Genomic DNA, 57671 nt, shown 5'->3' with positions numbered 1-57671 from the left:
TGTTGATCTCAAGAACGTTATTCATATGGCGTGATAAATCGACCACAATGCCTTTTGTTAATGACTGTCCATTTGTGCCTGTTCCACCACCACGAGGAGAAAATGTAATGCTTTTATATTGTTCTTGGTTTGCTAATTTGGTTAGGCACTCAACGTCTTTAGTGGTTCTTGGCAACAATACTGCCTGTGGCAATTGTTGATAAACACTGTTGTCGGTTGATACGGCTAAACGACTCGAATAGGTTGTTTCGATATCACCACTAAAATCGGTTTTCTTTAATGCTTCTAAATAACCAACTACTTTGGGGTCAATAGTAGATTGGAATGGTAATACTGGTAACATTGCTCCATGCTCCTTTAATCGCTGATCCTCAGCGTCATTATGTTGTTCTATACACACTTTACAACATCTCGAATGGATAAAACATCTAACCTATGCTATATCGGCTAAATATTTGTCTTTTTGCCTATCAGTCTTGTTTCTCATTTAAAAATAAGTAGGCAGATACACCGCGCAGACCAGTAACAGCACGCTGCTCTGGTTTGATTCTGTGGCATATTTATTGCTTGTGTAATTCATATCGCCGTAACACTTTTATAGAGAACGTTATGAAACCTGCAATAAGAAAAAGCAAAACAATCACTACTGATGATATTTTATTAACACTTTGTCGCTCAATGTCAGGCGTACTGAGTAAAGCAACTCAAAGTTCAGTGAACTATTCAGCAATGGTTCAAAAAATCACTAAAACGAGTTTAAAGCCAGACTTTGGGTGTTTTGTTCTCTTTGATGGGGGCTTCTCTGGGTTAGTAGTAACAAACTTTACTAAAGATGCCGCACTAGAATTGTATACAAAGTATATGCGTAATATGGGCATGCCAGATGAAGAACTTGCTATTTTGCACACTTCAGATGAAGTTGGAGATGTTCTTGGTGAATTAATGAACCAAATCGTTGGTGACTTTACAGGCCAGATCCGCAAAACATTGCAAACGACGATCTCACAAAACCAACCAAAGATGCTTTCACTAAACAAACAAGTGATCTTATCAGTTGATACTAATTTAGATCGCCCTCAAGCCCGTCGCGTTACTTTTACTACAGAAAATAATCATATCTTCTATCTTGAACTAGCAATGGATAAAACTGAATTTATTCAACTTGAAGAGTTTGAAGAAGAAGAAGAATTTAATGCTGATGATCTTTTTGAGCAGCATAAATCAGGAAGTAATCAAAAATCAGAGAGTAAAAAGGATAGTTCTCAAGATTTTGATGATTCATTATTTGATGAGCTAGGCATTTAATTTACTCTATCGAATATATTTAGTACTAAATGTAATTGGTGTTTCTGTGTGATCGTTACTTACATAGAGCACCACCTTAGGTTCTCGTATATATCTTTCTCCTTACTAAATTCTCTTCTACACCTTTTGAATACCAAATACCTTCCAAATTAAATAAGAGACAGGTAAAATAACGGCCCCGTAAAAAGTAAGGTAAATCTATGTCGTCTACAAAGCAAAAGGCTCTAAAAAAGATCGCTAAATGTCTTGAACTTGGTAATTCAGCTAATGTGAATGAAGCAGCTCAAGCCATTAAGATGGCGCATCGCCTTATGCTTAAGTATGGCCTTGAAAAAGATGACATTGAATTTATTAAGATGGGGAAAACACAAAGTACTCATCTACTTCCGAGTAACGTTGGCAGCAATATTTTAAAAATCATTCGTGGTATCAATACCCGATTTGGTGTTGAAGCGGTATTGCTAAACCACAAAGGGCTAAAAAAAGTCGAATTTATTGGTTCTGCTGATCGTGCTATTTTCGCGGCTTTTGCCTTCGATATTGTTTACCGTGAAATGAATGAGCAAACCGGCCAGTTTAAAAATAGTTTTGCAGGCTCTGGCAAAGGACAACTCGAAGTCACTAAACGAGTGAATTCATTTTTAGCTGGTTGGATTGAAGGCGCTCTTGAAAAATTACCCGTAATTGCACCCGATGACGAATCAGCAAACAAGATCAATGATTACATCGATAAAGAATTTAAAAATATTGACCGTGAAACGTTTAAGCAACAACTAAAAGAAGCGATGGCGAATATTACTGCTGATTATGAGAAAGGCCTTAAAAAAGGAAGAACAATTTCAGTTAACCGCCCTGTTGCTGGAACCCAGGCTCCAAAGCTTTTAAGATAATACTTTAGTCGCATATTGAGTATAAAATCAAAGCACTTTGATTTAAATCAAACAACTGCCCTTGATTGCACGATACTTTAACTTTGTTAAATAAATGTATCAGGGAGCGATATTATGACTTTATTAAGAAACCCTAAATGCTATACCGATGTATGTATTGATGGAAAGTGGTACCACTATGACCACTGCGGAACTAGGGTTTATATGTTAAAAGGCGGAGCCTCTGCTGAATTTGATCTAAACTCTGAACCTCTGACCGAGGGAGAGCTTATTAATCAAATCAAACAAATCTCACCTTTTTAATGAATAAACTATTACTCTATTTCAATTGTGACTAGATCATGGGAAATTCGAAGTACTTGCAATAAATAGCTGATATTTTGGTTATTTATTGCTGTTTGAGTAATAGACATTAGCATACTACCACTACTGATATTTAACGTACTTGACTCTAATTCAGTCGCTGGTGCCACTTCGACTTTCACTCTATTCTTTTGACTTTCGCACAAATAATGCACTTTTAAATACTCAGTAAGATTCGCATCTTCGTCTATCATTGCTATGTTTGAAAACTGTTTTTCAGGTGCATACTGATATTGAACTGCGGCCTTTCTTCCTTCAATGGTCCACAATTTAGTCTGCATTATTACGTATGAAAATGGCGGCAACTGTAACGTTTCTGCAATCTCTTTCGGTGCTAATACCCTTTGTGCGCTTATACTGCTTACAGCGTAATGCCATTTTTGTTTTTGGCATACCTTAGCAAAATCAGTGTCGGTTACAGGATTAAAGCTCAATGTATCTGTAGAAACGAACCAACCACGACGCTCTTCTTTATATACTTTACCTGATAGAGCTAAATGATTGAGCGCCTCACGCAGAGTTATACGTGTGGTTGAGAAAGATTCTGCAAGCACTCTCTCTGATGGCAACTTATGTCCAGATTTTAGCATTCCACTTTCTATTTGCTCTTCTATGGCGTCTTTTATCATCAAGTATTGCATTTAGTCCTCCTTAAAGCGTTGGGACATAAATGTCACTTGATAAGTAAGCTTGTAACGTTGCATTTCGCAGTAAATGTCCCTTTTTTAATAAGATCGTGACTCGTATATTTTCCACTTCCGCTTGATGTAGGTACTCTGCAATCTCTTGCTCTGTATCGACATAAAGACGCTCTGCATCACGACGACATAATTCCACAAACTCTGAAGGGCAATCATTAAAACAAATCACCCATTCTGCTTGCTGCATTAAACGTAACGATTTTAACGTTAACATTTCTGTCTCTTGATGATATTCGATCCAATTTCGTTCAGCCTTTGTTTCGATATTCGATGATAAGTACTGTGAAAATAACTGCTCTAATTCATTTCGTGTTGTTAACTTTTCGACTTCAGGAGATCGTAAAAATGTTTCCCAAAACTTACGGCGCTCGTCAACCGTCATAAAGTGTTGCTTAATCACATTTCTCTTATCAGCACCAAAATCAGCTAACATGGCAATCTTAGAGGACAGCTGCGTTTCCATTTGCTCACGTATCATTCTTATTAAGACTGGTGACGAACCACCACTAGATATTGCAACTTGAACACGTCCTCGATTTACCATTGATGGCGTAATGAAATCGCAATGCGGTGTATCATCGACAACATTGACTAAAATACGAGCGTCATGTGCATCACGATAAACTTGATGATTCAACTCTGAGTTGTCTGTCGTTGCCCACACTTGAACATATGATTGTTTATCAAGTAAATCGCTATGATAAAAACCTTTTATATAATGAATCTTATCTTCTTCAACGTAATTCATTAGGTAAGATTTAATTGAAGGGGCCACCACGGTAATATCTGCATCTGCTTGCAATAGCATATCTATCTTTCGACACGCCACTTCCCCACCACCAATGACTAATACTGGTCGCTTTTGAATATCCATAAAAATGGGAAAATATCTCATTACTGCTCTTATCCTTAATTTTTATTCTCTGAGAGCACTATACCTTGCTTTCATAAAAGAAGGTATGTATTCACAAACTTGTTAACTTCAACAACATAAGACCACGAAAGTACTTATAACCACTATCTAGGTGAATTTATCACTTGTTACAGATGCTTACAAAGTACGCAAGCTAAGTTAATACACTGATGTAAAATGGTTTCCAGCTCAATTAATTCAGTTCAAAAACGCGAACAAACTTGATTTTTTGAACTATAAGCGCCATAACTGTCTATATATTTATGTCTGTCCATTCCAAGGGGAATACGATGAATAATCAAATGTTCGGCCAAACTCATACTCAAGAGTCGGCTCTACAAACAAATAAAGTATTACGTAATACTTACTTTTTACTATCAATGACACTGTTATGGTCAGCACTTGTTGCTGGTGTATCAATGGCACTGAACTTACCTCGCCCAGGTATTATCATTATGCTTGTTGGTTTCTACGGTCTATTGTTCTTAACAGAAAAGAACCGTAACAACAGCATGGGTCTTGTATTTACTTTCTTATTTACAGGCTTCCTAGGCTACACGATCGGTCCAATCCTTAACATGTACATTGGTGCAGGTATGGGTGATGTGATCTTAACAGCACTTGGTGGCACAGCCCTTTCTTTCATGGCTGCATCGGCTTACGCATTAACAACTAAGCGTGATTTATCATTCCTTAATGGCGTGTTAATGGCTGGTTTTGTTGTTCTTCTAATTGGTATGGTAGCGAATATCTTCCTACAAATGCCTTTATTACACCTTGCAATGAGTGGCATGTTCATTCTGTTCTCTACAGGTGCGATTCTATTAACAACACAATCAATCATCCGTGGCGGTGAAACAAGCTACATTTCAGCAACGATTACGCTGTATGTTTCTATCTACAATATCTTCATCAGCCTACTAAGCATTCTTGGTATTATGCGTGATGATTAATCGATAAGTATTCGATAAACATAAAAAATGCCAGCCCTCACAGGCTGGCATTTTTGTATCTATTATTCTAGAGTTCGCTCATACACCAGAAACACACTAACTAGTATACATTGCACATTCATCACTAATGTCTTCTGTCGGTAAGTAATTTTCTCTAACATAAAACTTGTTAAGTAAACGAATTACCGAGTGTTTCTTTACTGGTTTCTCATCCATTAACACATGCAGCTTACGAGCTACATTTTGAATCGTTAATAAGTTTTCCAGAGGTAAGCTTGCCTCTAAATCATTCTTTAAACTATGAGCTTCTTCATGCCCATTAGCCACAGAAAGATAAGCCCAGATGTAAGCAACTGCATTATGGGAAGAAGACACTTTTTGGTTATATTGAGCTGAACGATATTGTGATTCAGGGCTTTTAAGCTCTCCACCACGCTCTGTCCAATAAATCGCTCTGTAGATATCTTTCTTTACTCCTATTCCATGATAGTAACAAGAGCTAACGGTAACCATAGCTTTAGGATCATCTTGATAAGCTGCTCGTAACATCCAATAAAAGCCTTCAGGGTGCCCCTCTTGCTGCCTTTGGTACCATTGAGCGAGAAATAATTGAGCTTCAAGATGCTCATTTAATGCTAAGGTCGTAATCGTTTTTAACCCTAACTCTATATCTTTCTCGCAACCTACCCCTTCTAAATAAAGTTTACCTAAAATAAAAGTGGAACTTTGTTTTCCTGTAGAGTCACCTAGTCGCGCAGCCCAATATTTAGACTTTTCACTGGCTTCAGGATCATCATAATTATCATCATACAATCGAACTAACGCATAAAAAGCTTGTTGGCTATTTTTCTCAGCCGCTTTGAGGTACCACTTTATCGCCCCGTTTTGATCAACAAGCTCTAAATCAGCCCCTAGTGCCAACTGTGCTGTAATATTCCCGCTATTCGCTCTATTTATTTTATCCTGTCTATCTGCTTCATCATCAAAAGTAGCTGGCGTAGATACATGCAAGTCATGCTGTTTACGTCGAGCTCTTGTTAACCTTTTTTTATCAACAGAGTGAAAATGCCATATCATGACAATTAAGCAAAATACACTGCCAAAAAATAAGAACCAATACATATCAATATCATCGAAAAATGGAACACGTTTTTATAAACCTATTCTAATGATTTTCGCACTCAATTAGAATGAATACCTTTTAGAAATCTAGCTTTATCTTGCTATTTCTTATGAAAACGCACACAAACATACAAAACAACACAGTTTGAGTATTTTTTATTTAGAATTCCTAGCTTTGTTACTGTTCTTTTAGCAAAAGTTAGCTAAGGTTATAAACAAATCATTCATTATTATGGCTTATATGAAAAAAACGTCTCATTACTATTTGTTTGTGTCTCTTTTTATCTTCTCACACCTTAGCTTTGCAAGCTGGGGGCTTTCTGATGAGCAACCAATAAAAATTAGCCCTCAAGTTCAAACAATTGAAAATGATATTAGAGCTCTACCAGAACAACATTTTTTTTCTAGTAATGATTACGCGCAAGTAAAGCGGCTACTATCAACAACGATTTCTCAGCAAAAAAAACACGCTGAGGAACTTAAAACAGCGCTAAAAAACTATAGAAAAGCGCCAGATGAGATGAATTGGTTATTGGTTGAAAATAATCATCAATCGTTAAATTCATTAAATTTAAGCAAACAACAATTACTAAAATTAACAGACCAAATTACAAGAGATCAATTAACTGGGTTTGGCCCATACGGAGTAACTCAATTTTATTCTGAATTAACCATTACTCAATTAAATATCGAATATTACATTCATTACCAAATCCGCAGTTTTAAAAATTTATTGCGTGATTTGAGAATATCTCCAGTTCCTATCATTAGCGTTATTTTTAAAGTGCTTTGTGTCTTTTTTATCTTTAGTTGGTGGCTTAGAAATAGTGATCGTCTAATTAAAGACTTCAAAAAATCAAAACTTGAAGGAACCAATAAACCCAATTTATTCATCCGAGGCATTTGGTACCTAACTCGAGCACATAAAGCGATAGCTTGGTTACTTCTCATTACGGTTACGCTACGTATTATTTCAACACTACCAAGCTTACAGCACCTAATATTTTTGGAAATATTTACATGGTGGGTATTGGGTGGCTCAATAGCGGTAAGTTTTATCCTTGAATTTATTTATCGCAATAGTAAGCATAATAAAAAAGAAATCATTACCTTACGTCTAGCGTCTATTCGCCATTACGTTTGGGGGATTATTGTTGCTGGTGTCATTTTACAAATATCTTCAAGAACACTGGGGCAAGGTACTATTTATGCTTGGATTAATTCTTTAGTCTATTTATTCTTTGTTCTTTTAACGGTTTATACTCTCAAACAATGGCGGACGATTGTTTTTGATAGAATCAACCATATTGATCCATTACCGGTATCAATACAGTGGGCAGCTCGTAACCAAGAAACATTTTTAATCTCAATTATTGCTACAGCATGTGCTGCAGCTTGGCTTTCATGGCGAGCGATTCAACACAGCGTTATTAGTGTGTTATCTCAATACGCTGCATTTAGCCATGCTTTAGCGTATTTATTTAGAATAGAAGTGGCTAAACAAACCGAAGTGTCTCGTGAACAGTCTAATCTTGTTCGAATTAAGGGTACCGCTGCTTTTGATTACATATCTCCAGGCTCTGAAGAGTCCGTATTAATTGAAGATTATGCTAAAGAAGAAATGACAGCCCTGTCACGTTACCTATTAACTGACAGTCCAGCAGTATGTGTACTTTCTGGCGAACGAGGTGTAGGTACAACTACCTTACTAAAACGCTTACTTAATAAAGTAAAAAATGCACAGCCTCTCTACTTAAATTGCCCATATGATGGATACTCTGCTTTATTACCAGAATTCGCAAAACAGTTAGGGTTATCTGAAGGATCAACAGAAAGAGATATTCTTCAGCATTTACGTAACAGTGATACTTGCTATCTATTGGCTTTTGATAATACGCAGCGCCTAGTCAAACCGAAAGTAAATGGTTTAGTCGATTTAATGAAATTAACCAACCTACTTCGTCGTGCTCGAAAAAGCCATCGCGTTGTATTAGCTATCGAAAAATCAAGTTGGCGTTTCATTGATCGCGCTCGTGGCGAACGTCTATTATTTGATCTTGTTACCTTTATGCCTAAATGGGATGAAAAACAAATTGGTCAGTTGCTCGAATCTCGCATTACCACCACACAAGCAGCAGAAACGAATGAAAAAACACCTTCAATTTCTTTTGATGGCTTAGTGCTACCAAGACAATGGGATGAAGAAAATTTAACAGAAGAAGAACGAGCTAAAAACGGATTTTATCGTATTTTGTGGGATTACTCTGATGGTAACCCAACTGTCGCATTGCGCTTTTTCCGTTTATCGTTACATAGGGATAAGGATACTGATGCCGTTTTAGTTCGATTATTCAGAGCCCCGCACTCAGACGACTTAGAAGCTATGCCTAAGCCGATGCTTGCCGTTCTTCGCTCTATTGTTCAGCTTGAAATTGCTTCTCCAGAAGATCTGTGTGAATGCAGTCGATTAAGTATGGCTGAAGTCATCAGTACACTTAGATACTTTCAAAGCCGCGGCTATATTGAATGGAGTGATGATAAGGCTCGTATTTCTGATCATTGGTTCCGCCACATTACAAACGTTTTGCATCGTCAACACTTATTGGTGAAATAATATGCTTAGATTATTTATATTTTTCATTACGCTCACCTTTGGTAGCACAACCTTTGCTGAAGAAGCTCAATCTATCGATAACTTACACCAGTTTGCCAGTTTAATTCGCTGGAGCGGTGTCGCTTTTTCATTCGTTATTGTATTTGTCGCTTGGCTATTATTGCGCTTTACTCAATCGATTGTTGATGGGATCAGTAGTCAATTTGCTCAACGCCGTATGTTGATGCAAAAATTACAATCCTTCTTTCAATTCTTTATTTATATGTCGACTGGTATGGCGGTATTCATGCTCAGTTTTCGTGTTGATGAAAGAGTACTGGCATTAATAGGCGGTACAATTGCGGTTTCAGTTGGTTTCGCTTTAAAAGATCTTACTGCTTCTTTTATTGCAGGCCTGACCGTTATGATTGATCGCCCTTTCCAAGTCGGTGACAGAGTCACATTTGAAGGACACTATGGCGATATTATTACTATCGGATTACGTTCAGTAAGAATGCAAACCTTAACTGATGACATTATTACGATCCCGAACAATAAATTCTTAAATGATGTTGTTGTAAGTGGGAACTATGGTGCATTAGATATGCAAGTAGTTATCCCTTTCTATATTGGTATGGATCAAGACATTAATACTGCGCGCGATATTATTCAAGAAGCGGCATCTTCTAGTCGTTATATACACTTACCAAAACCGGTTGTTGTTTTAGTTAAACAAACCATTACTGATAACTATTTGGCTATACAACTCACCTGCAAGGCTTATGTTGTTGATATAAAGGTAGAAAAGTTATTTGAGACAGACATTACTTTACGCGTTATGCAAGAGTTCAGAAAATCTAATATACTGCCTCCACGTATCGCAGTGCAAAGTCAATAAGCTTTAAATAGAAGCTCTTATTCTCAAAGAGCTTCTACGTTCAAAAACATTATTTTATTCAATTCATTGCCTTATTATCTCTCGCTGTCCTCTAATTTTATTGATAACATATCATTCTATATTAGCTAACTCTTTGGTTCTGTAATGAAATTAATATTAAAATCACTCCTATTATCTGCGTCATTATGCTCCTCCTTAGCGTTAGCTAATACAGAAGCACATCAAGATTACTTAAAAGGCACTGCCTATTTAAACCAAGACAACTATAAAGATGCGATTACCTGGTTAACAAGCGCTGCAAACAATGGGTCAATTGAAGCACAAAATAAAATAGGTGTGATGTACGCGAAAGGTATTGGTACTGGTGTTAATACGCACTTAGCCATTCAATATTTTACTAAAGCAGCCAAAAATGAAAGCTCAATGGCTTACTATAACCTTGGTAAAGTATATGAATCACAGAATAAGTTTACGACAGCTACCAATTGGTACAATAAAGCAATTGAGATGAATAACAGTAATGCTATGAATAATCTTGCAGACTTGTATCTACAAGGCAAAGGATTAGTTCAAAATACTAATCAAGCTGAATTGCTGTACGTCCAAGCAGCTGAATTAGGTAATGCGACCTCAATGCGCAATCTTGGCTTTCTATATTTTAAAGGTATTGAGGTTAAACAAGATATGGAAAAGGCGTATTTTTGGTTTAATTTAGCTGCAGCGAAGGCTTATCCTGAAGCAGACACATATCGAGATTTTACTGGCGAAAAACTGTATAAAACACAACGAATTTCTGTACAAAATGACGCATTAGAATGGCTAGAAGAGCATTCTAAATAAACCTATCCGCATCTTTTGTTATGACTTAATAGTGGTTGCCTTCGTTAACTAAGGCAACCACTAATCTTATCAAGCCTTTCTACGATCATTTAAATAACGTGGCAACCAAGCTGACATCGTGATGAGCATAAATATTTGCGCGAAGTTTTCGACTGATTTTATAACTAAAACAATAACCGAACTTGCTTCTAATGTGCCTAATAATAAATCGGCACTAAAACGTATAGCTATTATCACAACTAACAAAGCACACAGAGTCAATAAACGATCTTTTATGTTAAGTATCGGCTGCGCTTTCGATAGCGAAATGGCTAAAACTACAGCCCAAGATAACACTGCCATATATAAATAATTCATATACAGCATAATAAAGGCAATACCACTGGTTACGAACGACATAATTAACCAAAATGGCATACCTGCTATCACACGATATAACAAATCGCCATGCTTACGCTGTAAACTCGAAAAATGGACAATAACCATCGCGCCCAGTGCAATACCTACAATAGAGTCTGTTAAAAAGTGAACGCCTAACCATACTCGTGAAATTGACTGCACAATTATCAATCCAACAAAAAGACAGGCATATCGATGTAGTATCAACGTCGATAATTGTTTTCTCTTTAATGAAAGATAAAACACACCATAAATGATAACGGAAAGCATGGCGTTCATGCTTGGCATTCCAAATCCATTAGCTTGAGTAAGCTGCAATTGCGGCAAATAAACAAACGGTCGAGGTAATGCTAGCCCTTGTTTAGCTAATTCGGTAAGAACAACGCTTAGAATAATACCGAATAATAATGTCAGTGCAGTTTCACGCCCCAAATACACCAGTGCAACAATAAATAGGAAGTAGAAAAAAGTATCTGAACTCGTTTCACTTATCATAATAAAAAACATTTTAATGCTAATGTTCACTAAAGCAGGCAAGCTGTCTATGCTTTCCCGTAGAGACATTAACAATTCTAATTCGACTTGGTGTATATCTGATGCTTGACCAACTAAATTATTAACCCAGGTAATTCTGTTATCACTCTCTAGCGGTTTAGCAAGCCAACTCTGAAGTAACTCCAACTGTTCTGGGTAACGATATTTCTCATGTTTTATTTTATAAGGTTCGGTTAAGTAAACTGCTTCGGTTTCAATACCGTAATGAGGAGCAAACCACGATGGTATTCGATAAAAGCCATTACTGGTTTCTAAATCAAATACAATAATATCGGAATCACTGGTACAACGATAAATTATAGCCTTTTCATCTTGGTGTAAGATTTCTTTTGCTGTCACAACTAAGCCAGCTTCTTCCCATGTTTCTCGCTCAGCGGCTTCTCTGGCCGTTTCTCCCTTATCAATACCCCCTCCCGGTAATGATAACTTCCCCGTAATTAACTCTTCAATCAAAACTACTCGAAAGCCATCATCAACAACGCATACCGCGCCTTTTGAATTTGGTGCTTCATCGGCTATTGCTGGTATAGAAAAGAGTGCTGAAAACAATGTTGAAAGAAATAACATCAAAGTAAAAAACTGCTTCATATTTCATCCTCTTTTAAAGATTTACGTAAATAATGAATATGATCTTTTAAGCCTTGCTGGTTATAAAAATCTAATGCCTTTTGATTAAAATTCCAAACTTCAACAAAGAGTTCTTTTACTCCATAATCCTTTAATTCTTGCTCAATTCGTGCCATTAATTCTTCAGCAATGCCATTTCTGCGATACGTTGATTCTACGTACAGCTCATCTATGGTAGCCATCATCACCGGCTTACTTACCGTTGAAACTAATTCACAAAAATGCGCGGTAACAAATCCAATAACTGCACCGTTAAACTCTGCTACATATACTATGCAGTCAGGGTCATCCAAATAACGAGAGATGCTTTTCTCTTCTTCTATCTCAGAAGCCGTTTTAAATAATTCAGGGCACTGTTGATGATGCTCATCATGCAACTGATACATCATTGAATTTAAGCAAAACAAATCGATTTCTTTCGCTCGACGAATAACTGAATCCATGTTGATACCAAATAATAATAGAACGGTAATTAGAGCATGATTTATATACAAAAAAAAGCTCTTCAGAATGAGAATCTGTATTCGTTGAACGACCTATCAGTTTTACCTAAGAATGCGTAAATACGTCATCGTATTGAACCATAAAATAATTAATCGCTCTAATTAACGCTTTTCCTTACTTTATTTTGACTATAAAAATGTTAATCACGATACACTCATTTCACTCACTATCTTATAAAATAAGTAATTATGTTTTTTTCTTTTTCTCCTAAACATCGCATTTACGAATTAATCGCTTTTTTTCTGTTTATTTCAGTTATGGGGACGGTTTTACTACTGACCCCTGCTCCTGATTTATTCGCATCATTACCGCCGTTTGAAAATGAACTTCTTAAATGGTTGAGTCGTTCAGCAGGTGAATACCTATTTATTCTTACCTTAGCGATTCTCTGTTCAATCCCTATTATTCAGCGATTACCTATAAAAAAAACACTCTCTTTATATCTACAGTTTGGCATTCTTCTCGTATTGAGTTTTATGCTTAAAAGCGGTGTAAAAGCAATAACTGAGATCCCTCGTCCATATACACAAGCCTTAGTACAAGTTGATCTTGTTGACAGTACTGAACGTTTTTATTCATTAGATGAAGACAGCAAACAAGCACTGATTAGCCATACCGAAAACAGAGTGAGCCCAGCCCGTATTGAACAATGGCGAGCAAGTACTAACTATTCATTTCCATCTGGACACACTATATTTGCTGCAATCTGTGTCTTATTTTGGGGCGGATTTTTATTACGTCATAAGCACTATCTTTTAACCACTGCCGTCATTACTTGGGGAGTAGGTGTTGGTTTTAGTCGTATTTGGCTTGGTATGCACTGGCCTTTAGATCTAATTGCTTCAATTATCAGTGCGTCCGTCTTAATCTTATGTGTTCCTACAATTTGTTTAGAAAAAGCACCAAATTCTGAAAACTAGAACTCTATTTCACACAAAATGCTCCATACCTTTTCGCCTGCTGGATGTAACCTAGCTTGATAGCGATAAGCATAATACTCAATAGAAAGTCGTAATGTTGGTTCGCCAATAATTGCGACTTTTTTTTGTTTTAACTCTTCTTTAATACTATAAGCAGGCAACCAAGCAATTCCTTGACGATCAAGCACCAACATTTTCAGCATATCGGTCATTGATGACGAGAATATTGGATTTAATTGTACTTGCTCTCGCACTGTTTCAACTTGTCTCCCCATGTATGACGTTGAGCTATAAGCTAACCATGGTAAAGGATCTCCACTATCAAAATTAAAGATCGCCTTGCCTTGCTCGTTACATGCACTAACTGGCAATAATTCGGTTTTAGACAGTAATTGAGATTGATAAGGCGGCAGTCTTAGGATCTCATCATCAAATGCTAATAAAATATCACACGCGCCCTCTCTTAATTCTTTGGTCGCCTGATCAACATCAATTGCCTCAACACTTAATATCGGTTTGTAATCACTCTCTGGTAATAAACTTTGTATTGTAGGAATTAAACTTGTAGCTAATGAATGAGCTGCCGCGATTTGTACAACGTTACCTCCCAATCGGGATAAATCTGAAATTTGATTAATACCCGTCATTATTTGATTAACCAATGTTCGTGCCGTGATCCGGAATAGTTTCCCACTGGGCGTTAACTCAATCGGTTTGCTTTTTCGATCAATCAACTCAGCACCCACGGTATCTTCTAATAAACGAATCCGTCGACTAAACGCGGGTTGAGTTACATTCCTTAATGCCGCGGCTTGAGAAAAGTTCCGCACTTTTGCTAGCACTAAGAAATCTTCTAGCCACTTACTTTCTACATTCATGTCATTTTCTCACTGTCCTTTAAAGGGACGAACATCACTATTCCTAAAATGCATTATTACGATTTACATAATATTTTTATGCTAGATAACTCTAATAAATCACTTTCAGAGAAAACAATTTCATCTACAACGTATAAAAATCATCCAAAAAAACGACTTACTGAGAGTTAATTCTAATTTTTACGCTTTTAGCTATGCCGATTTGACATACAACTATAATTCTTAGCATTTAACAAAAACCACAACGACTGACATGATTTATTCAACTTCTGCATTAGCAAGATTAATTAAAAAAACTTAACTATTTAATATAAAAAGGATGTTGTATGTCGGTAATAATCGAGATATCTGTTGTGTTAATTTGTATCTATTGGGGACTAAAAATGGGTGGCCTCGGTGTTGGTTTAGCGGGAGGTCTTGGGCTCGCGATATTAACGCTTGGGTTAGGACTTGAACCTAGCGCTCCTGCTATCGATGTTATTTTGATCATCATGTCTGTGGTAACAGCTGCATCAACAATGCAAGCGGCTGGAGGAATGGATTGGTTGGTTCATCACGCTGGTAACTTAATGCGTCGCCATCCAAAATACATCAATGTATTAGCACCAATGATTACTTGGTGTATGACTATTATGGCGGGTACTGGTTACACCGTATTCTCTACTCTTCCTGTAATATCTGAAGTCGCTAAAGAAATCGGTGAAAGACCATCTAGACCACTTTCTGCCGCGGTTGTAGCATCTCAAGTTGCCATTTCGGGTTCTCCGATTTCTGCTGCAATGGCTGCAATGATTTCTATCATGGAGCCTGCTGGCGTTAGCTTTTTAGAGATCATGGCTATTTGTTTACCCGCCTCTTTTATCGCTGCTATGGTTGCTGCTTTTGTTGCTTCTCGCCAAGGCTGTGAGTTAAAAGACGATGTTGTTTACCAAAAAATTCAAAAAGAAAACAAACAACAAATAACCAAAACGACAGAACTGATAGATCCAAAAGCCAAATATTCTGTAATGTTCTTTGCATTAGCTACCTGTGCAATCGTTATCTATGCTGCCATTCCATCCCTTCGTCCTGTTTTTCCAAGCGGTGATGTGATGTCAACACGAGACATTATTATTGTAAGCATGTTTGCTGCGGCGTGCTTAATGGTGCCAATGTGCAATATCCACCCTGATCGTATTATTCGTACCACGACATTTCGTTCAGGCATGAGCTCTGTTGCTGTGATTCTAGGTATCGTAACTATGGGCTCTACCGTTGTTAATGCACACCTACCTGAAATAAAAGAGTTTGCAGGTTCATTACTTCACTCTTACCCAATGCTGCTGTCTCTCGTTCTTTTTGGAACCTGTACATTATTAATGTCTCAAGGTGCAACCACTCCTCTTATCATTCCCTTAGCTCTTAGTTTGAACGTCCCACATTGGGCTATTTTGGCATCATTTGTCGCAGTAACTGGTGTCTTTGTTCTACCAACATATCCAACCTCTTTGGCCGCTATCGAGTTTGACTCAACGGGTTCAACTCGAATGGGGAAAAACATTTTCGACCATCCATTTATGTTACCAGGGCTAACTGGTGTCATCGTCGCAATTGGCGTTGGTTTTCTACTGGCTCCAGCTGTTCTTTAGCGCTAAATCGATACAATAAATTTATTGAAGGATTAATATTATGAATAAAAAACTAGGTATCTTAGGTGGGATGGGGCCATTAGCAACCGTTGAGTTTATGATGAAAATAATAACTCAGACACCAGCACATAATGATCAAGAACACATTCCAATGGTAGTGAGTAGTGTTCCACAAATTCCAGATAGAACGGCATTTATTATGGGCCATGGTGAAGATCCTTACCCTGAATTAAAACACAGCTTTGATCAGTTAGAACAGTCTGGTGCAGAATGCATTGTTATTCCATGTAATACTGCACATTATTGGTATTCACAGTTAAGCGCGACTAGTCATGTTCATACCATTAGTATCATTGATAGCGTTGTACAAGAGACCCAAATACGTAAACATAAAACGGTTGGGTTACTTGCGACAACTGCAACAATGAAAGCAAGAATGTATCAACAGAAGCTCAACCAGTATGATATTGATGTGATTGAAACTAATGACATGCAGCAACAAGCAGTTATGCAAGGTATCTACGAAGTTAAAGCTGGAAACATTGAAAAAGGGAAAGCGTTAATGCTACCTGTATTTAAAGATATGTTATCCCGAGGCGCAGAAGCGATTATTCTTGGTTGCACTGAAATCCCAGTAGCGCTAGCTGAGCAAAATTTACAGTCACCGCATCATTGTTTGGATTCATTAGAAATATTAGCAAAGTATTGTGTTGAATGGTCTTATGAAGCAGAGCCAGCAGCGATAGCAAGCTAAGAAGATTCTTTACAATTCTTATTCACTGATTTAACCGCCATAATGCCAAAACCAATAAGTAGCAATAACGGCAATAGCCAAAGCACATAGGTTTTCGCATTTAATGGCGGTTCATATAAAACAAAATCCCCAAAACGACGCGTCATAAATGCTACCACTTCTTTATCACTCTTACCTGCTTTTATTTGCTGATAAACTTCCAAGCGTAAATCTTTGGCTATTGGCGAATTTGACTCGACTAAATTTTGGTTTTGGCATTGAGGGCAACGCAATTGTTTCGCTAAATCAATAGAGCGTTTCTGCTCTTGTGGTGAATTAAATTCAAACAGCTCGACGCTTTCAATTACCTCTTTATCCGCGCCAACAAACAAGCTTGAACCATTATCAGAATTAGCCTGAACAGATACCGAGCTAAATAATGCAATAATTAAGAACAGTAATTCTTTGCATTGTTTCATTATTATTCCTCAAAAAAATGAGCAAATTCACGTTGCCATTTTTTCTCATCTAAAGCGCCAGTAAAGCGATGTAATATCACCCCTTTCTGATCAATTAAAAAAGTTGTCGGTGTACCAAAAACACCTAAATCCATTGCAAGTGATCCTCTTGGATCGAAAATCACCGTTTGGTATGGTGAACCTGTCTGCTCTAACACTTGTTTCGCCGCAATGCGATCGTCTCGATAGTCTAAGCCAATGATGGTTATGCCCTGCTCTTTTAATTGATGTAAAAACTGATGCTCGGTTTTACAAATGCCACACCAAGCTGCCCAAACGTTTAGCAAGGTTAATGGCTGTTGCTGAAATAACGATTCATTTAATAATACAGACGTATCCATGACTTCTGGCAATTCAAAAGCAGGGATACTCTCACCCACCATCGCTGTTGAAGTACTTGATTCTTTCGTTTCTAATCCGCTAAGTAATACGATAAAAATACCAATACATACACTAACGGCTAGGCCTATTTTCGCTATTGTTTTCTTAGAACCTGTTTTCATCAAGAGTGCCTTTATGCTTCTTCCGCTTTTTTCTTTTTAATGATGGCGATAATACCACCTAATGCCATTAAGATAGAGCCGAACCATATCCACCTCACGTACGCTTTATATTGTAAGCGAAGCGCGAAACTACCATCTTTAAGTTTTTCACCCAAAGTGACATAGATATCACCATGCCAAAACCAATGCATCGCAGGTTCACTCATGTTCATCACACGTACTTGATAATGACGACGCTGTGGCTGAACTGTCGCTATTTCTTTGCCTTCTTCACTGATCACTAAATTAGCTTGCTCTGCGGTATAGTTCGAAGCAACTAACAAATCCGTTTCTACATAAGTAATCTCATAATCGGCTAATTTCGCAGTAATACCTGGTTCCATTTTCGCACTGGTTTCAAAAGAGTGCTCAGCATTCATTGCCGCCCCAATCATCACAACGGCAACGCCTATATGTGCCACTGCCATTCCAAGCGCTTTTCCTTGTGATTGTTTTATTGTCCATAATGAACCTCCAACAACAGCGACAGCTAATACCCAAATAATCGATGGCACAATAAATAGCTCACTGTATTGAAGTCGGTAGATAATCAACCCACAGATTATTGAACCAAGCACCAAGTGTAAACCGTTTCTTTTGGTCGCGATTTCTGCTTTTTTGCCCCATTGAACGAAAATTGAAACGGCCATCATCAACAGCGCTATTATCGCCATAGGCACAAACAGTAGATTGAAATAAGGAGCACCAACAGAGATATTTCCTAACCCTAAAATTTGAAAAATCATAGGATAAAAAGTGCCTAGCAACACGGTTATTGTCGCTATTGAGAACAGTCCTGATAACAGTAGAAAAAGAAAATCGCGACTCATCAACTCAGTGATCGATTTACTATTTAGCTGTTTACTTTTAAGTGCATACAAAGAAAATGAAACTAAAAGCACAGCAAAAAGGATCAATAACAAAATAATGCCACGAGTAGGATCAACCGCAAACGCGTGAACCGAAGTCAATACACCCGAACGCACCACAAAGGTACCAAGAATACTCAAACTAAACGTAAGCAACGCTAAAACGACAGAGGTTTTAAGTAGCTGTTGCTGTTTATGGCTGACAATTAACGTATGTAATAACGCGGTTGCCGTTAACCATGGTAATAACGAAGCGTTCTCTACCGGATCCCAGAACCACCAACCTCCCCAACCTAATTCATAATATGCCCACCACGAACCTAAACTGATCCCTGCCGTTAATAAAGCCCATGCCAGTAAGGTCCAATTTCTTGCATAACGAACCCATGTAAATGGAACTTCTTTCATCATTAGCGCTGCCAGAGCAAAAGAAAACGTAGCGGCAAAACCAACATAACCCAAATAAAGTAATGGTGGATGAAATATCAATCCAATATCTTGCAACATTGGATTCAGATCTCGGCCTTCTAATGGTGTATTTACATAGATAATAAATGGATTTGAAGCGAAAAGAGTAAAAGCGGAAAAAATTACAATCAGTGTATTTAACACCAATAAAACACGAACGACATAAGCCTGCTCAACCCGCTTTCTATTTAGCGTTATAAGCCCTGCCCATAAGGTTAAGGTTAATACCCAAAACAGTAATGAGCCTTCGTGGCCTCCCCAAATAGCGGCAATTTTAAAAAAGACAGGTAACGCTGAATTAGAATGTTCAGCAATGTATCGAATTGAAAAATCATCGATATAAAAACCATAACCAAGCGCAGAGATAGAAAGAATACAGAACAAACCGCTCAGTAAAGAAAGAGGAAAAATAGCCATTAACCATTGTTCGTCACTTTTAATAAGACCATACCCAACAGAGCCCATAGCGACAAATGATAAGATCATCGTTGCTATTAACCAAAATTGACCGATTTCAGCAATCATACTGCCCCATTGATTTCCATAAAATTAAACCGATATAAAAACGCCATGCCTGTAACTACCTATATGGGAAGTAACGTTAGCATGGCGATACCACATTATACGACGGTCATTTGTCCCGCATAAAGCACAAACGTACGCAGCATTAATACACCAAGTAAACTTAGTGATGTCACAACAAAAATAAAGCCTTTACCATGAGCGACTTCTTTTGGCGCAAATGCATTAAGGGCTAATGGCGTAAGCATACCTAAGCCAATCACACCAACCCAGAACCAAGTTCCCCAAAAGCCACCACCAATAGCAGCCCATGCAGCAGCCTCACCTTGACCTCCACTGAAAATTAAGCCAGTGAAAAAAGTAACTAATACAAATAATTCAAACACCACAACTGGACGCTCAAAGTTATGTATCCACTTTACAGATGTACTATGACTTGATTCTTTAAACCCAAGAACACCGAACAGTAAACACGCCGCGGCCCCCGAAGATAAACTTGAGAACAAGAATAAAATCGGTAATACCGGATTATTTAACATTGGGTAGGTTTGTAATGCTGATAATAAGAAACCAGTATAAGCCGCCAACATAACCGCTAGCACCGCTAAGAAGATTTCTAATGCATTCTCAAACTGTTCTATCTTCAACAAGATCGTGTCGATAAAACCAAACTTCCCTTTTAAGAACCCCATGATCTCTTTTCTAAAGATGACCCCTATCCAAGCAAACAATACGACCATATACACTTGGAATAAGATAACCCCCATCGACATTACTGACGTTGGATTAAAGAAGATCATAATTTTCCAAAAAGATAACGGTTTAGTTAGGTGGAAAATCAAAATAGTAAGACCAGCAATAATACCAAATGGCGCTAATATTGCCGTCGCCTTGATAATGCCATTATCCGCAGGGTTACCTTCAATCACTTTACGTTTTAAGTAAATAGATATCATAACCGCACCGGCAGACATGCCAGCTAAGAATAGATAGATCGCAATGATCCAATCCCATACCAAAGAGTCAAAATTAAACGCAGCTTCCCATGCACTCATCTTAAATCTCCCCTTTTTTATTTGGGATCTTATACAGCTTAGGCTTGGTGCCTAGATCCACTTTGTCACGGTATACTGGGTTATTATTTAATACCGTATTAATTTCGCTGTCTTTATCGTTTAAATCACCAAAGATCAGTGCTTTTGTCGGGCAAGATTCAACACAAGCAGGTTGCTTCCCTTGTGCTAAATTAGTCTCACGACAAAAATCACATTTATCTGCAGATTTAGTAACAGGATTGAAGAAACGAACTTGATAAGGACACGCTGCTAAACAATAGCCACAACCCACACATTTCTCATTATGAACATCAACAATTCCTGTTTTTTCATCTTTATAAGCAGCACCTGTCGGACACACCATCACACACGGCGCGTTTTCGCAATGCTGGCATGATTTGCGTGTAAAACGATAATCAACGTCAGGAAATTCTCCGCGAGGTTCACTACGGATAATCTCTAAGCGAGAAACGCCTTCTGGCACACTATTCACTTCACGACACGCTTCGGTACATGCTGTGCAGCCAATACATGCATTCTCATCATGGACCATGCCATAACGTTTTGTTCCATCTTCCATTGAGTAAGCCAGTGTTTTTTTACTGCTCATCAATGACGTCGTTGCAACTCCGGTAGTAAAGATAACCGCACCAGAACCAGCTAAAAAATTTCGTCTAGAACAACTCATACTATTCTCCTAGCTTATTTTCTTTCTGATTAAAATCAGCGTGGCAATCAACACACATCTTAATCTTCGTTGAATGATCAAAAGAAAGCACAGCCTCTTTTTCTCCATGAACGACATGACAAGATGAACAAGTTAAGTTTTTAGCATGAACGTCATGCGTCCAGCTGTCGTCTCGTAATCTCTCTGAGGTGTGGCAATCAGTACATTGGCTATTAGCTTGTAAAATTTCATCAAACGAGAGGGTCACTTTTTCCGTGCCTTGCTTTGATTGTGCCGCAGAATATTTTGTAACTTGAGGTGCGCCTTCTCGGTGATCAGGCCCAATTGATTTATGACACTCAACACAATTCACATCACGTTTAAGAATCGCAAATGACTCTTCTCCGTGTGATCCCTTAAGTGTCTCTTTTTCATCTTTATGACATTGTGTACACGCATAATCGCGGTCACGAATTAGTGTCACCTCATGTCGAGTTGATGCATCGGCCTTAATTTGGGGCGATTCATCCGCTGCAACATTCAGAGACAAACCATAGAGACAAAATGCGAAGGTAAGCTTCAACATTGTGGCTATGGCGAGTTTGACTTTGCCCATTATATATCCTTCCCTTTCCATACTATTTGATGCTGTAAAACATGAACAAATAGGAGGGTGAGTAATTGTAATCCTGAAGATTTCCCTTCAGATTTTGGTATCAATTCTCATTGGATAGTTTAGCCACAACGCTTAACAAATGTATTTTATAACTAAATGTGTCTAAATAATACAACTTGTATCTAATTAACTCTCAGCTTATACCTCTTTTGTGATAGTCATCAATAAATCATTATCTTGTTGTATTTCAACAAAAATAAGAACCATTCTTAACAAGAAAGGTGCAAATTAACACTTTAGGGTTAGTTATCTTTATTGGTGATATAGATCACTTATGTAACTTGATGTAAATCAACTCTAGCTTCGATGAAAAAATAAGCATCTTGCATTTACGCTACACTAAGCAAAGTTTCCAATTCTGATTGATAGTCGCTTTCACAACGCTTGGCTAATTAATTAAAAGAATATTGGAGATACAATAGTGAAAAAGCAATGGACCCGTCGTTCAGCCGCTGCAATTGCCATGGTGACTACGTTATTATTAAGTAGCCACAGCTTTGCTGCATCTGAAAACAGTGAGCGAGTTGACCCTCGCAATGAAGCCTATGCAACTGAGTACGCCGATCAATACGATACATGGCGATCTACCTCTGACAGTGTGCAAATCGAAGACGCATTAGCTGAAGATCCAAACATGGTGATCTTATGGGCTGGCTACGGTTTTGCTAAAGACTACAACAAAGCTCGTGGGCACTTTTATGCTGTCGATGACGTAAGAGAAACCCTTCGTACTGCTGGCCCTACCGATGAAAAATCAGGCCCTATGCCGATGGCATGTTGGAGCTGTAAAAGCCCTGATGTTGGGCGTGTAATCGAAGAACAAGGCGAAGACGGCTATTTCTCTGGTAAATGGGCTCGCTTAGGTAGTGAAATCCAAAACCCAATTGGTTGTGCCGATTGCCACGATACTCGTAGTGAAGAGTTTAAAAATGGTGGTCCTGCACTGGCATTAACCAAGCCCCATGTAGAGCGTGCTATGGACGCTATTGGTAAACCTTTTGGTGACCAATCTCGTTTAGACCAACAAGCTGCCGTTTGTGGTCAATGTCACGTAGAGTACTACTTCACTGGTAAAACTAAAGCCGTTAAATTCCCTTGGGATAAAGGAACTACGGTTGATGAAATGGAAGAGTACTATGATGAGATCGGTTTTAAAGACTGGACACATAAAGTATCTAAAGCACCAATGCTAAAAGCACAACATCCAGGCTATGAAACATGGCGAGATGGCATTCACGGTAAGAACAAAGTCACTTGTGTGGATTGTCATATGCCAAAAGTGACAAAGGAAGACGGCACTGTATACACTGACCATAAAGTTGGTAATCCGTTTGACCGTTTTGAAGACACCTGTGCAAATTGTCACACGCAATCTAAAGAAATGCTACAAGGCGTTGTTGCTACTCGTAAAGCTCAAGTACTAAAAATGAAACTCACAGCGGAACGTCAAATCGTTGCTGCTCATTTTGAGGCTGGTGCAGCATGGGATGCCGGTGCAACTCAAAAAGAAATGGAACCAATCCTACAAGACATTCGCCACGCACAATGGCGTTGGGATTATGCGATTGCTTCACACGGCGTACATATGCATGCTCCTGAAGTTGCCCTAGAAGTATTAGGGACTGCGGTTGATAAAGCAGCAGATGCTCGAACTAAACTTGTTCGCTTACTGGCGAAAAAAGGCATTACAGACCCTATTGCAATTCCAGACATCTCTACTAAAGCTGCTGCACAAAAAGCACTAGGTATGGATATGGATGCAATGAATGCAGAGAAGAAACACTTCTTGGAAACCGTTGTTCCACAGTGGGAGGAGCAAGCTAAAGAACGTGAATCAAGAGATTACGCTCCGATTAAATAATATGTGAATTAGCTCAATGTTACACATACGGAGCTTTAACACACTTTTCAAGCAATAAAAAAGCCGACACTTTATAAACTAAGTGTCGGCTTTTCTGTCTCTTTAACTCTTTAACTCTTTAACTCTTTAACTCTTTAACTAGCGACGAGCTTGCATCAATTGTTTCGCTTGGTTAATTGAATTAATGATCGTAACCCTATCTACATCTACTCGTTCTGAATTTAAAATTTTCTGCCAAGCATTTATCGCTTTTTGATAACGGAATGTCACAAAATGATCAGAAGCAATTAAGGTTAATGCTGCTTGGTTATATTCATCTAGCTCTAACGCTTTATCCAGTAAGGCTTGGATTTCTTCATCAATAATTTGAGAGTGAGCGTAATATAACGTCGTCGCCTTTGCTGCGTATTGATTTGCTGTTGGCTCATCAGTAAGGCGCAGTGCATAATCAAAACAGATACTTGCATTAGAAAACTCGCCATTGAGTAAATACCCCTGGCCAATCTCAAACCAAAGTTCGGCATCATTAGGTGATGCTTTTAACTGATCTTCTAAATAACGCATTTTATCGCTATACGACAGCGGGCCTAACGGCTCTGTAATGGCTTTATTATTTACAGCAAATTTTTCTGGTCGTAGGCCTGAAGAAAAAATAACAATCATGCTGATAACAACAAAAAATATCATCCATGCTGGATTTAAAGAAGTCGCTTTATCTCGACTGTAAAACCACCACAAAACCGCGGCGATAATTACAAAACTCAACAACATCATTATAATCATATTGTATTCCCTAGAAAAAAACTGGCGCGATCGTAATCCATATTATAAATGATAGCAATGATCGCTATCATAGTAAGTGGCCTCATTTCTCGGCCTATACTTAACGATCAGCATCGCATTTATAATTTGCATAAAAAAGCCCCAATAAATATTGAGGCTTAATGATTATAAATAGTAACTTGAATTAATTTGGTGGAATTAGCTTCATTCCTAAACCAATTCGAGTTTGGTCATGATCATAATCAATTAAGGTTTCACCGTATCCCTTCCAGGCTTGAACATATAAACCAACAAATTTATTTAAATACAAAGTATAGCCTGCTTCTGCTCCACCTTTGTTTGTTCCAAAATTATAATGAAAACGTGTATTAAACTGGCCTATATCATTTCCGAACTTTAGCCATACGTCATAGTCACCTAAATAGTCAGTCATGTCTTCATTTGGTGTTTCATCAGCAAAGACATACCACGCTCTAACACCATACTGAACAGGACCGTCAATGCGTTCTAAGGCACCATACATTCTATCCCAACTACGAGATAAACTAGCTGTTTGTCCATTTGATTCATGGATATAACCTATCTCTGCATTATTAAATAGCAACATATTTGATTGATGCATTACAAAGAACTGAGGCTTATAGTTGGTTTCTCTAAAAGGGGATGAAATATCACTGTTTCCCAACTGCCATAATGATTTTTGTGTATATGCAAACATAACCGATGTACTTTGATTGATCGGAATAATTGGAACGGCTAAAGAAAATTGAAATTTAACTTCAACTTGTTGTAACCCATCAGCATCTTCAAAACCACCTGCTACATAGGTATCTTTATTCAACTCATTGGTATAGGTACCTAATACATAGCTGTCTTCATAACTATGAATACGATTTAATTCTTTTGCTGATGTTACAAGAGGAATAGCCAATGCAATTAATAGCATCCATTTTTTCATAATTGACCTTTTGTCAGTAACTTGCCTTTTTACATAGTAGAAGCAAAATGTATACCGACATTCCACTTTTTATGTGTAATTATCTTATATCTACTTTGCGACTGTTTTTTTTATATTGAATACGCCACCCAGACCATGTAGGAAGCTCCCATCTTTTGAGATCGCTCTTTCTATCGCCTTTTATGTACGTTAACACGATACGTTTGCTCGAAGGGAAATATTCAACAGACACGGTTACATCGGGTAATACAACGATTTGAGGATACGTTGATAAGAAATCATTCAATTCCCATTCAGGGATCCCATCATAAATAAAATCATCTTCACTAAACATCTCCATATCCTCTAATGAGGTAACTCCCAGTTCTCTTAACTCTTGAGTGAACCAAGACTCAAACGTCATTAGGGAGATCTTCTTATTGCCATTTAATTGACAATATAGCTGCCAAGCGGCAATTTCCGTTTCTCTTTTCTCCTTAAGTGATGGCAAGATGCAACCGTCAATCACTTGAGAAACGATAACCGCTATTGCATCCTCTTCTTTCGGTTCAACATAAACCGTTTTCAATAGTCGATTGGCGTAGTAATAATCATGCGCTATTTTAATGTCTTGATTATCATTAACACATTCACCAACTCGACATTCCGCCAATCCACTTTCAATGACCCAAGAAATATCTATCGGCGCCAGTGCCGTTGCAATTGTTAGTGTCTGTTTATTGCCTCTTCCAGGTAAAGAAAACTGATTAAATATAATAGCGGCTTCATCAGCAGGTAAAAAATGATTATTTCGACCAAGAACGACTTCCAAATAACCATTACCAAAAGCTTCTCTTCGTTTCTCTCTACGAACAAAAACCAACTCAGGCAGCTTTTCTACCAATTGCTGTAGCACTTCCTCTCTTTTCAATCGACTACTGACTGATAATTCTGGTAGCCCTAATTCATTACGGATCTGCTTTGCTAATGCCTGAGCTTCTTTACGCAATTCATCATCAATCATTAATCCTTCACAATCATGACTTCGAACAATAGAGACTAAAGTAACGAGATCACAGGATTTAGGGTTCCAACGCAAAAACTCATCTCGTGCCATTTCTGAATTAGCGATTGAGAACAATTTATTTGAAACAGAAAGCCCCGCCACTAAATCGGCAACGGTTTCTTTTTCAGATCGCCCTTTAACTACCGAAAGCATATGTGAAAAGAGGGTATCAATGGGTAAGGGAAACAATTGCGACCCATAATCAGTGATCATAAGCTCACTGTTTATCGCTCCCATTTGTTGTAGTTTTTCTTCGGCTAACGCTAATGATTTTTCTGGTAACGGCTCTAAGAATGTCATCTCTCGCAAAGCTTTCTTACAACTGGCAGACGCCAATACCGCTTCAACTAACTCTTCTCTTTGCAGTTCTGGCGGTGTCATTTTTTCGAGTGGAGCATGTTCACCATACAATCGAAGTGCTTGACCGGATTGAGTTCTTCCTGCTCTTCCTGAGCGTTGATCGGCACTCGCTTTAGAAATGGCTTGAAGAGATAACGTAGTTCGGCCATTTCGTTGGTGTGTTCTTCGCTCTAATCCAGAGTCAATAACCACCGTGACATTTGGGATGGTAAGGGAAGTTTCTGCCACGTTAGTCGAAAAAATAATCCGCTGTTGGCTCGACTGAGTTAATGCTTGCTTACGATGTAAGTCTGATACCCCTGCAAACAGAGGGATCACTTGGTGATTAAGATATAACCCTGCGGCTATTTGTACGCATTGTATGATTTCTTTTTTACCTGGTAAGAACACCAATATATCGCCAGTTTCTCCTCGCTGAATAACCGTTTTTAATGTTGAGATAATTCGCTGTTCGATGTTCCTTGCCGATGGCATTTGTTGCGAGTGCTCAGAAATATGCGATATTTTAACGGTAAACTGTCGGCCTTTAGCAGTTAAAACAGTGGCGTTTGCATAGATCGCTAATGGCTTAGTATCTATGGTAGCAGAAGTTAAAATAAGACGATGCTGTTGATGATCATGCAATAACGATAATAATAGATCCGTATCCCATCGACGCTCATGAAACTCATCAATCATAATATGAGAAAATGAAACTAATTTGTCTTCCATGAACCACTTTAATGCGATTCCAGGGGTCACAAATACAATCTTACTCTCTTCACAATATCGACTATCGAGTTTTATCGTATACCCAATATCTTCCCCCAAAGCCTTACCACTTTGTAGTGCTAGATATTCTGCCAATGCGGTACAAGCTATCCTTCTCGGCTCAATGACTAAGACACGTCCATGCTCCGCAGCCCATAGTGGCAAGTGTGTTGATTTTCCTGAACCCGTTTCAGATTGAACGACTGCATTTTTGGTTAAAATAACAGATGAAAACTCAGAACGAATGGCATTAATTGGCAACAAAAACATACAAACCGTAAAATAATAGAATATTTGACTACTCTAGCGGATTTGATTGATAAAAACATGACTCTATTCGCACTTTATTTTCATTCACGCTTTGATATTTGTTTAAAGTAGGAATAGGATCTGTGGTTCATTCTTGATTTGAAGAAGCATAACAATGAATAACAACAAACGTCCCCTATATATCCCTTATGCTGGCCCAGCACTTCTAAGTACCCCTCTGCTAAATAAAGGCAGCGCATTCAGCACTACTGAGCGTAAATATTTTAACTTAGAAGGCTTACTTCCTGAAGCAATCGAAAGCATCGAAGAACAAACTGGTCGCGCTTATAAGCAATATCAAAGTTTTGAAAATGATATGGATAAACATATCTACCTACGTAATATTCAAGACACGAATGAAACCTTGTTTTATCGCTTAGTTCAAAACCATATCAGTGAAATGATGCCCATTATTTATACGCCTACCGTTGGTGCTGCGTGTGAAAACTTCTCAAATATTTATCGTCGTGGTCGTGGGTTATTTATCTCTTATGAGAACAAAAATCGAATTGATGACCTATTAAACAATGCCGCAAACCAAAACGTAAAAGTAATTGTAGTTACTGATGGCGAACGTATTCTTGGCCTTGGAGACCAAGGTATCGGAGGCATGGGTATCCCTATTGGTAAGTTGGCACTGTATACCGCATGTGGTGGTATTAGTCCTGCGCATACCCTACCTATCGTTCTTGATGTAGGTACGAATAACCCTCAACGTCTTGCTGACCCTATGTACATGGGCTGGCGTCACCCTCGTGTAACGGGTGATGAATACGCTGAGTTTGTTGAGGACTTTATTCAAGCTGTTCAACGTCGTTGGCCTCAAGCACTTGTTCAATTTGAAGATTTCGCACAAAAAAATGCGATGCCTTTGCTTGAGCGTTACAAAAATCGTATCTGTTGCTTTAATGATGATATCCAAGGTACTGCTGCCGTTACTGTGGGCTCTCTACTTGCAGCATGTAAAGCCGCGGGCAGTTCATTAGCTCAACAACGTGTTGCCTTCTTAGGTGCAGGTTCGGCGGGTTGTGGTATTGCTGAAGCGATTATTGCTCAAATGGTATCTGAAGGTATTTCTGATGCGCAAGCACGTTCACAAGTGTACATGGTTGACCGTTGGGGCTTACTGCAAGAAGGCATGCCAAATCTACTTGATTTCCAACAACGTTTAGTACAAAAAGCTGAAAATACGAAAGACTGGGTTTCTGAAGAGCCTAACTATTCACTTGTCGATGTTATGCGTAATGCAAAACCAACCGTATTAATTGGTGTATCTGGTGCTCCTGGCTTATTTAGCAAAGAAGTTATTCAGGAAATGCATAAGCATTGTGAGCGTCCTATTGTGTTCCCATTATCAAATCCAACAAGCCGTGTTGAAGCAACGCCAAATGATATAATTCGTTGGACTAATGGACAAGCACTAGTCGCAACAGGTAGCCCATTCGATCCGGTAACACACGATGGTCAAACTTACCCAATTGCACAATGTAACAACAGTTTTATCTTCCCTGGTATTGGTCTAGGTGTACTGGCAATTAAAGCAACTCGTGTTTCTGATGAAATGTTACAAGAATCAAGTCGTGCATTAGCAGAATGTTCGCCACTTGCTATTAATGGCTCTGGTGCGCTTCTTCCACCACTGGAAGAGATCCACACAGTATCTAAGAAAATTGCCTTTGCCGTTGCTAGAAAAGCAATTGAACAAGGGTATGCTCTAGAGATTACTGACGAAGCACTGCATCAAAAAATTGAGCAATACTTCTGGAAACCAGTATACCGTCGTTACAAACGTACTGCGTTTTAATTAAAAATTTCCACCAAAATCAAAACCAGAGAAAATTTCTCTGGTTTTTTTTCAACTATATGTTTCTATTACCTATATATTAACTAAATAAAATTAAAAAGATGCTAACATGAATCACGTGATTTCTTTCTTTAACTCAATGGGAAGCTACTTAACCCCATACTTATCAGATATTTCAGTTGCTATGATTGCTTGTGCTTTAGTCATGCTAGGAGGGGATATAAATCGAGCACTTCGTGCTTTTCTATCTGGTAAACACTTTTTAATTCGTACCTGTGCTTTTATCGGTGTAAATGCTTTTGGTTATGGCCTATTAATTGTAAAAGCATCACCCTTTCTCACTTCTGCACTGCGATCTATTGAACCTGCTTTTATGCTTGCTATTGTTCTTTCTACCTTTATTATTATCGGTATGTGGGCACAAAAAAATCGCCAAGTATAATATCTACTCATCAAGTTGAGGCTCAATGAAACTCCCTTTACTTCATCATGTTAAGTTATGGTTGAAAATTATCACGCTAATCATAGGGGTTATTGTATCTGCTGTTCTGCTGGCAGATTTATCGATTTCTTTATCTACATCATCTCAACTATATAAAAATATTGAAACGCTGCCCTCTCAAGAAACGGCTCTTGTTCTTGGCACGAGTAAATATATTCGCCGAACGTTAAATCCGTACTATCAATATCGTATTGATGCTGCCATTGAGTTATACAAACAAAATAAAGTAACCCACTTTCTATTAAGTGGTGATAACGCTCATCGTTCTTATAATGAACCATGGACAATGAAAAGAGACTTATTAAAAGCCGGGATCCCAGAAGAAAATATTACTCTTGATTACGCAGGCTTTAGAACACTTGATTCTGTACAGAGAGCGTCACAAATATTTGACGCGAATAGCCTTACCATCGTAACTCAAAAATTTCATTGTCAACGAGCTGTGTTTATTGCTAACCACTTCTCTATGGATACAGTCTGCTTAGTAGTACCTTCTCCTACAGGGTGGGCAAATACAAAAATCAGAATAAGAGAAATATTGGCGAGAACGAAAGCTTTATTAGATTTGTATATTTTTAATGTACAACCTAAGTTTCTAGGCCCAAAAGAACCTATCAAACATGACCCCACACCTATAGACTAAAAAGCCTTATTACAAATTATATAAGGCTTTTTATACACTATTTTTATACGATTAAGAGCTGCAATGCTTAATTTCTATAGTGCAGGCTATCATTAATGCCCATAATATTAGCACTGGTTATTACTCGATTTCGTCCTGCATTCTTTGCTTTATATAACGCATCATCAGCACGAGCAATAACCTCACTTATACGCTCATCTTTCATTTCTGCGACACCTAAACTACAGGTCAGTGACTCATTATGACACCATAAATGATGCTCAACGGTTCGGCGAATGTGCTCTGCTTTCTCTGCCGCTTGTTGTACATTATGGTTTGGGCAAAAAACGATAAATTCTTCCCCTCCCCAACGCACCAAAAAATCTGTATTTTTAATTGCACTTGCCACGACTAACACAAACTCTCTTAATATATCATCTCCAATTTGGTGACCAAGTTTGTCATTAATCTTTTTAAAGTAGTCGATATCTATATAAATAACAGAGAAGGTCTGTTTTCCCCAGCGAACTTGTTGAGACATTTGATCTAACCAATCGCGTACTGCATTTCGATTTCGAGCCCCAGTTAATGAATCACGATGCGCAAGCTCTGCAAATTCAACATTCTTCTCTTTAAGGACATCATTTAATTTACGTAATCGACCTTCACGATAAGCACTTGCTTTAAGGCTTCTGCTTAATCTCTTTTGTTCATGTACAACATAGCCAATAATTATAACCAACCACATGTACAAGATAATTTTGAGTAGTGTGTTCTCTTTTATCCATGAGCCACGTAGCTCTATGCTATTTATCGTCATTTCAAAATCCCCATTTGTCACTGTCGATGGCGTGGCGATTTCTATTATTGATATATTAGTAAATTCTGGTGTGGTATGTTCGACCGGTACTTTATAATCCGCAATCCACCAAGTCAGAACCTGAAAATCAGACAAAGCAATTTCTTTAGGTCCAGCATTAAACCCTGGCTCGTACTCAACCCCATTAAATTTTAATGATGCTTCATCATTTCGTTTCGTGTATATAGGGTTGCTGTTTCGCAAATACACACGTAATCGACCATTTGGGTCAGCACTTTTATAGTCTATATCTAAAATAAGTTTTGAGTACGATGAAAGATCAATACCTTCAAATACACTGTCGGACAGATGAATAGCCAATTCACAATATGGCCAAGCATATTTTCCTTTTTTCATGGCACAGCGCATTGAAGGTTTGCCATTTTTTTCAACTAAAACAGCCTCACTGATGCCGCCAACTTTTTTATCATCCGCCGCATAATATTGATATTGTTCAGGGCTAATAGTAATCATTTTAGTATCCCCCTTAAAGTGATACCAAACTAACGCCCCAATAGACAAAATCAACATTCCTATTGTGATTTTTTGAAAAACTCGCATTGTATTCCTTTACCAAGCTTATCGAATTTTTAGACATTCATTCCAAAAAATAATAACGCACATATTTCGCTTCGCAAAACAAATTTTATCGTCTCTATCTAAAAAGTATAAATAGCACGATTTTTTATGACTAATATCAAACATTCAATACAATCAGATAACACTATTGATAGTAATAATAGGTAATGCATTGATAAGAAAGGATAATATTATGACTAAACGTTATTTATTTGGCCTTCTTGTGTTTTGTAGTATTCTGTTGTGGGTTTTAATTATTACACTTTGATATAAAATAAAAAGTCAGAAATAACAATGGCGCTCAATATGAACGCCATTTTTATTATACTTAACTAGATGGAACTATTTATCTAAATATCGAATTGAATATAAATAGAATTGTAGTTACTGCCGCCTTTTATACGATTATATTGGGATGAGTTTTCAAAAATTGCAGAGCGGTGATGAATACTATAACCAAGCCATACACCATCTAAATCTCGCTGATTAAATAAATCACCCAAATTCACATCAAAAGAAAAATCTAGATAGTTTAATAACTTACTTTCTTTATACCCCTTTCTATCCATTTCAGACTGTTCGATGTAAGAAACGCGATTGATGTATGATAGACCTTCAGCAACACCAAATCGCCATTTGGTTGGCCATGGGATCGTCGCGTAAGCCTTAATCGCAACAACAAATTCTGAATTTAAATTTTGTACGTCTGATTGCCAATGCTGAACATAACCAGGTGTTAAGTACAAATCGATGGGCAGTGAAAATAGCTCATCCGTTAAGGGTAGACCATAAAAAACAGACGTCATTTGGTTATTATGCGGGTCTTTTTCTGAATCTAAGCGAATAATATCGCCAATATTAGATGGTGTAGCCCAGCCATGAGCTATACGTAAATATGGTTTATTTGTTATGTCTTTGCGAGAGGAAGTACTGCTATCTGTAAAGAAACCCACCCCTAAGAAGTATTCAAATTCCCAACGATTATCAATATATTGGCTACTGTATGCACTATCATCTAAACGAGATACATAACTACCGCCAAGAAGATATAGATTAGACGTAACATGATAACGAGACATAAAGCCCGCTTTTACATCAACACCTGCACTTAATGTGTCATTGTTGCTGTCATTTAAACCATAGTAATAACTATTAAACTCTGATTCTTTCCATCGAGCTTCTATGCTTGGATTAAACCACCAATCTCCTGATTCTATTTCTGCCCCAAGTCTAAAGTTCATGTAAGAGCGAAATTCAGGATCAACCATTAATTCAGTACCAAAGAACCATTCATTATTGATGCTATATCGAGCTTGGAGACCGGTATCCACAACATCTCCACCTGCCTTATTTTGAGCTTCTTTAGGTAGGTCAAAATAACGCAAACGCATTAATGCACTTAATTGCCAATCACTCTGTTGATATAGGTATACGCCACCTTCCATTCCATTAATAAAAACGTAATCATTCTCGAAGAACATCATTGGAATAAAAGTCGATACTGTTTCAGTCTCTGTTGTATACGGAATACTAGCTGTTCGAATAACCGCAGCAATACCCCAGTCCTTTTCTTTTTCCTTTAGGGGAACAATCTGCTCCTCTTCGCTATTATGATGCTCTTCTGAGTAAGCCGAGCTGACAAAAAGCAATGGAACAATAATTAAACATAGGCGCTTTAGGTTAAAAACATATTGATACAAAAGAAGTACTCTACATTAAGTTAACAATAGGGATTGGTTAAAAGACAAACGAACTAAGCAATTGAAGTAAAATATAATTTCACTCAACTTTAGAATTTAAGTATAGTGTTGATACTAATGAATAGTAATCCATCTCTTGAGAAAAAAGTGTGAAAATTTCAAAACTGATTCAAAACTTACAAGATATTCAAGCATCCAGTGACGATGACTTAGAGGTCGTAACAGGTGAAGAATGGTTTCCAGAACAATTATTAAATACTTCAGTAAACCATAACATGACATTCTTGCACTTTGACCGCATGCCTAGTGATATTCCAGCTGAGATTGACGCTCGTGGCTTTCTTGAGCATGAAGAAGTGCTTATTAAAAAGCTCATTAATAATGTGATTTTTAGCGAACTAGAGCCTGAAGATATTGTTAATAAACTTACTTCGATGTTAATTTTCAGCCATGAAAACATCAGCTCTGATGTGATTGAACACTTTAGTGAAACCGAAAAATAAAAAGTAGGTACAATACCTACTTTTGATTATTTAATGCTATTACCCAAATGGATACCAAAAGAGACTCGTTTCAACAACACGCTTGGTAATAGCTAAAATCACAATAACTAACAACCCACTCATCATGAGCTTATCTGTTCTTGTTATTACTTTTTCACTAAACCATGTTCTGCTTTTCGCTCTTCCAAAACCTCTTAATACCATAGCATTAGAGATTTCATCCGCTCTATCTAGGCTAGAAAAGATCAATGGCCCAAGTATTTTTGCAATATTACTAATACGAGTAAATACAGGCACGTTCTTCGATAAATCAACTCCGCGAGCTTGTTGTGCATGCATAATGTTCACAAAATCGCTTTTTACTTCAGGCAAATAACGTAATGTTAAGCTTACTGCATAAGCAATTTTATACGGTAAGCCAATACGGTTTAAACTTGCAGCAAATTCCGTTGGATGTGTTGTAAATACAAACACAAGAGCAATTGGGAACATACTAAAGTATTTTAAAGTTACGGTTATTAAGTAAAATAAGGTCTCTTGTGTAATCGCATAACTACCAAAAATTGGCATTATCACGGTTGTTGAACCCAGCAGTTCATTGCCTTGATTGGGAGCAAGTAAAAACATAAACACCGCATTCATACTTAGAACTGTCGCAGTGCCAATCAGTAATGGCTTATATGCTTTAAATGGCACTTTTGTCGCCCTTAGCAAATATAAACCAATCATGATCAGCGGAACAATGATCCGCAAATCAAATGTCGTCAAGACCACCGTTATCCATGTTATAAATAGAAGAAACTTGGTTACGCCATTTAAACAGTGAAGCCAAGTATCTAAATCCACATAGTTAATACCAAAACTTTGTTTATTAGTGGACATTCTTTTTACTCTCATGTTCTGCGGTTATGAACTGCTGTATAAAGCCTGTAATATTGGTAATACCTAGCTTCTCTGCTAGCTCATATAGGCTTGTTACGGTTAAATTTGCTTTATTTAACAATTCCGGTTTACTAAAGATATGAGTTACTTTTTGATCAGCAATACATTTACTATCGGCAATTACAATAGCGCGAGTGGTATGCTCTAATACTAGGTGCATATCATGCGAAATAATAAGTACAGTTAAACCAAGTTCACGATTTAGCTGATTAATGAAGCTCAACATCGAGGTATAATTTTGATAATCTTGCCCAGCAGTTGGCTCATCAAGGATCAATAATTCAGGTTCAAGAACCAAAATTGATGCAATAGTGACTCGCTTCTTTTGCCCATAGCTCAATGCATCAATAGGCCAGTGACGAAAACGGCTTAATCCGCATAAATCTAAGGCTCTAAGTACTTTATCTTCTGTTTCTTTTTCTGATAAACCACTATTCACTAAACCAAACGCAACTTCATCATAAATCATATGGTGAGAAATCATATGGTTGGGGTTTTGTAGTACCACTCCCACTTTTTGTGAGCGCTCATAAATAGACAACTCGGCGAGATCTTGGCCATTTAATACAATAGAGCCTTGATCAGGGTGTAAAACGCCCATTACAAGTTTTGTTATTGTCGATTTACCAGATCCATTTTTGCCTAAAATAGAGACAAATTCGCCTTTATTCACCGTAAAAGAGATATCTTCTAGTGCATTGATCTTACCATCGTATGAATAGCTCAGGTTTTCAATAGATAAAAGCGTCTCTTCTCTTACTTCTAAAGGTGTTGAAGGCTCATTATCTAAAAACCAAGAATCAACCGCTGGTTTAATTTGATTGTTAGGGATTGATGCTAGATGACTACAGTTTGCTAATGAGTTAAGGTCAATACCACATCGTTTTAATAACGAAATATACAATGGCTCTCTAATACCGTGCTCTGCTAATAGCGGGGAGCGAATTAACGCATCAGGCGTCATATCCGCAACTATTTCACCTTGATCCATTAAAATAATACGATCCACAGAACGATAAAGAACGTCTTCCAAACGGTGCTCAATAATAACAACCGTTTTACCACTGTTTTTATGCAAATCATCAATGATGTCAATCGTTGCCTTGCCTGTTTTTGGGTCAAGACTTGCTAATGGTTCATCAAACAATAAAATATCAACATCGTCTACCAGAATACCGCCAAGTGATACTCGCTGTTTCTGCCCGCCACTAAGGTCGTAAGGCGATTTTTTCAATAGCTGTTCAAGGTCAACCATTTTAGCCGTATCACGAACAATCGGGTACATTTTAGCTCTTGATACCATTTGATTTTCAAGAGCAAAAGCAATGTCCTCACCTACCGTTAAGCCTACAAATTGACTGTCAGTATCTTGTAAAACCGTACCTACATTTTCAGTGTATTGTTCTATAGGCCATTCTGACACATTATGGTCATTAATATGAAGTTGACCCTGGCTCTCGCCTTTAATGGTATGAGGAATAAGACCATTCAAACATTGGCCTAATGTTGACTTACCACTACCGCTTGGGCCGATAATTAAGATCTTTTCTCCTTGCTCTATCCTTAGATTGATATTTTTAAGCGTCGGCTTATCCTGTGACGCATATCGAAAAGAGAAATTAGAAAAGGTTACGCTCATTTATTATGGCGCCTCTGTTAGGTTTGTGCTTTGCTGCTTACGTTTTGCTAGGTTAGTCAAAATAAAGTAACCCACGATCGCAATAAGCACCGTATTACCTGCTGCAATAATGCAAAGCTGCATAAATACTTTTGTGAATGGTTCTGCATATAAAATAGTGTCTAAGAAAGCAGAAGTACCGTAACCAATTACATTGCCTGCAAAGGCCAATACAACGAAAATGAAAAAGTCTTTTTTATCAAAAAGTCCCGATTCAATACGTTTTTTTGTAATGATAGGAAATAAACCAATAACCAAGCCAACAATACCAGAGCCAAGTACCCACGTAAGCCAAACTCCCCAACCTGCAAACAAATCTGTTACCCAGTGGCCAATAAAACCAACTAAGAAGCCTACGATCGGTCCATAAAGTACCGAGAATAGTGCAAGCACAGCCATGGCTGGTTTTAATGTTGTATTCGCAAATACAGGAATACCAAACATTGGTAAGCCACCAATACCATACAGAGCAGCACCGATAGCAATAACAACAACAGTTTTAGCAGAAAGGTTCATAATCTTTGCCTTGAAGCATAAATGAGATAAATAACTAGAAAGGCGCGCATTATACAGTAACTTGCGCGGTTTGGAAATATTTACATCTAGACGTCTACACGTTTTTTAAGGCACTAATTACTCGGTTTGATATAATACCAATCTACATAAGTATTTGATCATTCTTGCTTGTTAAAATTGATTATATCTGCGTTATAAATTTTGTAATTAGATCCACTAGTTACTGTAATTTATGCCTTGCTCTAATCGATTTTTCCTACGTAATTATCTGAACAACTACTTATCCAGAATGATATAAATTCGGATAGCCGTTTTGATTTAATAGAAAAGAAAAAAGGCTCATCATTTCTGATGAGCCTTTCTAATTGATGGTGCCCCGGGCCGGACTTGAACCGGCACAGCGCGAACGCCGAGGGATTTTAAATCCCTTGTGTCTACCAATTCCACCACCAGGGCACGCAATTTCTTGCGATGCTTCTAACCATGACTCTAATTAAAGAGAGGTGACACCATCTTCATTACCGCTATTGCCGTAATGTTTAATTTTATTGAGTAAGTGGAGGCGCCTCCCGGAGTCGAACCGAGGTCCACGGATTTGCAATCCGCTGCATAGCCACTCTGCCAAGGCGCCATTTTTACTTACACTATTACTTTTATGTTATTAAATAACACGTTATATTAAAATTTACATTTCAATATAAAATAGATGGTGCCCCGGGCCGGACTTGAACCGGCACAGCGCGAACGCCGAGGGATTTTAAATCCCTTGTGTCTACCAATTCCACCACCAGGGCACGCAATTTCTTGCGATGCCGCTTACTGAAAAGTAAAACACCATCTGTAATTACCGCTACTGCAGTAACTTTTAATTTGTAGCGACATACGAGGTTCCCGATCTTCAAGGCTTAGGCGTGACCTCAACCTTGGCTAGGTTGCTCTTCCATACAAAAGAACATTCAACGTATTTCACTTTAAAATCTGGAGCGACACACGAGGTTCGAACTCGTGACCTCAACCTTGGCAAGGTTGCGCTCTACCAGCTGAGCTAGTGTCGCATTATAAAGAATGGAGGCGCCTCCCGGAGTCGAACCGAGGTCCACGGATTTGCAATCCGCTGCATAGCCACTCTGCCAAGGCGCCATCTCTTTACGGGGCTTAATGTAACTGATTTAAAAAAAGAGTCAAACAAAAATTTGAATTTAACTCTCTGTTTGTAGACTTTATCGCCAAAACGTTGATAATTCAGCTAACATGTTGAAAAAACAACCTATTTAGCGCGCCATACTTTAATTTCTGATTGCCCCTTCCCTTTCGGTTTACGATCAGTATTACGGTTTGAGCTAGGTTTACCAAAACGCTCTTCTTTGGCTTTTTCACGACGTTTTTCATTAAACGTATTATTTGAGTGGTGATTACGACCTGAACTTGCTTTTTTCAAGACTCTAATCTTCCCATCAACTTCTTTAATTTTACGAGAGGCTTCTTCCGTTTTACTTGATTCACCTATCATACTATTAATCTCGTTCATTTCAGAAGCCGTTAAATAACGCCACTCACCAGAAGCCAATTTGCCAAGATCAATATTCATAATACGCACACGTTTTAGTTTAAATACTTCATAATCTAAGTATTCACACATACGACGAATTTGGCGATTTAACCCTTGAGTTAACGTAATTCGAAATACAAATCGCGATTCTTGTTTAATCTTACAAGGTAAAGTAACCGTATCTAAAATAGGTACGCCTGCTGCCATTTTCTGTAAGAATTCCTCAGTAATCGGTTTATCAACACGCACAACATATTCTTTTTCGTGAGCATTACCCGCACGCAAGATCTTATTTACAATATCGCCATCACTGGTTAAAAAAATCAAACCATCTGACGGCTTATCCAAACGTCCAATTGGGAAGATACGTTGTTCATGGTTAATGAAATCAACAATATTCCCTTCAACATGACGTTCAGTTGTACAAGTAATACCTACGGGTTTATTAAACGCAATATAGATACGATCTTGTTTCGCTTTTAGTGGTTTACCATCAACTAAAACTTCATCACCTTCAGCAACTTTTGTTCCCATTTCAGGAACCTTGCCATTAATAGTAATACGTTCTTGATCAATAAGCTTATCGGCTTCTCTGCGCGAGCAGTAACCTGTATCACTGATGAATTTATTTAAGCGTGTTAATTTAGGTTCTGGTGATGTCATGATGTACCTCAAAAAAGTGAACAAGCGCAGTTTATCAGAAACGGATAAATATCCAATAAAAAAGCACCCTCAGCGATTACCTTGGGTGCTTATATCAACAAAATCAAAAGTGTTAATATTATTTGATCTCTGTTTCTACCTTAATTTCTTCTGCTGGTGCAGACACTGTTGTACTCTCAACTGGTATTGACTCAGCGTCAACATTTACAGCATCAGTTGATGATACTTCTGCTTCAACAGTTTCAGCTACCACTTCTTTACTCTCTTGAACTTCAGCCTCTTTAGCATTAGTTGGTTCAGCAATCGCTGCCGTATCTTCTACTGTGGTCGGCTCTTCAGAAGAAGATAATGATTCTTCTGCTGCTTTTTCCGCTACTTCCTTTTCTTTATAAGAGGCAATAACTGAATTTAAGTTGTTAATTAGATTATCATTACGCTCTAATTGTTGAGTTAATACAAGCACTTGCTTTTGAACATCAGCACGGTCATTAGTTTGCTTCTCAACGGTAACTTCTAAAGTCTTAATTTGAACATTTAGATCTTTAATTTTTGCTTCCAGATCAGCGGTATTATTTTTTTCATGCATTTGTTGCACATCAGCCAGAATGGATTCGGTTTGAATTCTCAATGGTTGATCACGGTAATCATCACCGTTAATCGCTTGAGATACAGAAAGTAATTTATTCTCAAACTCTAAAACGGTTTGTTCAAATTGGCCATTTTTAACTGCTTTCAATAACTTAACTTCAGCTGCCATATTTTTTAAATGATCAATCTGAAAACGTGTTTTAGCAACTACATCCGCAATCAGTGCCTGATCACGATTGTTCGCTTGAACCGCTTTTTTTGTTTTGTCTAATTCTGCTTTTGTTTGCCCATAGCTAATGGGTGCAATGGCTTTAAAACCTTTACTTGATAATATTGAAAACTCTTTTTCTAATGGCTCAACATGAATTTTCAGTGTCGTTTTGATTTCCGTCACTTTAGCTTTAGTCAGGAAAGAAGCCTGCTCTGTTTGTGCTTCAGCAATATCATCTTCGATAACCGTAACAAATAAAGCTTTGTATTGTTTATTTAGGTTAGCAAACTCCTGAGGGTAATAGCGTTGCACATCAATTGAATTGATATAAGTCATCTGAGCGATTGCATCAGACAGCACGATATCTGCATTTTCTTTGTAGCTTTTTAGTTTATTAAATTGTGCATCCGCATTGGTTACTAATGACATATATTTAGCCGCATAAGAACCTGAAGAGAACATTGAGTACTCTTCATTAATTAAACCTGGCTCTTTTTCGATTTCTAAGAAAATCTCTTTCGCTTCTAGCCATTCATCCATCATAGAGGCATAAGTAGACTCTGAATAAATTTGGAACTCAGAAACTGAATCAAACGTCGTTTTATCCAGTGAATATTGCTTCTGAAGTGCATCAAATGTTGCTATTGATGGCGTATTTTTATTCTGTTCAACCGAGACTGCTGAGGTTTCCCCACCAGTACTTTGACAACCCACCACACCAACTAATGCTGAGGCAATCACTGCCACTTTGAAATATTGTTTCATCCTAAACCTATTAATAATTATGTTTGAATAGACAAGCGCAAGCACTCTAGGCTTATTTTATTATAAAAAACATTTTTAATCAGCTTTTCTTATAGATGAGTCACTAATTATATTGACAACTAAATAGGCAATAAAAAAAGCCACTCAAATTCTGAGTGGCTTTTGATAAAATAAAAATAACTTAGGAGAGGTTAATCTCCTGCAAACATATAGCCTTCGCCATGAACAGTAACAAAAATTTGTGGGTTTTTAGGGTCCATTTCCATTTTTGCACGCATTCTACGGATCAATACATCAATTGTTCTGTCATTTGGTGCATCTACTCGATGACTTATCATATTCAAAATACGCTCACGTGATAGAACGGTATTAGGATATGACGACAGCGCAACTAACAACTCATATTCTGCTTTTGTTAATTTTACTGGCTCACCATTATTTGATAATGCTCGACGTTGAATATCAAATGTCCACTCGCCAAAACGAACTACATTTGATTCATCTAACTCTGCCGGTTCATTAGCTAATGACATACGCCAAAATAAGTTTTTAACTCGGACTAAAAGTTCACGTAGCTCAACAGGTTTAGTGACGTAATCATCAGCACCCATTTCCAAGCCTACGATTCGATCAATACTATCAGTTCGTCCTGTAACAAGAATAATACCAATATTAGATTGGCTACGCAGTTCGCGTGCCAACAATAAACCATCCTCTCCTGGTAGGTTTATATCAAGCATAATTAAATCAACTTTTTGTTCAGCCAAAATAGTTCGCATTTCTGCACCTGTTTCAGCCTCGCTCACTTGATATCCCTCGGCTTCAAAATAGCCTACAAGTTTAGAGCGAGTTACCACTTCGTCTTCAACAACTAAAATGTGATAGCTCATAATTTTCTCTTTTTATGGTTATTTGGATGGTTCTTATCTTATTCTATTCATATTTTGTAATAATGCCAATTTTCAATTGATATATCTGTGATTTGTTTGATTCAAAACAAATCTTAACCAAAATCCGGCTTTAATCTTTACATATATATTTATACACGCTGTTAATGATAGGTGCTATTCCTTTTCACACTTATCCAGTACAATTCCCATATAAATTTTTTGGAGTGACGAATACATGAACGAATTGACTGCATTTAACGAACAACGCGCTGAAATTTACTGGTGGCTGTCAAGTTTATTAACAAGCGAATTAACCGCAGAACAATTAGAAGAATACAATAGCTTTGAAGTTCGTACATTTTTATCAAACTTAGCTGAAACCGCAGAATTATCTAGCTCAGTGAGTGCTCTAATTGAAAAGTTAAATCAATTACAAAAACGTGAAGACGCACAACTTGAACTTTCTGCCGACTTTTGCCAAGCTTTTTTAGGTTCAGATAAAAGCAGTGCCCTACCTTATGCATCACTATACCTTGATAAATCAGGTCTTTTGAATGCAAAACCAGCACAAGAAATGCGTGCACTATTAGAGAAATATAACATCGCACAAAAAGCTGAATTTAATGAGCCTGCCGATCACATTGCCATTGAACTTGATTTTCTTGGTAATTTAATCGTAATGACAAACCAACAAGCTTCTGAAGAAGAATTTGAAGCTTACATGGCCGCTCAGTTAAACTTCATTAATGAGCAACTCTTATCATGGACACCACGCTTTAGCCAAATCTGCCAAGAGCGAGATGACTTCGGCTTCTACGCAGCGGTTACACATTTCTTAGTGACGTTCTTACAGTTAGATGCTGCATTCCTTACTGGTGAGTAATTGAGTCACTCATTTTGATGATATAAATTAACAAGTACGTGATATAAATCAGATTACAACTAGAATTTATGAAATCAATAATTGTTTGCACTATACTTTACCTATAGTATGTGTACGCAAACGATAAAATTAAAACATTAAATAAAAGCCGCATTTTTAGCGGTTTTTTTCATTTATCAGGGCCTATTTATCTTCCATCAGTTCTTTAAAAGAGCAACACCTATTTTGTTGGAACATAAATAGCCCCTTATTTAACTATGTTAAGGCTTAAATATGGCTACAATTAAAGACGTTGCAAAATTAGCAGCGGTATCAACAACAACCGTATCTCACGTAATAAATAAAACTCGCTTCGTCGCTGAAGCAACACAAAAACGCGTGTGGGAAGCTGTTGACGAATTAAATTACGCACCAAGTGCCGTAGCTCGTAGTTTAAAATGCAACACAACACGAACTATCGGTATGCTAGTAACGCAATCATTCAATCCTTTTTTTGCAGAAGTAATGCACGGTGTTGAAAATTACTGTTACAAGCAAGGCTACACATTGTTTATGTGTAATACCGAAGGTGATCTAGAAAAGCAAAAACATTACATCCGTATGCTGGCAGAGAAACGAGTAGATGGCTTACTTGTTATGTGTTCTGATCTAAATGAGCAACTTCTTGCTCTTCTTGAGAAAAACACCGAACTACCTATGGTTATCATGGACTGGGGCCCAGACAGCCCACACACAGATAAAATCATTGATAATTCAGAAAAAGGTGGTTACTTAGCGACTAAACATTTGATTGAAAAAGGTCATACTGAAATCGCATGCATTACTGGTCAAGCGGATAAAGCTACATGTAATGAGCGAATCCATGGTTTTAAACGTGCACATGAAGAGGCAGGATTAGCCTTTAATCCAAATTGGATTTTAGAAGGTGATTTTGAATGTGCTTCTGCAGCTAAAGCGATAGATAAACTAATCGCAATGGACAAACAGCCAACAGCTATATTCTGTTTCAATGACATTATGGCATTAGCCGCGATTAGTCGAATTAAACAGTCTGGTTTACGTGTACCTGAAGATATCTCAGTGATTGGATATGATAATATTGAGTTATCTGCTTATTTCTCTCCACCACTCACTACAATTCATCAACCTAAGCGAAGAGTCGGAAAAACTGCGGTTGAAATTTTATTAGAGCGTATAAAAGATAAACATCACGAGCGTCGTATTTTTGAAATGCAGCCTGAAGTAGTATCTCGAAATAGTGTTTTTGATAAGACTAAATAATAAAGTTTAAATTTACAAAACAAGAACAATCAACGTCATTTTCAAGGAAAAGTTGAACCAACTTAACAAAAATGACGTTAATTTTATGGAGCAAGATCACACTTTTGATTTTTTTTGGTCTCTTGACTTATTGATTGCTATATCATCATCCAAAGTCACGAACAGGGCAAACTGTGCGAAAGTGCAGGACGCAAAGCTTCCGGCCTAAGTTTTATATAGGGTAGCGGGGTTGCCGATGGCAAGTATTCTTTTATGCATTGTTAATTTTTACTTTAAAATAACAATTCTATATTTTGAACTTGCTACTATTTCCTCGGGCTCAGTTGTTTAGTGACATAGACTTACTAACCGAGAATTATTGCAATGGATAAACCAGTACTAAAAGAATCACTCCGTCTCCTCTCCTCTCTAGGAAAGATCACTTCACGTTCTATGTTTGGTGGTTTCGGTATATTTATCGACAGCACTATGTTCGCACTTGTCGTTCAAGATAAGCTGCATTTAAGAGCAAGTGATGACACTATCAACTTATTTAAAGAGCAAGGATTTGAACCATACGTTTATAAAAAACGTGGTTTTCCTGTTGTGACCAAATATTTTGCAATTTCAGCAGAATGTTGGAAAGAACCTGATTCAATCTTATTACAAGCGGTTATCGCTCTAGATGTCGCTAAAAAAGATAAAGAAAAACAGAAATCAGAAGGTCCATCTCGAATTAAAGACCTACCAAATTTACGATTAGCAACAGAACGAATGCTTAAAAAGGCAGGTATTAATACTGTTGAAGAACTTCGTGATACAGGGTCAGTTAACGCATACAAAGCCATTCAGCAAACGCACTCTAGCAGTGTGAGCGATGAATTACTTTGGTCTCTTGAAGGTGCGATTAAAGGTACTCACTGGTCTGTTATTTCATCTGATACCAGAGATGAATTAAGAAAGCAGTTATAGAATAATTCACTCTATCTCAGTTTACTTCTGAATAGTAAATACAGCTCTTTATTCGACAATAAAGAGCTATATTTCATACTCTCCCCTAAGCTATATTCGCTTAATTACACGACAAACCTAAAAATAGCGCATACCACTTACATTAATTTAACTTTTATGTAAATGCTCTATTCTTTTCTCGATTATTCATATATCCTATATAGTACTGCAGACCATTAAATGGCCTAGTGAATTATCGGATACCTTAGATGAAAAAAAATACAATCAGTAAAAAATGGCTCTATCTACCTATAATATGCATGATAATTACCATGTCTCTTGGCCTTTTTATTTTCAATTCAACACTTTCTAATTGGCTTGAAAATAAAGTTGAAGGTGGATTATCTGAAGAAGTATCGCGAGTCATAACAAAAATTAAAGATGATAATATCTCTTTCTCAGATCTAACTGCGCTTGATATCTATGTTAAAACTGATATTGAGTTAGCGAAAGAAGATCACATCACTCTCATCAAATCTAACGGTACTCCAATTGCCGATAGTGACATATCTTTAGTCTCTACGTTAAAGCTAGAGAATCATCTAAATCGTAAAGAAGTCATTGATGCTAAAACTACAGGGTATGGCACAACAACGCGCTTTAGTACATCACGCTTCAAAAATTTACTTTATGCTGCACAATCATTTGATTATCAAGGGCAAACTTATATCCTCCGAGTTGCAACACCATTAACTCGAATTGATGCCATGGTTGAAGAGTTAATGAATATTCTTATGATTTTAATGGGGATCAATATCGCATTAGTTATCGCTTCATCCCTATTAAGTAATAAGCTTATTCAGCAACAGGTAAAAAATGAACAAGACTTACAAGAAGAACGCATCGACCAACGAACTCAAGAAATTGAGCTGTTACACCGTTTAGCTAATATGTTAGCCGCTTGTAATTCAATAAATGAAGCTCAAATGGTTGTGGAGGATATTCTTCCTCGTATTCTTGGGGACGTTAATGGTGTTGTTTCATTAATGCGTTCATCTCGCAACCAGTTATTAGTTAAATTAGATTGGGGCGGAGCATGGCCTGGTAACAAGACATATGCACCTGAAGAATGCTGGGCTTTACGTAAAGGTAAGTTCCATTTAGCCAATGATAAATATACTACTCTACCGTGCTCTCATATGTCAGCAACAGGAACGGATCAAACACTGTGCATTCCCCTGACAGCTCATGGAAACACTATCGGTATGATGCATATTTACCTTGGAGAAGAAAAAGAGCTCGCAGCTAATGTGCAAAAGTTGGCATTTACTGTGGCTGAACACCTTGGTCTTGCTTTGGCTAATTTAAATTTACAAGAAAAATTGCGAGAGCAAGCCATAAGCGATCCATTAACTGGTTTATACAATCGCCGTTACTACGAAGAGACCATTAATCAAGAGATAATGCGTGCTCATCGCCATAAACAAGAAATGTCTATTCTTATGCTAGACCTTGATCACTTTAAACGCTTTAACGACAACTATGGCCATGATGCCGGTGATTACGTATTAAAAACCATTGGGACACTACTTCTTAATACCATGCGTGGAGAAGATACCATTTGTCGACTTGGTGGCGAAGAGCTCGCTATTATTTTACCAAACACCAACGCAGAAGGAGCTCTTGTTGTAGCAAACGGATTATGTACGGCTGTCAGTGACCTTCATCTTGCAATTAAAGAGCTTTCACTTGGTAAACTAAGTGTTTCTATCGGTATTTCTACATACCCTAAAAATGGACAACAATCAGACGACTTAACCAAACTTGCTGACATTGCTTTATATGAAGCAAAAGGTCGCGGCAGAGATCAAGCGTGTCATTATGATGATTTAATTCAATCTTCTGAAGAAACTAAAGAAGCTATTGAATTAAAATCTAACGATATAAAAGAAGAAGTAACAACTGCCGTATCCAGTAACGCTTAACCGTAATAATTATAGATGGTGAACCTAATCTGTTGGTTCATCATCTACCTGCATCATAAAATCAGTTATCCAACCAATCATTAAAATCATCAACCACGAGACCATCACAGAGGTAGGTACCTCGAACTTGGGTGAAATAATTAAGGTGGCAAATGCTATAACCGGTAAAAGCCATGACAGCATAGTAAGCCAATCACGATACTTTGAGCTACCAACACTCTGTAAACAAACAATAAGGCCAGTAATAGACAGAGCTACCAATGCCGCATGTTGCAAGCCACCTATCCATAATGGAACGACCAAAACCAGAGGCCACCACGCATTTCGATTCACTGGTTTCCAACTTCTCGCCGCTACCCAAACTAAAATAACACTGATAATCTGAATCAATGTTAAAGACGCAGCCCCTTCTAATTTGCCTTCATACTGCAACGCCATTATTCCGGCTTCCATCGCCACCACTACTGCAATAATAAAAGCGATTAAATGGATACTTTTTCGTCGTGAAAAGACCACCATCAACAATGGAAATAGAGTCCAAACAGAGATAGATAACGATAAAGGCTGCTCACTTAATGTCCAACCAAATAGCGAAATACCACTCACTAACACCCAAGTAGCCACGCCCCCTTGAGGAATTAACCACAGCATTGGAATAGCCAAGGCCAATAAAGGAAGTTCACCTCCGCTAATCCCAAAAGCCAATACGCCAACAACAACAAGTAGAATACTTAATATAATTGATAATACAGTCAAAACCATCTTCTCCCTCCTTGGTATCAAGCGGTTTACTTTGTTACTATTTCAGTTTAGCGGTAATAATTAGCTTTATCACTGACTCACCTCACTTTTCTAAGATAATACTTATCTGAATTGGCACGCATTAAGGTATTCATTTCAATGGACGAATTTGCTCAAAATATTTATACAAATCTATATTATGTGCCAAAGGGCCGAGTGATTACTTATGGACAACTTGCAAAATTGGCAGGCTTTCCTAATCATTCTAGACACGTAGGAAAAATATTATCAAAACTGCCAAAAGAAACGCAATTACCATGGTATCGAGTTGTTAATGCTCAAGGGAAGATATCATTACAAGGTGATAGATTTGAAAGACAGAAGCAATTACTTGAAGAGGAAAATATATTAATAAAGGATAATGGAAGTGTTTCAAACTTTAAACAAGTAGTTATGCCTTAAAACATAACTACTTATTTTTATATGCTACTTTTCAAAATTATTGACGAACGCCTTTTAGCATTAAGTCTTGTTGCATGGTTTTTGCTTCATCAGTAATAACGGCGTAGTTAGTATCTGTTGTAAAACGTAACTTACCATCCACTTTGATTGTTGCGCGTACAGAGTAGCGATGATTTGCTTGAATATCTGCTGTATCAAACTCTAAAGAATAATCAAATGGAGATGATTTTTCTGCGGCCTCAAAAGTTTGCTCAGAAATCGTTTTTGATGGTGCATCAGCTAATGATACATCAGCCAGTGTCACTGTAATAACCGCATTTGCAGGCAATGCAATGCGCTCACGGTAACCAACACTACCCGTAACTACTTGTGTCTCAGCCACTTCAATTACGTCAGTATTTGCAGCATCAGTTTGAGTTACTTCCTCTTGAACTACAACTTCTTGTTTTACCGTTTCTTTTTCAGATTTATCTGTTGAATTACAGCCAACCATTGTAATCCCTGTAGCCACCGATAACGCCACCAATAATGATTTTTTCATTTTATTCTCTCTTTGTTATATATTTTGATAAAAACGACATAAATATAAACCTAATATATTAAACTGTCTTCTCATCGACTCTATCTTTGACAGAAAACTAACTCAACGACCGTAAAATCACACAGTCCTGATGTTATCTTGACCAAGTTAACATATTGTTTAACTTATTGAACTCAAACTGAATCTACCTCACAATAGAATAATTACGTTACTGGTACTAAGGCAAAGAAATGAATAAAGCATTAAATGAGTTATTGACCCTCCTACAGCTAGAACAATTAGAACAAGGTTTATTCAGAGGGCAAAGTGAAAACCTTGGTTTACCGCAAGTTTACGGTGGTCAAGTCATTGGCCAAGCGCTTTCAGCTGCTCGTTACACCGTAGATAACGCAAGAACGGTACATTCTTTTCATAGCTACTTTCTTCACCCTGGTGACCCAGAAAAAGCGATCATTTATGATGTTGAAAATCTAAGAGATGGTCGAAGCTTTAGTACCCGTCGTGTTAAAGCCATTCAAAACGGCCGTCCAATTTTCTATTTAACCGCTTCTTATCATGGTGATGAACCTGGTTTTGAGCACCAATCATCAATGCCTGACATTGCTGGCCCTGAAAACTTTGCTTCAGAAACGCAATTAGCAGAAGCAATTAAGCACGTACTTCCACCAGCGGTTCAGAAAATATTTTGTGGCGAAAAACCGATTGAAGTTCGCCCTGTTAATATCGTTAATCCATTAGCACCTAAAAAAGCTGCACCAACACAGCATTTATGGATCAAAGCAAACGGTGATTTGCCAGATAACCAATTAATTCATCAATATTTATTAGCTTACGCTTCTGATTGGGGATTTTTGCCAACAGCATTACACCCACATGAAGTCAGCTTATTAACGCCAAATTTCCAAGTTGCTACGATTGATCACTCAATGTGGTTCCACCGCCCATTTAAAATGGATGAGTGGTTGCTTTACTCTATTGAAAGCACCAATGCGAGCGGCTCTCGAGGCTTAGTTCGTGGGGAGATATTTAATCAGAAAGGTGAGCTTGTGGCGTCTGCAATGCAAGAAGGTGTTATGAGAATGAAGAAAAAATAAGCCATTTATCCCAAATAACGCAGGTCTGGTATTACTCCTGACCTGCGATAACAAAATAATTTAATTACGGGAAATCTATAATGGTAGTTCTGTCGTATACTTCAAAGGTTCCATTGCAAATGTACTGGTAACATTCGAGATCCCATCAACACTATTCACTAATTTTTTATAGAAACCATCAAAGGCCTTCATGTCTTCTGATAACACCTTCATCATGTAATCATACTCACCTGCCATTCGATAAAATTCCATCACTTCAGGAAAATCAGAAACCGTATCAACAAATTTGTTGTACCATTCTTGTGAGTGATTTGAGGTTTTAATTAAAACAAAGGCATTAAAACTTAACCCTAATTTTTCTGGATTAAGCAAAGCCACTTTCTTTTCTATTACCCCTTCTTCTTCCAGCCTTTTTAATCGTTTCCAGCAAGGTGTCGTGGTTAAATTTACGGCCTCGGCTAAATCATGTAATGAGATAGTGCTGTCTTTTTGCAGTAATGAAAGTAAGGTCGTATCCACCTTATCTAGCTCATGCTTTCCCATAAAAACCTCACAATAGAAAAATTTTCTCTTTTATAGCTGTAATGAAGTAAATATAGCAAAGTTTTTCTCAACATACAGAGGTAAATTAATCACATCGCTACTATTTGCATTGAGAATATTAAGGAAAGCATTATGTGTACAGATCATGATTGGATTAACAACGCTATTCGTAAAATTGAAGCAGACTACCAACGCTCTGCTGATACACACCTAATTAAACTTGATTTGCCTATGCTTGATGGCATCGATTTATATCTGAAAGATGAGAGTACACATCCAACAGGCTCTCTTAAACATCGTTTAGCCCGCTCTCTTTTTCTTTATGCTATTTCTAATGGCTGGATTGGTCCAAACACGCCTATTATTGAATCATCATCGGGCAGCACCGCGGTATCTGAAGCCTACTTTGCTCGCCTACTTGGATTGCCATTCATTGCTGTAGTCCCTCGTAAAACAGCAAGTAAGAAGATTGAGATGATTAAATTCTATGGGGGTGAACCTCACTTTGTAGAACGTTCTGATGAGATTTATGCAGAGTCTCGTCGTCTTGCTGAAGAGTTAGATGGCCATTATATGGATCAATTTACTTACGCTGAACGTGCAACAGACTGGCGCGGAAACAACAACATTGCAGATAGCATTTTTCGTCAAATGCAATTAGAAGATCATCCTGAGCCAACGTGGGTTGTAATGAATCCAGGAACAGGCGGCACATCTGCAACCATTGGCCGTTTTATTCGTTACCAAAAATACAACACTAAATTATGCGTTGTGGACCCTGAAAACTCAGTATTCCATAACTTCTATAAAACGGGCAATAAAGAACTAACACTAGAGGCTGGCAGTAAGATTGAAGGCATTGGTCGACCTCGTGTAGAGCCAAGCTTTATTCCCGGAGTTATCGATGAAATGCGCACAATTACGGATGTAGCAAGCGTCGCAACGGCTCGCTGGTTAGAAGGAATTCTTGGACGAAAAGCCGGGGCTTCTACAGGAACCAACTTATTTGGCGCACTGCAACTTGCTTGTGAAATGCAACAACGCGGTGAAAAAGGCTCTATCGTTACCCTACTGTGTGATAGTGGTGAGCGATACCTTGATACGTATTATGATGACGAGTGGGTTGCTGATAATATCGGTGATTTAACACCGTGTTTAGAACAATTGGCTCGCTTTGAAGCAACAGGTCAATTATAAAAACCAATAAAATAATAACGTCCCGCTAGGATAATACCAATCGGTAATAACAATAAAAGCCATCGATCATCGATGGCTTTTTCATTACAATACAATTAAATAATCCTACAGAGATTCATTCTATTATGTCTACAGCAATCATTGTTTTTAGTGGCGGTCAAGACTCCACTACCTGTTTAATTCAAGCTCTTACTCAATATGATAATGTTCATTGTATTACTTTTGATTACGGCCAACGCCATAATCAAGAAATTGAAGTAGCAAAAAAAGTCGCGCTTGAACTGGGTGCAGCCTCTCACAAGGTGATGGATGTTGGTTTACTTAATGAGCTTGCCGTTAGCTCATTAACTCGCGACAATATCCCTGTTTCTCATGAGCTGCAAGAAAATGGCCTACCTAACTCTTTTGTCCCGGGTCGTAATATCCTGTTCTTAACACTTGCTGGCATTTATGCATATCAATTAGGGGCTGAGTCTGTCATCACTGGTGTTTGTGAAACTGACTTCTCTGGCTACCCTGATTGTCGAGATGAGTTTGTAAAATCAATTAACCAATCTCTCGTATTAGGTATGGATCGTAAACTTCGTATTGATACTCCACTTATGTGGCTAAATAAAGCAGAAACTTGGGCACTTGCTGATAAATATGGCAAATTAGATTATGTGCGTAGTCAAACTCTAACCTGTTATAACGGTGTGATTGGGGATGGATGTGGTGATTGCCCATCATGTGACTTACGTAAAAATGGTCTAGATGAGTATTTAGAAAATAAAGACGCAGTAATGGCAGATTTAAACGCCAAGCTATAGTGATTTACGTTACAACCAGTAAATCTAATCTAGGTAATGCCAATCCACATAAGTATTTGATTTAAATAAAAAGGCCATCACTAAACATCAAGTAATGGCCTTTCTTTTTATCAAATTATCATTTCAATATTAATGCGAAATTCGCCCTTTAATATCATGATCTAATTCTTTATTTAATAACGCTTCTATATGACCTGGAGACTTAGTATTACCTGAGATTAAGCGATACATCGCAGGAATAACAAATAACGTTACCAAAGTCGCAAACGCCATACCAAAGAAAATAACGGTACCGACTGCTACTCGGCTTTCATAACCCGCGCCTGTAGACATAATCAATGGAATCGCACCGGCTAATGTCGTAAATGCCGTCATTAAGATCGGACGTAAACGACGGGCGGATGCATCAACAATCGCTTGCTCTAGCTCAACACCTTTATCACGAAGTTGGTTCGCAAACTCAACAATCAAGATCCCGTTTTTAGTTACCATGCCGATCAACATGATCATACCGATTTGGCTATAAATGTTGAGACCTTGCCCCATTATCACTAGCCCTAAGAAACCACCAAATACACCCATAGGAACGGTAAACATCACCACCATTGGGTTAATAAAGCTTTCAAATTGCGCCGCAAGTACCAAATACGCAACAAGTAATGCTAGCCCGAATACAACAAGAATACTTGATTGATTTTCTTTAAAGTCTTTTGACTCACCAGTGTAAGCCACTGAAATATCACTCGGTAGCATTTCTATCGCTTTTGCATCCAGATAATCCAGAGCATCACCTAATGTCGCACCATCTTTTAAATTGGCACTTAAGGTTATGGATTTCTGCTTATTGGTATGTGATAGACGAATAGCAGATGCCACCTCATTGATTTTCGTTACCGTATCAAGTGTCACTAAGTCACCCGTAGCGGTTCTCATGTAAATTTGGCTCAGATCCGCTGCGTTATTAAAGCTGTTTTCATCGCCTCGTAAATACACATCATATTCTTCACCACGATCCACATACGTGGTTTCACTTTTACCACCAAGCATGATTTCAAGGGTATCTGAAATATCAGAGATCTTAATGCCTAACTCAGCAGCACGGTTGCGATCAACCGACACAACTAACTCTGGTGTTTTTTCAGAATAGTTAATGTCTGCACCTTCCATCAATGGACTATTATTCGCTTCCGCTTTTAATATATCTCCCCACTTTTGCAGTTCTTTGTAATCGGAGCCACCAAGTACAAATTGCACAGGCTCACTTGAACCACCACGGAAACCTGGCATCATTGGAAATACACGAACATCTGGGATATCTGCTAAGGTTTTACGTATCAAACCTAATCCTTCTTGAGCAGTTAACTCTCTGTCTGCCCAATCCTCTAAGATCATGATAACAAAGCCTGTTTGGTCACCTGCTTGACCACCAAACGCTGGCGATTGAATACTGAATGATTTTAAAAAGCCTTTACCCAACAATGGCATCAGTCTCTCTTCAACAATATCCATGTTCGCACTCATTCGATTATAACTGGTCGCATCAGCACCACGAACAAAGGCAAACAGTACGCCACGGTCTTCTTGAGGTGTTAATTGTGCAGGAACCTGCTTCATCAAACCGTAGCTGCCGCCGATACACGCCAAGATAACCACTGGTGCCAATAAACGCCATGCCACGGCTTTAGATACTGATTTGCGATAACCACGCTCAAGCCCTGAAAATAATCTATCAACAAATAAGTTAAAACGATTTGGTTTAACATTGGCTTTTAAGATCTTGCTGCCTAGTACTGGGGTCAGTGTCAAAGCTATCAATGATGAGAATAACACTGACATTGCAAGCAATACAGAGAACTCAGTAAATAAGAGACCGACCATGCCATCCATAAATGAGATCGGCAAGAATACCATGACCAAAACCAAGGTTGTTGCTATTACGGCAAAGCCCACTTCTCTTGTGCCTTTATAGGCGGCTAATAATGGCGACTCACCTTTTTCTAGATGATGGAAAATGTTCTCTACGACCACAATGGCATCATCAACCACTAGACCAATCGATAAGATCAGTGCCATTAAGGTAATTAAGTTAATTGAAAAACCAAAGTAATAGGCGGCAATAAACGATGATATTAAAGAAACAGGTACCGTCACCGCAGGAATTAATGTCGCTCGCGCCTGACCAATAAAAATGTACAACACTAATATCACGAGACCACCCGTAATAAAGAGCGTGCTATACACCTCAGAGATAGAACGATCGATAAATACCGTCGAGTCATAATCAATGGCTAAGCGAGTACCCTCAGGTAAAAACTGCTGTATTTTTGCTACTTCTTCATGAACTAAATTGGCCACTTCTAGCGGGTTTGCGTCAGATTGAGGAACTATCCCCATACTTACGTTAACAACACCATCACTTTTAAACGTCGAATTTTCGTTTTCAGCACCAATGAACACATCAGCGACATCTTTTAGGTAAATAGAAGTGCCATCACTCGCCGTTTTTACAACAAGATAGTTAAAATCTTCCGCTTGGTTATATAAGCGCTCTGTTCGAACTGACATAACAATCGCGTCATTTCGCACCTCACCACCTGGGCTTTCAATATTCTCTGAGCGCAATGCGGCAGTAATATCGGATGCCGTGACTCCACGCCCTGCCATCAAATCCGGTTGTAGCTTCACATACATTACTTTGTAAAGCCCACCAGAGATATCAACTGAGCTCACGCCAGTGATCAAGCTAAAACGGTCAACCAATACTCGCTCGGTATAGTCAGTTAACTCTGTTCTATCCATTACACTAGAGCTTAGATTGATATAAAGCGACGCTTCTCCGCTGCCGTTGTTTTTAAAGACAATCGGATCGTCCGCTTCGTCAGGCAAACTTCGTTGAGCACGAGCTACTGCATCACGAACATCACTTACCCCCGTATTTAAGTCGTAACCTAAATCAAAGGTAATAGTAATACGAGACATGCCGTTACGTGTTGTAGATTCAATCTCATCAATGCCACTAATACCAGAAAGCTGATCTTCTAATACTGTTGTTATCTGGCTTTCAATAATGGTTGCAGAGGCTCCCTCATAACGAGTACTGATAGATACTACTGGGCTTTCAATATCTGGCATTTCACGTACAGCGAGTTTGCTAAAAGAAACCGCACCAAATACACACAACAATAAGCTAAGAACGATGGCAACAACTGGTCTTTTTACCGACGTATCCGATAACCACATAATTACTGTCCTTTAGCTACAGGCTGAGTCTCTTGTTCAAGCAACTTAACCGTTACCCCTTCACGCATATTAACTAAACCTTGAACCACAATATCTTGACCAATCTCTAAACCAGATTCAATCACGACGCGGTTTTCAACACGAGCACCAAGCGTAACTTGAGTACGTGTTACTTTATTATCATCACCAATAACGTACACATAACGTTTTGTACCAGAATATTCTAAAGCTTGTACTGGAATGATTGGGGCACTAATAGAAGGAAAATCCAACTCTGCCGCCATTAGCATACCTGGTTTCATCTTTAGATCTTTATTTGGGAACTCAATACGCACACGTAAATTCAAGGTTTCTGCATTAATACGAGAATCAATACCCACGACTTTTCCTGAAAATACGGTATTTCCCCATGCTTGACTTGTCGCATCGACTGTCATACCCGTTGATAACATTGAAAGGTAACGTTCTGGCACTTGTAAATCTAACTGCATTAAAGACAAGTTATCTAACGTCAGTAATTCAGTCCCAGCATTGACCATTTTACCGCGACTAAAATCAATAAACCCGACCGTACCAGAGAAAGGAGCAGAAATGTGAAGATCAGCTAAATTCGCATTTGCTGCCTCTAAACGAGCTTGCGCAATATCAACACTGGCTTTTTGGCCATCGATTTCCGTTTGAGTAATCGCGTTCTTTTTCGCTAAACGTTGAAATTCTTTCAGTTTACGTTTCTCATCATTCAAATACGCTCGCGCCTCTTTAATTGCAGCACTGGCTTTATCATCATTTAACTGAATTAAAAGCTGACCTTTTTTAACTTCTTGATTTGCCTTAACTGCGATTCGGTCAATTTTTCCAGAAACCTCAGGAGAGATGATCACAGACTCCGCAGATTCTAATTTTCCGATTAATGATAATGATTGGGATATTTCATGTGTTGCCACTTCTTCAGAGACAACAGCAACCGATTGATTTCCTCTTGATTTATTAGCATAAGAAGGTGTTGATAAAGTGCATGCTAATAAAACTGCAAGAGTAATAGACTTAGTTTGATTCATATTGATACTTATTATTTGAATTATTAAAATTACTTACTGGCTCTAGTTTACCAAGTGAAAGTGGTTTTGTTCGTCAATGAATGTAAAGATGGTGCAATAAACTGTAAAAACAATCACTTCCATATGACCCTTTTTTATATTATTTGTTCAAAAATGGTGCTTTTCACCCCTTTTTGACGAAAAACCAATCATTCAAACCAAAAAACAAAGAAAAGTGCTTTACAGAAAAACGAAGTTTGCTATTATTCGCTCCGAACTTGGCAAGGTCGTTGGGAAAACTCTTGTTAAGTATAAAAATCTCTCGTTGGGGGGGTTCCCGAGTGGCCAAAGG

Annotated in this window: 52 protein-coding genes, 5 tRNA genes and 1 riboswitch (1 of these 58 running past the window's edge); of the genes, 23 read left to right on the top strand and 34 right to left on the bottom strand. The window is 38.0% G+C overall.

Going from position 1 to position 57671, the window contains the following annotated elements:
- Positions 1-343: the start of a D-2-hydroxyglutarate dehydrogenase YdiJ gene (gene ydiJ, locus PVK63_RS14880; RefSeq protein WP_130087695.1), read on the bottom strand. The gene continues 2690 nt to the left of window position 1, outside the view; the window shows 343 of its 3033 coding nt (coding positions 1-343); the start codon lies at positions 341-343; its stop codon lies beyond the left edge, outside the window.
- A 266-nt stretch (positions 344-609) separates the two neighbouring features.
- On the opposite strand from ydiJ, the gene PVK63_RS14875 reads away from it, so the two are divergent.
- The 3 genes from PVK63_RS14875 to PVK63_RS14865 all read left to right on the top strand — a co-directional run bounded on the left by PVK63_RS14875 (position 610) and on the right by PVK63_RS14865 (position 2498).
- Positions 610-1305, top strand: coding sequence for a DUF3334 family protein (locus tag PVK63_RS14875; RefSeq protein ID WP_130047906.1), 696 nt, complete (start codon positions 610-612; stop codon positions 1303-1305).
- Positions 1306-1505: 200 nt separating this feature from the next.
- Positions 1506-2195, top strand: coding sequence for a DUF2786 domain-containing protein (locus PVK63_RS14870; protein ID WP_130045604.1), 690 nt, complete (start codon positions 1506-1508; stop codon positions 2193-2195).
- Between the two features lie 114 nt (positions 2196-2309).
- On the top strand, positions 2310-2498 hold the full coding sequence (locus PVK63_RS14865) for a hypothetical protein (protein ID WP_130045603.1): 189 nt from the start codon (positions 2310-2312) through the stop codon (positions 2496-2498).
- Between the two features lie 11 nt (positions 2499-2509).
- On the opposite strand, the gene PVK63_RS14860 is transcribed toward PVK63_RS14865, so the two are convergent.
- Together PVK63_RS14860 and PVK63_RS14855 are read right to left on the bottom strand one after the other, a co-directional pair.
- Positions 2510-3199, bottom strand: coding sequence for a GntR family transcriptional regulator (locus tag PVK63_RS14860; protein WP_130047900.1), 690 nt, complete (start codon positions 3197-3199; stop codon positions 2510-2512).
- Between the two features lie 10 nt (positions 3200-3209).
- Entirely contained in the window at positions 3210-4154 is a 945-nt protein-coding gene (locus tag PVK63_RS14855; RefSeq protein ID WP_130087694.1) for a precorrin-2 dehydrogenase/sirohydrochlorin ferrochelatase family protein, read from the bottom strand.
- Between the two features lie 308 nt (positions 4155-4462).
- Here PVK63_RS14855 and PVK63_RS14850 point away from each other — a divergent pair, with 308 nt between their 5' ends.
- Positions 4463-5125, top strand: coding sequence for a Bax inhibitor-1/YccA family protein (locus PVK63_RS14850; protein WP_045102312.1), 663 nt, complete (start codon positions 4463-4465; stop codon positions 5123-5125).
- 96 nt (positions 5126-5221) lie between these two features.
- Here the strand turns inward: PVK63_RS14850 and PVK63_RS14845 are convergent, their stop codons facing one another.
- Positions 5222-6247: a tetratricopeptide repeat protein gene (locus PVK63_RS14845; protein WP_130087693.1), complete on the bottom strand. Its 1026-nt coding sequence runs from the start codon at positions 6245-6247 to the stop codon at positions 5222-5224.
- A gap of 232 nt (positions 6248-6479) precedes the next feature.
- On the opposite strand from PVK63_RS14845, the gene PVK63_RS14840 reads away from it, so the two are divergent.
- From PVK63_RS14840 to PVK63_RS14830, 3 genes are all read left to right on the top strand, one after another.
- Positions 6480-8861 carry an ATP-binding protein gene (locus PVK63_RS14840; RefSeq protein WP_423734709.1) on the top strand — a complete coding sequence of 794 codons (2382 nt, stop codon included), beginning with the start codon at positions 6480-6482 and terminating at the stop codon, positions 8859-8861.
- A 1-nt stretch (position 8862) separates the two neighbouring features.
- Positions 8863-9738, top strand: a complete 876-nt coding sequence (locus tag PVK63_RS14835) for a mechanosensitive ion channel family protein (RefSeq protein WP_130087691.1) — start codon at positions 8863-8865, stop codon at positions 9736-9738.
- Between the two features lie 144 nt (positions 9739-9882).
- Entirely contained in the window at positions 9883-10578 is a 696-nt protein-coding gene (locus PVK63_RS14830; protein WP_130087690.1) for a tetratricopeptide repeat protein, read from the top strand.
- A 69-nt stretch (positions 10579-10647) separates the two neighbouring features.
- Here the strand turns inward: PVK63_RS14830 and PVK63_RS14825 are convergent, their stop codons facing one another.
- Entirely contained in the window at positions 10648-12120 is a 1473-nt protein-coding gene (locus PVK63_RS14825; protein ID WP_242511079.1) for a bifunctional NUDIX hydrolase/phosphatase PAP2 family protein, read from the bottom strand.
- On the bottom strand, positions 12117-12602 hold the full coding sequence (locus tag PVK63_RS14820; protein ID WP_130045596.1) for a GNAT family N-acetyltransferase: 486 nt from the start codon (positions 12600-12602) through the stop codon (positions 12117-12119). Before PVK63_RS14820 ends, PVK63_RS14825 begins: the two co-directional genes overlap by 4 nt.
- Positions 12603-12851: 249 nt before the next feature.
- On the opposite strand from PVK63_RS14820, the gene PVK63_RS14815 reads away from it, so the two are divergent.
- Positions 12852-13583 (top strand): phosphatase PAP2 family protein, encoded by a 732-nt coding sequence (locus tag PVK63_RS14815; RefSeq protein WP_130047895.1) that lies wholly within the window; start codon positions 12852-12854, stop codon positions 13581-13583.
- On the opposite strand, the gene PVK63_RS14810 is transcribed toward PVK63_RS14815, so the two are convergent.
- The gene (locus PVK63_RS14810; RefSeq protein ID WP_130087689.1) at positions 13580-14461 is read right to left on the bottom strand and encodes a LysR substrate-binding domain-containing protein; all 882 of its coding nucleotides are present in this window, start codon (positions 14459-14461) and stop codon (positions 13580-13582) included. The genes PVK63_RS14815 and PVK63_RS14810 overlap by 4 nt on opposite strands.
- Before the next feature lie 326 nt (positions 14462-14787).
- On the opposite strand from PVK63_RS14810, the gene PVK63_RS14805 reads away from it, so the two are divergent.
- Together PVK63_RS14805 and PVK63_RS14800 are read left to right on the top strand one after the other, a co-directional pair.
- Positions 14788-16089: an anaerobic C4-dicarboxylate transporter gene (locus PVK63_RS14805; RefSeq protein WP_130045593.1), complete on the top strand. Its 1302-nt coding sequence runs from the start codon at positions 14788-14790 to the stop codon at positions 16087-16089.
- A 40-nt stretch (positions 16090-16129) separates the two neighbouring features.
- Positions 16130-16843, top strand: a complete 714-nt coding sequence (locus tag PVK63_RS14800; protein ID WP_130087688.1) for an aspartate/glutamate racemase family protein — start codon at positions 16130-16132, stop codon at positions 16841-16843.
- Here the strand turns inward: PVK63_RS14800 and nrfF are convergent.
- The 6 genes from nrfF to nrfB all read right to left on the bottom strand — a co-directional run bounded on the left by nrfF (position 16840) and on the right by nrfB (position 22079).
- Complete coding sequence (nrfF, locus tag PVK63_RS14795) at positions 16840-17301, bottom strand: heme lyase NrfEFG subunit NrfF (protein ID WP_130087687.1); 462 nt, start codon at positions 17299-17301, stop codon at positions 16840-16842. The two genes, PVK63_RS14800 and nrfF, sit on opposite strands and share 4 nt — an antisense overlap.
- 2 nt (positions 17302-17303) lie before the next feature.
- Positions 17304-17843 (bottom strand): DsbE family thiol:disulfide interchange protein, encoded by a 540-nt coding sequence (locus PVK63_RS14790; RefSeq protein ID WP_130087686.1) that lies wholly within the window; start codon positions 17841-17843, stop codon positions 17304-17306.
- Positions 17844-17854: 11 nt separating this feature from the next.
- Positions 17855-19744 carry a heme lyase CcmF/NrfE family subunit gene (locus tag PVK63_RS14785; RefSeq protein WP_130087685.1) on the bottom strand — a complete coding sequence of 630 codons (1890 nt, stop codon included), beginning with the start codon at positions 19742-19744 and terminating at the stop codon, positions 17855-17857.
- Positions 19745-19839: 95 nt separating this feature from the next.
- Positions 19840-20796 (bottom strand): cytochrome c nitrite reductase subunit NrfD, encoded by a 957-nt coding sequence (gene nrfD, locus PVK63_RS14780; protein WP_130087684.1) that lies wholly within the window; start codon positions 20794-20796, stop codon positions 19840-19842.
- A gap of 1 nt (position 20797) precedes the next feature.
- Positions 20798-21484: a cytochrome c nitrite reductase Fe-S protein gene (gene nrfC / locus PVK63_RS14775; RefSeq protein ID WP_130045588.1), complete on the bottom strand. Its 687-nt coding sequence runs from the start codon at positions 21482-21484 to the stop codon at positions 20798-20800.
- A gap of 1 nt (position 21485) precedes the next feature.
- Complete coding sequence (nrfB, locus tag PVK63_RS14770) at positions 21486-22079, bottom strand: cytochrome c nitrite reductase pentaheme subunit (RefSeq protein ID WP_130087683.1); 594 nt, start codon at positions 22077-22079, stop codon at positions 21486-21488.
- Positions 22080-22560: 481 nt separating this feature from the next.
- On the opposite strand from nrfB, the gene nrfA reads away from it, so the two are divergent.
- Positions 22561-24000 carry an ammonia-forming nitrite reductase cytochrome c552 subunit gene (gene nrfA, locus PVK63_RS14765; RefSeq protein ID WP_130087682.1) on the top strand — a complete coding sequence of 480 codons (1440 nt, stop codon included), beginning with the start codon at positions 22561-22563 and terminating at the stop codon, positions 23998-24000.
- Between the two features lie 138 nt (positions 24001-24138).
- Here the strand turns inward: nrfA and PVK63_RS14760 are convergent, their stop codons facing one another.
- The 3 genes from PVK63_RS14760 to PVK63_RS14750 form a co-directional block, all read right to left on the bottom strand.
- Positions 24139-24783 carry a TPR domain-containing protein gene (locus tag PVK63_RS14760; RefSeq protein ID WP_130087681.1) on the bottom strand — a complete coding sequence of 215 codons (645 nt, stop codon included), beginning with the start codon at positions 24781-24783 and terminating at the stop codon, positions 24139-24141.
- Between the two features lie 184 nt (positions 24784-24967).
- On the bottom strand, positions 24968-25741 hold the full coding sequence (locus tag PVK63_RS14755; RefSeq protein ID WP_130087680.1) for a phospholipase A: 774 nt from the start codon (positions 25739-25741) through the stop codon (positions 24968-24970).
- A gap of 79 nt (positions 25742-25820) precedes the next feature.
- Positions 25821-28166 (bottom strand): helicase-related protein, encoded by a 2346-nt coding sequence (locus tag PVK63_RS14750; RefSeq protein WP_130087679.1) that lies wholly within the window; start codon positions 28164-28166, stop codon positions 25821-25823.
- 154 nt (positions 28167-28320) lie between these two features.
- On the opposite strand from PVK63_RS14750, the gene PVK63_RS14745 reads away from it, so the two are divergent.
- The 3 genes from PVK63_RS14745 to PVK63_RS14735 all read left to right on the top strand — a co-directional run bounded on the left by PVK63_RS14745 (position 28321) and on the right by PVK63_RS14735 (position 31154).
- Positions 28321-30009 carry an NAD-dependent malic enzyme gene (locus PVK63_RS14745; RefSeq protein WP_130087678.1) on the top strand — a complete coding sequence of 563 codons (1689 nt, stop codon included), beginning with the start codon at positions 28321-28323 and terminating at the stop codon, positions 30007-30009.
- A gap of 109 nt (positions 30010-30118) precedes the next feature.
- Positions 30119-30451, top strand: a complete 333-nt coding sequence (locus tag PVK63_RS14740; protein WP_130045581.1) for a DUF3392 domain-containing protein — start codon at positions 30119-30121, stop codon at positions 30449-30451.
- Between the two features lie 25 nt (positions 30452-30476).
- A complete protein-coding gene (locus PVK63_RS14735; protein ID WP_130087677.1) occupies positions 30477-31154 on the top strand; it encodes a SanA/YdcF family protein in 678 nt (225 codons plus the stop codon).
- 67 nt (positions 31155-31221) lie between these two features.
- Here the strand turns inward: PVK63_RS14735 and PVK63_RS14730 are convergent, their stop codons facing one another.
- Positions 31222-32553, bottom strand: a complete 1332-nt coding sequence (locus tag PVK63_RS14730) for a GGDEF domain-containing protein (protein ID WP_130087676.1) — start codon at positions 32551-32553, stop codon at positions 31222-31224.
- Between the two features lie 368 nt (positions 32554-32921).
- Positions 32922-34232 (bottom strand): MipA/OmpV family protein, encoded by a 1311-nt coding sequence (locus PVK63_RS14725; RefSeq protein WP_423734710.1) that lies wholly within the window; start codon positions 34230-34232, stop codon positions 32922-32924.
- 188 nt (positions 34233-34420) lie between these two features.
- Between PVK63_RS14725 and PVK63_RS14720 the strand changes: the two genes are divergently transcribed.
- Entirely contained in the window at positions 34421-34774 is a 354-nt protein-coding gene (locus tag PVK63_RS14720) for a hypothetical protein (protein ID WP_130087674.1), read from the top strand.
- 39 nt (positions 34775-34813) lie between these two features.
- Here the strand turns inward: PVK63_RS14720 and PVK63_RS14715 are convergent, their stop codons facing one another.
- From PVK63_RS14715 to torR, 11 genes are all read right to left on the bottom strand, one after another.
- Complete coding sequence (locus PVK63_RS14715; RefSeq protein ID WP_130087673.1) at positions 34814-35656, bottom strand: energy-coupling factor transporter transmembrane component T family protein; 843 nt, start codon at positions 35654-35656, stop codon at positions 34814-34816.
- Positions 35646-37355, bottom strand: coding sequence for an ABC transporter ATP-binding protein (locus PVK63_RS14710; RefSeq protein ID WP_130087672.1), 1710 nt, complete (start codon positions 37353-37355; stop codon positions 35646-35648). Before PVK63_RS14710 ends, PVK63_RS14715 begins: the two co-directional genes overlap by 11 nt.
- Positions 37356-37358: 3 nt before the next feature.
- Positions 37359-37910, bottom strand: a complete 552-nt coding sequence (locus tag PVK63_RS14705) for an ECF-type riboflavin transporter substrate-binding protein (RefSeq protein WP_130045574.1) — start codon at positions 37908-37910, stop codon at positions 37359-37361.
- Between the two features lie 369 nt (positions 37911-38279).
- A tRNA-Leu gene (locus PVK63_RS14700) sits at positions 38280-38366 on the bottom strand.
- 101 nt (positions 38367-38467) lie between these two features.
- Positions 38468-38541, bottom strand: a tRNA-Cys gene (locus PVK63_RS14695).
- A gap of 76 nt (positions 38542-38617) precedes the next feature.
- Positions 38618-38704 (bottom strand) — tRNA-Leu (locus tag PVK63_RS14690).
- A 185-nt stretch (positions 38705-38889) separates the two neighbouring features.
- Positions 38890-38965, bottom strand: a tRNA-Gly gene (locus tag PVK63_RS14685).
- Between the two features lie 11 nt (positions 38966-38976).
- Positions 38977-39050, bottom strand: a tRNA-Cys gene (locus PVK63_RS14680).
- 127 nt (positions 39051-39177) lie between these two features.
- Positions 39178-40122 (bottom strand): 23S rRNA pseudouridine(2604) synthase RluF, encoded by a 945-nt coding sequence (gene rluF, locus PVK63_RS14675; protein ID WP_130087671.1) that lies wholly within the window; start codon positions 40120-40122, stop codon positions 39178-39180.
- 118 nt (positions 40123-40240) lie between these two features.
- Positions 40241-41686, bottom strand: a complete 1446-nt coding sequence (locus PVK63_RS14670) for a hypothetical protein (protein ID WP_130087670.1) — start codon at positions 41684-41686, stop codon at positions 40241-40243.
- A 191-nt stretch (positions 41687-41877) separates the two neighbouring features.
- Entirely contained in the window at positions 41878-42576 is a 699-nt protein-coding gene (torR, locus tag PVK63_RS14665) for a two-component system response regulator TorR (protein ID WP_130045571.1), read from the bottom strand.
- Positions 42577-42811: 235 nt separating this feature from the next.
- Between torR and torD the strand changes: the two genes are divergently transcribed.
- From torD to PVK63_RS14645, 4 genes are all read left to right on the top strand, one after another.
- Entirely contained in the window at positions 42812-43459 is a 648-nt protein-coding gene (gene torD, locus PVK63_RS14660) for a molecular chaperone TorD (protein WP_130087669.1), read from the top strand.
- A 273-nt stretch (positions 43460-43732) separates the two neighbouring features.
- The gene (gene purR / locus PVK63_RS14655) at positions 43733-44740 is read left to right on the top strand and encodes an HTH-type transcriptional repressor PurR (RefSeq protein ID WP_130047460.1); all 1008 of its coding nucleotides are present in this window, start codon (positions 43733-43735) and stop codon (positions 44738-44740) included.
- Positions 44741-44895: 155 nt separating this feature from the next.
- Positions 44896-44977: riboswitch (cyclic di-GMP riboswitch) on the top strand.
- Between the two features lie 126 nt (positions 44978-45103).
- Positions 45104-45691 carry a TfoX/Sxy family DNA transformation protein gene (locus PVK63_RS14650; protein WP_130087668.1) on the top strand — a complete coding sequence of 196 codons (588 nt, stop codon included), beginning with the start codon at positions 45104-45106 and terminating at the stop codon, positions 45689-45691.
- A gap of 311 nt (positions 45692-46002) precedes the next feature.
- Positions 46003-47655 carry a sensor domain-containing diguanylate cyclase gene (locus tag PVK63_RS14645; protein WP_207215682.1) on the top strand — a complete coding sequence of 551 codons (1653 nt, stop codon included), beginning with the start codon at positions 46003-46005 and terminating at the stop codon, positions 47653-47655.
- Positions 47656-47679: 24 nt separating this feature from the next.
- On the opposite strand, the gene PVK63_RS14640 is transcribed toward PVK63_RS14645, so the two are convergent.
- Positions 47680-48417: a hypothetical protein gene (locus PVK63_RS14640; protein ID WP_130045567.1), complete on the bottom strand. Its 738-nt coding sequence runs from the start codon at positions 48415-48417 to the stop codon at positions 47680-47682.
- Between the two features lie 138 nt (positions 48418-48555).
- Between PVK63_RS14640 and PVK63_RS14635 the strand changes: the two genes are divergently transcribed.
- The gene (locus PVK63_RS14635; RefSeq protein WP_130087667.1) at positions 48556-48858 is read left to right on the top strand and encodes an MGMT family protein; all 303 of its coding nucleotides are present in this window, start codon (positions 48556-48558) and stop codon (positions 48856-48858) included.
- Between the two features lie 37 nt (positions 48859-48895).
- On the opposite strand, the gene PVK63_RS14630 is transcribed toward PVK63_RS14635, so the two are convergent.
- Positions 48896-49399, bottom strand: a complete 504-nt coding sequence (locus PVK63_RS14630; RefSeq protein WP_130087666.1) for a YbaY family lipoprotein — start codon at positions 49397-49399, stop codon at positions 48896-48898.
- 230 nt (positions 49400-49629) lie between these two features.
- On the opposite strand from PVK63_RS14630, the gene tesB reads away from it, so the two are divergent.
- Positions 49630-50493: an acyl-CoA thioesterase II gene (gene tesB / locus PVK63_RS14625; RefSeq protein ID WP_130045564.1), complete on the top strand. Its 864-nt coding sequence runs from the start codon at positions 49630-49632 to the stop codon at positions 50491-50493.
- 75 nt (positions 50494-50568) lie between these two features.
- Here tesB and PVK63_RS14620 read toward each other — a convergent pair whose 3' ends face one another.
- Positions 50569-51036, bottom strand: a complete 468-nt coding sequence (locus PVK63_RS14620; RefSeq protein ID WP_130045563.1) for an Lrp/AsnC family transcriptional regulator — start codon at positions 51034-51036, stop codon at positions 50569-50571.
- 132 nt (positions 51037-51168) lie between these two features.
- On the opposite strand from PVK63_RS14620, the gene PVK63_RS14615 reads away from it, so the two are divergent.
- Together PVK63_RS14615 and queC are read left to right on the top strand one after the other, a co-directional pair.
- Complete coding sequence (locus PVK63_RS14615; RefSeq protein ID WP_130087665.1) at positions 51169-52233, top strand: PLP-dependent cysteine synthase family protein; 1065 nt, start codon at positions 51169-51171, stop codon at positions 52231-52233.
- A gap of 125 nt (positions 52234-52358) precedes the next feature.
- Positions 52359-53042 (top strand): 7-cyano-7-deazaguanine synthase QueC, encoded by a 684-nt coding sequence (queC, locus tag PVK63_RS14610; protein WP_130087664.1) that lies wholly within the window; start codon positions 52359-52361, stop codon positions 53040-53042.
- A gap of 129 nt (positions 53043-53171) precedes the next feature.
- Here the strand turns inward: queC and vexH are convergent, their stop codons facing one another.
- Together vexH and PVK63_RS14600 are read right to left on the bottom strand one after the other, a co-directional pair.
- Positions 53172-56282: a vibriobactin export RND transporter permease subunit VexH gene (gene vexH / locus PVK63_RS14605; RefSeq protein ID WP_130047454.1), complete on the bottom strand. Its 3111-nt coding sequence runs from the start codon at positions 56280-56282 to the stop codon at positions 53172-53174.
- Between the two features lie 2 nt (positions 56283-56284).
- Positions 56285-57340, bottom strand: coding sequence for an efflux RND transporter periplasmic adaptor subunit (locus PVK63_RS14600; protein WP_130045559.1), 1056 nt, complete (start codon positions 57338-57340; stop codon positions 56285-56287).
- Positions 57341-57671 lie beyond the last annotated feature (331 nt).

The organism is Aliivibrio sp. S2TY2, from assembly GCF_028765525.1.
GTDB lineage: Bacteria > Pseudomonadota > Gammaproteobacteria > Enterobacterales > Vibrionaceae > Aliivibrio > Aliivibrio finisterrensis_A.
The sequence above is the reverse complement of the archived record's forward strand: the minus strand, read 5'-3'. Positions and strand labels throughout refer to the sequence as shown.

Excerpts from the sequence above, each read along its gene's own strand:
- PVK63_RS14875 (WP_130047906.1), top strand. The coding sequence starts at position 610 with ATGAAACCTGCAATAAGAAAAAGCAAAACAATCACTACTGATGATATT.
- PVK63_RS14870 (WP_130045604.1), top strand. The coding sequence starts at position 1,506 with ATGTCGTCTACAAAGCAAAAGGCTCTAAAAAAGATCGCTAAATGTCTT.
- PVK63_RS14865 (WP_130045603.1), top strand. The coding sequence starts at position 2,310 with ATGACTTTATTAAGAAACCCTAAATGCTATACCGATGTATGTATTGAT.
- PVK63_RS14860 (WP_130047900.1), bottom strand. The coding sequence starts at position 3,199 with ATGCAATACTTGATGATAAAAGACGCCATAGAAGAGCAAATAGAAAGT.
- PVK63_RS14855 (WP_130087694.1), bottom strand. The coding sequence starts at position 4,154 with ATGAGATATTTTCCCATTTTTATGGATATTCAAAAGCGACCAGTATTA.
- PVK63_RS14850 (WP_045102312.1), top strand. The coding sequence starts at position 4,463 with ATGAATAATCAAATGTTCGGCCAAACTCATACTCAAGAGTCGGCTCTA.
- PVK63_RS14845 (WP_130087693.1), bottom strand. The coding sequence starts at position 6,247 with ATGTATTGGTTCTTATTTTTTGGCAGTGTATTTTGCTTAATTGTCATG.
- PVK63_RS14840 (WP_423734709.1), top strand. The coding sequence starts at position 6,480 with ATGGCTTATATGAAAAAAACGTCTCATTACTATTTGTTTGTGTCTCTT.
- PVK63_RS14835 (WP_130087691.1), top strand. The coding sequence starts at position 8,863 with ATGCTTAGATTATTTATATTTTTCATTACGCTCACCTTTGGTAGCACA.
- PVK63_RS14830 (WP_130087690.1), top strand. The coding sequence starts at position 9,883 with ATGAAATTAATATTAAAATCACTCCTATTATCTGCGTCATTATGCTCC.
- PVK63_RS14825 (WP_242511079.1), bottom strand. The coding sequence starts at position 12,120 with ATGAAGCAGTTTTTTACTTTGATGTTATTTCTTTCAACATTGTTTTCA.
- PVK63_RS14820 (WP_130045596.1), bottom strand. The coding sequence starts at position 12,602 with ATGGATTCAGTTATTCGTCGAGCGAAAGAAATCGATTTGTTTTGCTTA.
- PVK63_RS14815 (WP_130047895.1), top strand. The coding sequence starts at position 12,852 with ATGTTTTTTTCTTTTTCTCCTAAACATCGCATTTACGAATTAATCGCT.
- PVK63_RS14810 (WP_130087689.1), bottom strand. The coding sequence starts at position 14,461 with ATGAATGTAGAAAGTAAGTGGCTAGAAGATTTCTTAGTGCTAGCAAAA.
- PVK63_RS14805 (WP_130045593.1), top strand. The coding sequence starts at position 14,788 with ATGTCGGTAATAATCGAGATATCTGTTGTGTTAATTTGTATCTATTGG.
- PVK63_RS14800 (WP_130087688.1), top strand. The coding sequence starts at position 16,130 with ATGAATAAAAAACTAGGTATCTTAGGTGGGATGGGGCCATTAGCAACC.
- nrfF (WP_130087687.1), bottom strand. The coding sequence starts at position 17,301 with ATGAAACAATGCAAAGAATTACTGTTCTTAATTATTGCATTATTTAGC.
- PVK63_RS14790 (WP_130087686.1), bottom strand. The coding sequence starts at position 17,843 with ATGAAAACAGGTTCTAAGAAAACAATAGCGAAAATAGGCCTAGCCGTT.
- PVK63_RS14785 (WP_130087685.1), bottom strand. The coding sequence starts at position 19,744 with ATGATTGCTGAAATCGGTCAATTTTGGTTAATAGCAACGATGATCTTA.
- nrfD (WP_130087684.1), bottom strand. The coding sequence starts at position 20,796 with ATGAGTGCATGGGAAGCTGCGTTTAATTTTGACTCTTTGGTATGGGAT.
- nrfC (WP_130045588.1), bottom strand. The coding sequence starts at position 21,484 with ATGAGTTGTTCTAGACGAAATTTTTTAGCTGGTTCTGGTGCGGTTATC.
- nrfB (WP_130087683.1), bottom strand. The coding sequence starts at position 22,079 with ATGGGCAAAGTCAAACTCGCCATAGCCACAATGTTGAAGCTTACCTTC.
- PVK63_RS14760 (WP_130087681.1), bottom strand. The coding sequence starts at position 24,783 with ATGATTATAATGATGTTGTTGAGTTTTGTAATTATCGCCGCGGTTTTG.
- PVK63_RS14755 (WP_130087680.1), bottom strand. The coding sequence starts at position 25,741 with ATGAAAAAATGGATGCTATTAATTGCATTGGCTATTCCTCTTGTAACA.
- PVK63_RS14750 (WP_130087679.1), bottom strand. The coding sequence starts at position 28,166 with ATGTTTTTGTTGCCAATTAATGCCATTCGTTCTGAGTTTTCATCTGTT.
- PVK63_RS14745 (WP_130087678.1), top strand. The coding sequence starts at position 28,321 with ATGAATAACAACAAACGTCCCCTATATATCCCTTATGCTGGCCCAGCA.
- PVK63_RS14740 (WP_130045581.1), top strand. The coding sequence starts at position 30,119 with ATGAATCACGTGATTTCTTTCTTTAACTCAATGGGAAGCTACTTAACC.
- PVK63_RS14735 (WP_130087677.1), top strand. The coding sequence starts at position 30,477 with ATGAAACTCCCTTTACTTCATCATGTTAAGTTATGGTTGAAAATTATC.
- PVK63_RS14730 (WP_130087676.1), bottom strand. The coding sequence starts at position 32,553 with ATGCGAGTTTTTCAAAAAATCACAATAGGAATGTTGATTTTGTCTATT.
- PVK63_RS14715 (WP_130087673.1), bottom strand. The coding sequence starts at position 35,656 with ATGTCCACTAATAAACAAAGTTTTGGTATTAACTATGTGGATTTAGAT.
- PVK63_RS14710 (WP_130087672.1), bottom strand. The coding sequence starts at position 37,355 with ATGAGCGTAACCTTTTCTAATTTCTCTTTTCGATATGCGTCACAGGAT.
- PVK63_RS14705 (WP_130045574.1), bottom strand. The coding sequence starts at position 37,910 with ATGAACCTTTCTGCTAAAACTGTTGTTGTTATTGCTATCGGTGCTGCT.
- rluF (WP_130087671.1), bottom strand. The coding sequence starts at position 40,122 with ATGACATCACCAGAACCTAAATTAACACGCTTAAATAAATTCATCAGT.
- PVK63_RS14670 (WP_130087670.1), bottom strand. The coding sequence starts at position 41,686 with ATGAAACAATATTTCAAAGTGGCAGTGATTGCCTCAGCATTAGTTGGT.
- torR (WP_130045571.1), bottom strand. The coding sequence starts at position 42,576 with ATGAGCTATCACATTTTAGTTGTTGAAGACGAAGTGGTAACTCGCTCT.
- torD (WP_130087669.1), top strand. The coding sequence starts at position 42,812 with ATGAACGAATTGACTGCATTTAACGAACAACGCGCTGAAATTTACTGG.
- purR (WP_130047460.1), top strand. The coding sequence starts at position 43,733 with ATGGCTACAATTAAAGACGTTGCAAAATTAGCAGCGGTATCAACAACA.
- PVK63_RS14650 (WP_130087668.1), top strand. The coding sequence starts at position 45,104 with ATGGATAAACCAGTACTAAAAGAATCACTCCGTCTCCTCTCCTCTCTA.
- PVK63_RS14645 (WP_207215682.1), top strand. The coding sequence starts at position 46,003 with ATGTCTCTTGGCCTTTTTATTTTCAATTCAACACTTTCTAATTGGCTT.
- PVK63_RS14640 (WP_130045567.1), bottom strand. The coding sequence starts at position 48,417 with ATGGTTTTGACTGTATTATCAATTATATTAAGTATTCTACTTGTTGTT.
- PVK63_RS14635 (WP_130087667.1), top strand. The coding sequence starts at position 48,556 with ATGGACGAATTTGCTCAAAATATTTATACAAATCTATATTATGTGCCA.
- PVK63_RS14630 (WP_130087666.1), bottom strand. The coding sequence starts at position 49,399 with ATGAAAAAATCATTATTGGTGGCGTTATCGGTGGCTACAGGGATTACA.
- tesB (WP_130045564.1), top strand. The coding sequence starts at position 49,630 with ATGAATAAAGCATTAAATGAGTTATTGACCCTCCTACAGCTAGAACAA.
- PVK63_RS14620 (WP_130045563.1), bottom strand. The coding sequence starts at position 51,036 with ATGGGAAAGCATGAGCTAGATAAGGTGGATACGACCTTACTTTCATTA.
- PVK63_RS14615 (WP_130087665.1), top strand. The coding sequence starts at position 51,169 with ATGTGTACAGATCATGATTGGATTAACAACGCTATTCGTAAAATTGAA.
- queC (WP_130087664.1), top strand. The coding sequence starts at position 52,359 with ATGTCTACAGCAATCATTGTTTTTAGTGGCGGTCAAGACTCCACTACC.
- vexH (WP_130047454.1), bottom strand. The coding sequence starts at position 56,282 with ATGTGGTTATCGGATACGTCGGTAAAAAGACCAGTTGTTGCCATCGTT.
- PVK63_RS14600 (WP_130045559.1), bottom strand. The coding sequence starts at position 57,340 with ATGAATCAAACTAAGTCTATTACTCTTGCAGTTTTATTAGCATGCACT.